This is a genomic window from Caballeronia sp. LZ028 (genome assembly GCF_031451415.1).
Taxonomy (GTDB): domain Bacteria; phylum Pseudomonadota; class Gammaproteobacteria; order Burkholderiales; family Burkholderiaceae; genus Caballeronia; species Caballeronia zhejiangensis.
Genome location: NZ_JARUXN010000003.1, coordinates 665,004 through 722,674 on the forward strand (window position 1 = coordinate 665,004; position 57,671 = coordinate 722,674).

A 57,671-nucleotide genomic window follows, 5' to 3' on the forward strand; every position below is an offset into this window, starting at 1 on the left:
CTACGTGGATTCAAACCGTTGAAAACAGAGCCAATCACACATCAAAAACACGACATCTGTATTTAGCCGGTGGTACGACATTTCAATTTTGCTTTGACAATTGATGCCGAGGCTCAATTGAAATGTCGTACTTGGAATTGCGACAGCTAGCGAATCGTCTATCCGTACGTGCCGCGGGGCGCCCGGTCGAACCTGACCGTGCGCGCTTCGGACGGCATTGGCAACGGCCGCGTTCAATGTTCGCTCTTGGCCGACTCCTTGCTGCGTTCCGCCGACTTTGCCCCGTTCTTCTTGCTCGCTGGACCGGACTTGTTTTGTTTCGGCTTCGCTTCGCCCTCGACCTTGGCGAACGTGATCGCGTCCTTGTCCTTGTCGTAGCTCACGTCTACCGTGTCGCCCGGAGCGAGTTTGCCGCCGAGAATCTCCTTCGCGAGCCGGGTCTCCAGTTGCTGGCGGATCTGGCGTTTCAGTTCGCGTGCGCCGAATTCGGGCCGATAACCCACATCGGCAAGATGATCGATGACCGAGTCCTGCACCCTGAGCGTGATGTCCTGAGCCGCCGCCGTGCGCGCGACGCGGTCCAGCTGTATCTGCACGATCGAGCGGATGTTCTCGCGCGAAAGCCCGTGGAACATGATGATTTCGTCGATGCGATTCAGGAACTCGGGGCGAAAGTGGCCTTTCAGCACGGCCATGAGCTTCTCGCGCATGGCTGCCTCGGTGTCGCGGTCCTTCTCGGTTCTCTCGAGGTTGTCCATGATGATGGACGCGCCAAGATTGCTGGTCGAGATGATGACGGTGTTGCTGAAGTCGACGACGCGGCCCTTGCCATCGGTGAGGCGGCCATCGTCGAATACTTGCAGCAGCACATTGTTCACATCGGGATGCGCCTTCTCGATTTCGTCGAGCAAGATCACGCAGTAGGGACGGCGGCGCACGCGTTCGGTCAGCTGTCCCCCTTCGTCATAGCCGACGTATCCCGGCGGCGCGCCGATCAGCCGCGCGACTGCGTGGCGCTCCATGTACTCGGACATGTCGATGCGGATCACCGCCTGCTCGTCACCGAACACGGTCTCCGCTAGCGCCTTCGCAAGCTCGGTCTTGCCGACGCCCGTCGGTCCGAGGAACAGGAACGTCGCGATGGGCCGGTGCGCTTGCCCCATGCCCGCGCGTGACAGCCGCACCGCATCGCTCACCGCGACCACGGCTTCGTCCTGACCGATCACGCGTTCGCGCAGCTTGCTCTCCATCTCGAGCAGTCTTTCGCGTTCTTCCTGCGTGAGTTCGGTGACGGGAATGCCGGTGAGACGCGAGACCACTTCCGCGACCGCTGCAACCGTCACTTCGAGCGTCTCCGATCCGGTCTTGCGCTGCCATGCCTCGGTCAGGTCGTCGAGCTTCGTCTGCTTCTCGTTGATGCGTTCCTCGAAGTTCTTCGCTTCATCGAAACGCTTGCGCGACGAGGCATAGGCCTGCTCGCGCTTCGACTGGGCGATTTCCGCTTCCAGCTCCTGCATTTCGGGCGGGCGCGACTTCGAGCCGATTCGCACGCGCGCCGCAGCCTGATCGATGAGATCGATAGCCTTGTCGGGCAAATAACGCGATGTGATGTAGCGGTCCGACAACTCCGCTGCCGCGACGAACGCTTCATCGGCGAAAGTGACCTGATGGTGCGCTTCGAGTTTGTCGCGCAAGCCGCGCAAAATGACGATGGTTTGCTCGACCGTCGGCTCCGGCACGAGTACCGGCTGAAAGCGCCGCTCGAGCGCCGCATCCTTCTCGATGTGCTTCTGGTATTCGTTGAGTGTCGTCGCGCCGATCAAACTCAGCTCGCCGCGCGCGAGCGCCGGCTTCAGCACGTTCGCGATGTCGAGTCCGCCCTCGCCGCCGCCCTGACCCGCGCCGACTATCGTGTGCAACTCGTCGATGAACACGATGAGTTCATCCTGCTTCGAAGTGATCTCGTCGATCACCTGCTTTGCGCGCTCTTCGAATTCGCCGCGATACTTCGCGCCCGCGACCATCGAATTGATGTTGATCTCGATGAGCCGCTTGTTGCGCAAGTCTTCGGGCACGTCGTCGTTCACGATGCGCTGTGCCAGCCCTTCGACGATCGCAGTCTTGCCCACACCCGGCTCGCCGATCAACACAGGATTATTCTTCTTGCGCCTCGCGAGCACCTCGATGGTACTTTCGATTTCCTGTGCGCGTCCGAGCACCGGGTCGAGTTTGCCTGCGCGCGCCATCGCGGTGAGATCGCGGCCGAACTTGTCGAGCGTCGGCGTGCCGGTCGGCGTATCGACGCGGCCGTCTTCCGCACCCTTGCCCACGACCTTCACCACTTTCTGGCGAAGCGCCTCGGGCGTGACGCCGTACTTTCTGAGGAGCCCCCCGGCGATGCTGTCGGTCACGGACGCAAGCCCTATCAGCACATGCTCGGGACCGACATAGGAATGCCCGAGTTCTCGCGAGGCCTGGAACGCGTACTGAAAAGCCTTCTTCAAGCGCGGCGAAATCGTCATCTTTTCGACCGGCGTATCGGGCGCGGCTTTGCCCTTTTGCGCGTGCTCGTCGATATAGCGGCGGATGTCGTCGGCAGAAAGCTTCAACTCCTTGAAGAGCGCCTGCACGACGTCCATGTCGGCCAGCACGTAAAGCACCTGCTCGGTGTCGAGTTCCGTCTTCTGCAATTCGTGCGCCTTTTCGGCGGCGCGTTGCAGAAGTTCCATCGTCTGCTCGCTGAAGGCATCGGTCACGTCGACGGACTCGCGCGGCACCGAAGCGACGATATCGTCCTCGTCTTCCTCGCCAGTGCCGTCCGTGTCACCCATCAGACGCGACAGACCTCCGCCGCCCAGTAAGGAATCGAAAGGATTCAGCATGGTTTGATGCCGCATCAACTGGCGATAGTCGTACTCGCAAATCGACATCGATTTGCGGCGGCCGTTCTGCACGACGGTTACCTGCGCAACCGCCGGACGGGCATGACAAATCTCGCAAAGGGCTGGCATATCAATCGTCTCCGGTTGGGGCGATTCGATACCTATGGCGCACAGCGCTGAGTTCTTTCGAACCGCCGGGTGTCGAGGGTCATCTCCTGACAAGTCTCTTTCGAACGTGTTCCTCCGTGCGGCGTGTCGGCTAATTCGCCGGCCGCGATGAAACGGATGCCTGACTCATCGCTAACCTTCATCGTGAGTGAGCGGTGGTATCGGACAGCATTCGACGTTCCGTTAAATGCCTGCTCTCTTGCACCGATCTTCTTTTCGCGTTGAATCATCGCGACCACGGGCAACGGGTGGCCGGTGGCTCTGCATCGGTGTCCACGCCAAGGGAAGCATCTCCGTGTGCTACGCGATGTGAGCGGTTCGCGAAACGGCTCGTCTCTGTGTCTGATCCGCGGCCCGTCACCAGATCGGTGCGCTTCGTCGTCCTGGACACGTGCTCATGACAAGGCATCACCGATGCAGACTATGCGTGCGCGTCAACTGACCGAATGGCGACCCTTCCGGTTCGCGAGCCGAGCCGCTGTTGCAACATCTGCAGCCAAGTGCAAGTTCTCCGCGATTACGCGATTACACGTCGCGCGCCACGCATCGATTAGATAGCCGTACCAATCGCACCGAATCTCGATGCTCATCCGCGAGCCGACTCTGTCGACATGAATCGGGCACGCCGATAGCTGCCGGTTTCATCGCGCACCGTCACGAATAATGCGCGGCGTTGTCACTAACTGTTTAGGATGGCGATAGATTGTCCGGATTCAACCAGCAATAGCAGAAGCTGTCTGCAAGGTGCCGGTCGGCATGAGAGGGGACGTCCCGCAGGGATGGGCGCGAGCGTCGCGAGCATGTCTGAGCACTCGCGTTGCACGAATCCGCAGGCGGGCCGCACTGGAGAACCAACCTATGCGAATCGCACAAATCGCACCGTTGCACGAAGCGGTTCCCCCGAAGTTATACGGCGGCACGGAGCGCGTGGTGTCGTATCTGACAGATGCACTCGTCGACCTCGGCCACGATGTGACCTTGTTCGCAAGCGGCGATTCGCAGACCCGCGCGAGGCTCGAACCAGCCTGGCCGCGCGCCCTGCGGCTCGATCCGGGCATCCGCGATTCGCTTGCCCCGCACATGCTGCTGCTCGAAACCGTTCGCCGCCGCGCGCATGAGTTCGACGTCTTGCACTTCCATCTCGAGTACCTGCCGTTCCCGCTGTTCTCTCAAAGCGATACGCCGTTCGTCACGACGCTGCACGGCCGTCTCGATCTGCCCGAGCTGGGCGCGATCTTCGCGACGTTCACGCACGCGAACATCATCTCGATCTCGGACGACCAGCGTAGCCCCTTGCCGCGCGCAAACTGGCTGAAGACGGTGTATCACGGCTTGCCGGACGGCCTGCTCACGCCGCAGCCGCACAAGAAGCCGGAATATCTGGCGTTCCTCGGCCGCATCAGCCCGCAAAAGCGTGCCGATCTCGCCATCGAAATCGCGGCGCGAAGCGGCTTGCCGCTGAAGATTGCGGCGAAGGTCGACAAGGCTGATGAGAAGTATTTCGCGTCGACTGTCGAGCCGCTGCTTTCGCAGGCGCACGTCGAATTCATCGGTGAAATCAGCGAAACGCGGAAGCCGGATTTTCTGTCGGGTGCGAAGGCGCTACTGTTTCCGATCGACTGGAACGAGCCGTTTGGCCTGGTGATGATCGAATCGATGGCGTGCGGGACGCCGGTGATTGCGTTCAAGCGCGGAGCGGTGCCCGAGGTGATCGATCATGGCGTGACCGGTTTCATCTGCGAAGACGTGCAAGACGCGGTCGGCGCACTGCATCGGATCGACGAGCTGTCGCGCCCCCGCGTCCGCGCGCAATTCGAGCGCCGCTTCAGCGCCAGCAGGATGGCGCAGAATTATGTCGATGCCTATACGTCGATGCTGCACGCCGCCAAGCGCCCCGTGCCGCGTTGGGAATCGCCGAGGTGCGCGATGGACGGAAGACGGAACCATTGGAATGCCGACCGTAAGCGAAGCGACGCACTGACTTGCGAAACCATCGACGACAACGAGCCTGTGCCGCAACGAAAGTTTCAACGCGCTCGCTTCGGCGGTCCGAACATCGGCAGCGACAATCCCTGGACCTTCGCCCTTGCCATTCTGCGAGGCCTAGGCAGCTTGGCCACCCTAGGCTGGGCTTTGGGCACGGTTGTAGCCGTGGCCGTCACGAAGCTGCGCACGCGCGGTGATCACGCGCTTCGTCTGGAGTCGTCAGCACTCCGATGACTGATTGCCGGCGTGTTCCCTGCAGTTCAGCCAACGTGGACTGCCGCGTTGAAGATCAGCGCCATCACCAGGCCAACCACAGCCACGATGGATTGAACCACCGAGATCGTTTTGGTGGCTTCGCCCATCGTCATGCCGAACGATTCCTTCACCATCCAGAAGCCGGCGTGGTTCGCATAGTTGAAGAACAGCGAACCGCAGCCGATGGACAAGGCCAGCAAAGGCAGGTTAAGGCTCGGATCGGCGCCGGCCAGCGGAGCCAGCAGACCCGCCGCGCCGACGATTCCCACCGTCGCCGATCCGGTAGACACGGACAGCAACATCGCGATCAGCCATCCGAGGATCAGCGGGGGAAAAGCGAAGTGCTGCGTCAGATGCACGATCGCCTCACCCACCTTCGCACTGGTCAGCATTTCCTGAAACGCGCCGCCGCCGGCGATGATCATGATGATGGAAGCAATCGGCTTGAGGCTGTTGCCGAGCGCGTGACGCAGCTTTTCGGCATCGCCGCCCCGGGCGAGGACCAGCGCCGCAACTGCGAAAAGTACGCCCAGCAGCATGGCTATCAGCGGATTGCCGAGGAAGCTGGCAACGTGCAGCATCGGTGCGTTCTTCGGCAACACCATCTCCGCCACCGCATGAACCAGCATCAGGATGGCGGGCAACAGGGCCGCCAGCACGCCGAGACCGACCCCGGCGCGGTGGCCATTGTCGGACTGTTCGACGACGGTGAACTGGTCCAGCAAGGCCTGATCGGGCCTGGTGCTCATGCGCGGCGAGATGAACGCGCCATAGAGCGGGCCGCCCAGAATCATCGCGGGAATGGCCGCCAGAAAGCCGTACAGCATGGTCGGCCCCACCGAAGTCTTGAGCGTGGCGATAGCCGTCAAAGGACCCGGATGGGGCGGCACCATGCCGTGCATCGCGGCAAGAGCCGAAATCACGGGCACGCCGACGTACACATAGGCCGAGCCCTTGAACCGGGCATGGCTTTCCAGCTTGCGCGCCACGCTGAAAATCAAGGGAAGCATGACGACCAGCCCCACTTCGAAGAACATCGGAATGCCGACCACGAAAGCCACGAGGGTCATCGCCCAGGGAATCATACGGTCGGAGGCGCGCCTCAGAATGGCCTCGGCAATCTGCTCGGTAATGCCCGCATCCGCGAGGATTTTGCCGAGCATCGCACCCAGCGCGATGACGACGCCCACCGCGCCCAACGTCTTGCCCGCGCCGTTGGTCAGATGCTTGACGATGCTTCCCGGCTCCATGCCGGTTGCGAACCCTACGCCGATTGAAACGACGAGCAAAGCGAGAAGCGGATGCATCTTGATGCGCGACACGATGAGCGCGACAAGCAGCACCACGCTGATCAGCGCGGTCAGCAACAAATCGATATCTAGACTGGTCATGGAATGAATCTTAGGTTTGGAATGGTTTGCCGAGCGTGCTCGTCAATCGATCGTGCTCGGAAAGGGAAGCATGGTCGCGTCGGCTTCAGGCGAACGGCCCTGAACCGGTTGCGCATGCCGTCTCCCAATCGCGGTTCTTTGGCTAGCGGATCTCCGCCTGATAGATGAATTCGCTGGCGGGTCCGCGCGAACGGCGCCACTCGAGCGGCTGCCGATCGTAGCCGAAGGCGAGACGCTCGATGACCACGGCAGGCGTCCCCGGCTCGATGTTCAAAAGCTTCGCGTGTCGCGAGCCGATGGCTTCGACGGTAAGGGTTTCCGTGGCGGATGCCACGATCTGATTGCACTGCGTCTCGTAGACCGGGTAAAGGAGGTCGCCGATCTCGCCCACGTCCATCTTCGCAAACGCCGCAAAACGTGCGTAGGGCAACCAGATCTCTTCGGCGAGCATCGGAACGCCGTCGATCAGCCGCACGCGCGACATCTGGATCACGCGCGCCGTGCTCGATATCTGCAGTCTCGCGGCTACCGCCGATGGCGCATCGACCACGTCCCGGCGCAGTATGCGACTCTCCGGAATGCGCCGTTCGCCTTGCCGTGTTTGAAAGCGGAAGAAGCGAAACAGGGAGCCGTCGAAGTTCGCGCGCCGTACGAAGGTCCCTCTTCCCTGAAAGCGCTCGAGCATGCCTTCCGCGACGAGCAGATCGACGGCCTTTCGCACTGTGCCGACAGCAAGGCCGTAGCTTTGAGAAAGCGCCTGCTCGGTCGGGATCGCTTCGCCCGGGCGCCATTCACGAGCCGCGATCAGGGCAACCATTTCATCCCGCAGGCGCTGATAACGGGGTAAGCGGCCATCGGCCTGCATGATCGTCTCCATCGAATTCATATATATGATTACATGTTTTCTCTCCGAATGGATCGGGGATAACCCTGCCGGATCATGACGCGACCGTCGCCCGTCGGCTTGAAAGACGCGAGGTTTGGCGTAGTGATGCTCGCGGTCAAGGTGTGGGCGGCGTGCCCTCGCCCGCCTGATTCGCCAGTCCCGCGCGCTTCACATCGAACGCGAGCCGCTTGTTCTCCGCGTCGTAGTGGCACTTCACTTGTGCGCCCTCGGTAACGTCGCCCTTGAGCATTTCCTTCGCCAACTGGTTTTCGATCGACTGCCTGATCTGCCGACGCAGTTCGCGCGCACCGAACTCGGGACGGTAGCCGACGTCCGCGAGATGATCGACGACGGATTCGTCGAACTCCAGCACGACGTCCTGGCTGTGCGCGAGGCGCTGCACCTGATCGAGCATCAGCCGAACGATCTGGCGCACCTCATCGCGGCCGAGCGAGGAAAACAGAATGATGTCGTCGATCCGGTTCAGGAACTCGGGCCTGAAATGCTGGCGCAGCACGCTCATCACGCCATTCTGAACCGATGCGTCCGCATCGCTCGCGTTGGTCGTGAATCCGAGCGTCGCGCGCTTCTGACCGGCGATCACGTCAGAGCCGAGATTGCTCGTCGCGATGATCAGCGTGTTGCTGAAATCGACCACGCGGCCTTTGCCGTCGGTCAGGCGCCCGTCGTCGAAGACTTGCAGAAGCACGTTGTACACATCGGGATGCGCCTTTTCGATCTCGTCGAGCAGGATCACGCTATAAGGCCGACGCCGCACGCGCTCCGTCAATTGCCCGCCTTCGTCATAGCCGACATAACCCGGCGGCGAGCCGATGAGCCGCGACACCGCGTGACGCTCCATGTATTCGCTCATGTCGACGCGCAGCATGGCGTCTTCATCGCCGAAGACGACTTCCGCCAGCGCTTTCGCAAGCTCCGTCTTGCCCACACCCGTCGGCCCGAGGAACAGGAACACGGCGATCGGCCGGTTGCGGCCCTGCAAGCCGGTACGTGCGCGCCGCACCGCGTCCGACACCGCAACGACCGCTTCTTGCTGCCCGATCACCCGCTTGTGCAGGCGCTCTTCCATCTGCAGCAGACGGGCACGCTCCTCCTCGGTCAGTTGAGTCACGGGAATGCCGGTGATCGTCGCGACGATCTCGGCGACGTGCGCGACCGTCACCGTCGACGTGTTCGTGCCGACGCGCTGCTTCCAGCTATCCGTGGCATCGCCGAGTTGCTTTTCCTTCTGCGCGATCTCGCTGTCCAAAGCATGCGCGCGGTCGAACTGCTTGCGCGATGCCGCATAGTCCTGTTCGCGTCGCAATTGCGCGAGCTCGGACTCCAGTTCGAGGATATCGGCGGGGCGCGATGTGGCCGACAGATTCACGCGCGCCGCGGCCTGATCGACGAGATCGATCGCCTTGTCAGGCAGAAAGCGCCCCGTGATATAGCGATCCGACAGTTCCGCCGCGCCGACGATCGCATCGTCCTGGATCGTGACCTTGTGGTGCGCTTCGAGCCGGTCGCGCAGTCCACGCAGGATATTGATGGTCTGCGCGACGGTCGGCTCCGCGACCAGCACCGGCTGAAAGCGCCGCTCGAGCGCCGCGTCCTTTTCGATGTGCTTCTGATACTCGGCAAGCGTGGTCGCCCCGATCATGTTCAGCTCGCCGCGCGCCATCGCCGGCTTGAACACGTTGGCGATATCCAGTCCGCCTTCGCCGCCGCCCTGCCCCGCGCCGACGATGGTATGCACTTCATCCACGAACAGCAGCAGCTTCTCGCGATTCGCGGTGATTTCATCGACGACCTGCTTCACGCGCTCCTCGAACTCGCCGCGATACTTCGCGCCCGCAACCAGCGAGTTGATGTTCAGCTCGACGAGGCGCTTGTCGCGGAGCGACTCGGGCACATCGCCGTTGACCATGCGCTGCGCGAGCCCTTCGACGACCGCGGTCTTGCCCACACCCGGCTCGCCGATCAGCACCGGATTGTTCTTGCGCCGGCGCGCGAGCACTTCGACCATGGTTTCGATTTCGCGCGCGCGTCCGATCACGGGGTCGAGATGCCCTTCACGTGCGAGCGCGGTGAGATCGCGGCTGAACTTGTCGAGATGCGGCGTGCGTGACGGCGGCCCGTCGCCGCGCGGCGGTCCGCCCGCGCCGACCGTCTGCGCGGTCTGCTGCCTGAGCGCCTGCTGATCGACACCGAGCTTGCCGAGCAATTGGCCCGCGAAGCTGTCGGGTACATCGGCAAGGCCGATCAGCAAATGCTCCGGCGCGACGTAGCTATGCCGCAGCTGACGCGATGCGAGAAAAGCGCGGTCGAGCGCGCTCTTCAGACGAGGCGACACGGCGATCATGCCGTCCGGCGGCGGGCTCGCGCGCTCGCGGCGTTGCGCGTTGGCGTCGATGAAGCCGCGGACTTCGGCCGCATCGATGCCGATGCTCTTGAGAATCGACTCGATGACGGCGTTGTTTGCAAGCTCGTAGAGCAGATGTTCCGTGTCGACCTGCGAGCAGCCGGATTGCACTGCGCGCTCGGCGGCGCGCATCAGCATCTCTTTCGCGCCGTCGCTGAAGTATCGGTCGATGTTCGCGCCTTCGTTTTCGTTGCGCCGCACACCGGCATCGCGCGGTTCTTGCTGTGCGGCACTTTCGGGCGCGGACGCCTCGCCGGGCGCGCCGCCCATGAACAGCGATTCGAGCGGCGAGAGCGCGCGCTGGTGCCGCGTGAGCTGCGCATAGTGAAAATCGCACACGTCGATGACGTGACGGCGGCCGTTGCGCAGCACCGCGAGGCGCACGGTCGCGGGCCGTGCGCCGCATACGTCGCACAAGTGAGCCATATTCGTCTCCTAGGTCGTGGCAGGGCACGCCGCCCCGGAGAGGAATTTGCTGCAACCGTTGTTCCTGCGCCCGGCGGAACGACGATTGCTATTCGCCCGTCTAGTTTTTCGCGAGGAACAGCTCAGCGACGACAGAGCGAAGCCAGCGGTTTCCCGCTTCGTCGTGATACTTCGCATGCCAATGCTGCCGCACCGCGAACTTCTCTACCGGGAACGGGCAAGAGTGAACCGCAAGGCCATTCACTTTTGCCAAGGTTTCTCCAATGTTTCGCGGCAGCGTCGCGATCAGGTCGGTTGATTTGACAATCGATCCAAGCCCAAGCATTCCCGGAAGCTCCAGCACGACATCACGTTCGATTCCATCGCGCAATAATGCCTGCTCGAGTAACTGCGCACCCGTGCCTGCGGCGATGATGACGTGCCCTTCGCTGCGGTATTGCTTCAGTGTCAGCTTCGCGCGGACGCGCGGATGGTCCGGGTTGGCGAGACACACCCAATCCTGCATATAGAGCTGTTGCTGATACATTCCGCCGCCGAGCCACGGAACATGACCGATCGCCAGATCGGCCTCGCCAGATTCGAGCGCGCGCTCGGTGTTGCCGTCGATCCGCGCCGCCTCCAGACGGATGCCCGGTGCCTTGGCGCGCACATAGGCCAGCATCCGCGGAAGCAAGGTGATATGACTCGCGTCGGTCATGCAGATGCGAAACCGTCGCTTCGCCGTGACCGGATCGAAAGAAATCTCCCACGACGAGAATCTGCGAAGCGACTCGAGGATTTCCCTGCACGGACCGATCAGCGCATCCGCCTGAGGCGTGGGCGTCATGCCGCCTGGCGTGCGAATGAAAAGGGGATCCTGCAGATGTTCGCGCAAGCGCGCGAGCCAGATGCTAACGGTCGGTTGGGCCTGTCCAAGCTGCTCCGCTGCACGCGTGACGCTGCGAACGTCATAGAGCAGATCGAAGAGCTGAAGCAGCTTGAGGTCGGGCAGATCGGGCGTGGTCATGCATCCATTGTAGAACGCAATGTCGCTCTTGCGACCATTGCATCAGAGATGACGCACACCGGACCTGGCTTGGTTTGTCACGCTGCCGCGGACACCGCCGCGCGCAGACCAAGGGAATAGCTTTCGATACCGAACCCGCATATCTGCCCCTTGACGATTTCCGCGAACACCGAATGATGACGGAAAGCCTCGCGTGCATGGATGTTCGACATATGAATCTCCACGACGGGCACGGTCAGAATGGCGAGTGCATCGCGGATGCCGTAACTGTAATGCGTCCATGCGCCAGCATTGACGAGCACGCCATCGACCTTGTCGGCAAACGCCTGATGGATGCGTTCGCACATGTCGCTCTCGCTGTTGCTCTGATAGCTTTCGACCGTTACGCCGAGTTCATTCGCGAGCGCCTGCAATTTCTCATCGATGTCGGCGAGCGTGGCCGTGCCGTACTGAACGGGATCTCGCTTGCCGAACATGTTGTGGTTGACACCATGCAGCATAAGAAACGTTTTCATTCTTTCGTCCGAGTCTAATTGCAGACCGTTAATGTTCATTCCACCGATGTCTTCTCGACCGCTGCGCCTCTTTTCGCCGGATCAATCGAGCGGAACGGTCAGCCGCTCGATGAGCGCGCGCGTTTCTGGACGCACGCCCCGCCACCACGCGAACGCCTCCGCAGCCTGCTCGACCAGCATGCCCACGCCGTCAGCGATACTTTTCACCCCTGCATCGCGCGCCAGCCGCAAGAAAGGCGTGAGCCCCTTCCCGTAAGCGAGTTCATAGGCGCTTCCGCCGGCGCTGAAGACACTCGCTGGCACCGGCGGCAGTTGCCCGGTCAGGCTCGCGGATGTCGCGTTGATGACGAGGTCGAAGCGCCCCAGTGCCGCCAGGTCCGCATACCCGCACGCGGTGAGCGATCCGCCAGCAGTGTTCGATCGGGCGACCTGTTCGACAAGCGCACGCGCCTTGTCCACATGCCGGTTGGCGACGACGAGCTCGGCAGGCCGTGCCGCGACGAACGGCAGCAGCGCGCCGCGCGCAGCGCCGCCCGCGCCGAGGATCAGCACGCGCTTGCCGACCATCGGCTGATGCAGGTTGACTTCGATGTCGCGCACGAGTCCGACGCCATCGAAGTTTTCGGCGATGATTCGGCCGCCCTCGAACTTCATCGCGTTGACCGCGCCCGAGAGCTCCGCTCGTTCGCTGCGCTCATCGGACATGGCGAATGCAGCGAGTTTGAACGGCGCGGTCACGTTCATGCCGCGGCCGCCCGCTGCAATGAAGCGCTTGACGCTATCGGAGAAGCCGCTGGCAGGTTCCACAGGTCCTTCGATGGCCTCATAGCTCATGTCCTGGCCGGTCTCTTGCGCGAAGAAGCCGTGGATGAACGGCGACTTCGTGTGCCCGATCGGATTGCCGATGACCGCGTATCGATCGCTCATCATGCCCCCGGCTTCGAGAACAGCACGCCGTCGGTCTGCATCGCATCGATCTCGGCCGCGCTGAAGCCCAGCGACCGCGCGACTTCCTCGTTGTGTTGCCCGAGATCGGGGCCGACCTCGCGAATCGACGTATCGCAGTCCGAGAAGCGAAACGGCAGGTTCGGCAGACGCAGCGTGCCCAGACGCGGATGCTCCTGTTCGATCACCATGCCGCGCGCGACGATCTGCGGATCGGCCACGACCTCGTCGATGCGTTGCACCTTCGCGCAGGGCACATCGACGCTGTCCAGCAGCGCGAGCACATCGGCGACGTTGCGTGCAGCGACCCACGGCTTCACGACCGCGAGAATGGCCTCGCGGTTCGCATTGCGCCCGTTCAGGCTGTGCAGGCGCGCATCGGTCGCGAAGCCCGCGGGGCCGCCATTTTGCTCGACGGCCGCGGCGAAGCGCTTCCACGATTCGTCGACCTGCGCGGCGATGACCAGGTCGCCATCGCTTGCTCTGAACACGCCGTATAAGGTCGATGTCGGCATGTCATGGCCGGTCTGCTCGGGGACCACGCCCTGCATCGTGTAGCACTGGACGGCATATTCGTGCATCGAGAACAGCGTGTCGTACAGCGCCATGTCGATATGCTGGCCGCGTCCGCTCTTCACGCGGCCGAGCAAGGCAGCGTTGATCGCGGCCACCGCATGAATGCCGGTGTACATGTCGCCGAGCGAAATCCGCATGAGCGGCGGCGGCTCGCCCGGGTTGCCGATCATCTGCATGATGCCGCTCTTCGCTTCCGCGATCAGCCCAAAGCCTGCGCGATGCGCGTCCGGACCCGTGTGACCATACGCCGAGATCGAGCAATAGACGAGACCCGGATTGCGCTCGGAGAGCGCGGCATAGCCGAGGCCGAGCTTATCCAGCGCACCGGGGCGATAGTTCTCGATGAACACATCCGCCGAATCGCACAGGCGCTGCATGAACGCCTTGCCCCGCGGATCTTTCATGTCGACGCTCACGCCGCGCTTGCCCATGTTCAACTGGAGGAAGTAGGCGCTTTGCTGGTCGTCGAGGATCGTCGCGTGCTGGCGGCCTGCATCGCCGCTGCCGGGACGCTCGACTTTGATGACTTCGGCGCCGAGCGCGGCGAGACAGCGTCCGACATAGGGACCGGCGAGAAAGTGGCTGTAGTCGACGACGCGAAAGCCTTCGAGGGGACGGGCTTGCATCAGTAGGCTCCCGGACGGCGCGGGACCATCAGACGATGCTCGCCGCGTTGAACGACTTCGCCGTTCTGGTTGATCAGTTCGGACGGCAACACGACGATGCCCCAGCCCGGACGGCTCTTGCTCGCGCGCATGGACGTCACGCGAAACTTCACATGCAGCACGTCGTTGACCTTGATCGGCAGCACGAAGTCCCACGTCCAGCCGAGCGACATGCCCGGCAGGAAGCGATAGTCGCTCTGTGTCTTGAGGCCATCGGCGATCGACAGCCCGAACAGGCCATGCGCGACGATCGACCCGAAGTGGCTCGCGTTGGCATAGTCCTCGTCGACATGCACCGGCGTATGGTCGCCCGTGAGATCGGCGTAAGCGAGAATGCATTCCTTCGTGACGGTGTAGGTCGGGCTGACGCACTCGTCGCCTTCCTGCGCATCGTCCCAGTATTTCTCGGTGATGTTGATGGTGCTCATGCTCACGCCTCCGCGCGTGGATTGATCGACAGCGCCTCCGCGACGCATGTGGCGGGTCTTGCCTGAATGAGTTCGACGGCGAGCCCGTCGGGCAGACGCAGCCAGTTGCGGCCCCGCGTCATCTCCGTGACGCCGAACGGCTGCGCGGCGGCGAGCGCGGCTTCGAGGTCCTCGCACATCACGCCCAGATGCGCGAGCCGGCCTTCGGGACCGTCGTAAGTCGGATCGCTGATGAACTGGAGTCCGCCGAGTGTCCAGTACTGACGCGGCTCGTCGCGCGGACCGTCCACTTCGCGCATGGTCATGCCGAGCACTTCTTCGAAGAAGCGAATGTGCCAGTGGATATCCTTCACCCAGATCGCGACGTGTTCGAGATAGGCTTTGGTTGCGCTCATGCCGCGCGCTCCTCATTCTGGCGGTCGGTCATGCCACGCTCGATGCCTTTTATGCACGCCACGAGCGTCGAATTCACCGGCGTCGGCACGCCGAGCCGTTCGCCCCATCGCACGACCGCGCCGTTGATGAAGTCGATTTCGGTGACGGACGACTTCTCCAGGCTTTGCAGCATGGAGGTCTTGAACGCGGCCGGCAGTCCTTCGGCGGCCATGTTCCAGGCGTCTTCCGCACGCGTGATGGAAAGTTCGATGCCGGCCGCCTTCGCCGCGGCCATCGCTTCCTCGATGGCGGCAAGCGAGGTCGCCTTCAGCACCGGTTCGCTGTAAAGCTGCCCATACGTCAAACGCGTGATGCCTGTGATGGCACCGGTCGCGACGTTGATCAGCAGCTTGTCCCACATCGTGCCGAGGATGTTGTCGCTGACCGTGGTCGTGAGCCCCGCGCTGTTGAACGCTTCCGCCACGGCTTGGGCGCGAGGCGTCACGCGGCCGTCGAGTTCGCCGATGATGGTGATCTTTCCGGTCACGCCGGACTGGATGTGTCCCGGTGCGCGCAACACGCCACCGACGTAGGTCTTGCCCGCAAGCACGCGCTCGCGTCCGACGATATCGCTCAGCACGTCTTCGTGACCGAGGCCGTTCTGAAGGGACAGCACGAGCGTCTCGGGGCCGATGAGGTCGAGCGCGCCGCGCATCGCCGAATCGGTGTGGAAGGATTTGACCAGTACGATCACGACGTCCACCGGCCCGACGTCGGCGGGGTTCATCGTCGCGCGCACCTTGACGCGGCGCGTGCCGCGTTCGTCGTCGACTTGCAGGCCGTCGCGGGACATGGCCTCTACGTGCGCCGCGAACTTGTCGACGAGCCACGTCTCGTGACCCCCTTCGGTCAACGCGGCGCCGATGGCGCAGCCCAGCGCGCCCGCGCCCAGAAATGCGATCTTCATACATGTCTCCTCGAATGGAGACGAAGATACGATTCCGCGCACACTCTGGCAATGCAATGAATGCAATAGCGATATTGCCTATGGCAATTCAGATGTGGACTGAGCTATTCGGTAAGGGAAAGTACCAGGACGCTCGGTGCGGTTTTGTACCGGACGACGAGACGTCCGGCATATCGGACGCTTCAGCTGGGAATGATGCGAAGCGTCTTCAAACGATCGAATAGCGCAATGAAAGAGTCGGGCGTGCTTTGATAGTCGAGAAAGCCTGCCTTGCGGCTCTTGCTCATATCGGTGAGCACCTCCATGGGCCGCCCCAGATCGGCGTCCGTGTGCCACCAGGACGCGAGCTTGCCGATATCGGCTTCGGCAAGATGGTGGCGCGCGGCGATTTCACGCCACGCCTCGCCCGCATCCTGCATGCGATCTTCGAGCGGACGCATCGTGCCGTCGAATTCCACCGGCTCGATTCCGAAGTAATTCGCGACGAGCGACCACATCCACTTCCAGCGGAACACGTCGCCGTTGACCACGTTAAATGCTTCGTCGCGGGCGTTCGGTGAGGTCGCCGCCCATTCCAGATGACGCGCCAGCAGGCGGGCATCCGTCATGTCGGTAAGGCCGTTCCATTGGGCTGCGGACCCGGGAAATATGAACGGCGCGCCGCTCGCCTTGCAGAGCGTCGCGTACACCGCGAGTGTCACGCCCATGTTCATCGCATTACCGACCGCGAAGCCGATGACCGTATGCGGACGATGAACGCTCCAGCCGAAACCGAACTGCCTGGCGGCGTCGAACAGCCGATCCTCCTGCTCGTAGTAGAAATTATCGACATCCTGCCGCCCCTGCTCCTCGCGAAACGGCGTCAGCGGCACGCTGCCCTTCGCATAGGCTTCGAACGGCCCCAGATAGTGCTTGAGCCCTGTGACGAGCGCAGCGTGCTTCAGCGTGCCGGAAGGTCCGAGCGCCTCGAGTACATGACGAACCATCGCGCCGTTGACGCGGATATTTTCCTGCTCCGTCGCCTGTCGCGACCATGCCGTGAAAAACACATGCGTGAATTGCTTCCCGCTCAACGCGCGCTGCACCGATTCGGCCGATGTGAGATCCGCCGTAATCGATTCGACACCGTCACGCAAGGCGGAACGTCCGCGCGAGAGTCCGGTGATGTGCCAGTCGCCGGATGCGAGCAGATGGTCGGCCAGATTGCCGCCGACGATGCCGGTGGCTCCGATGATGAGTGCTCTTTTGTCCATGATGTGAATGGTTCGCCTTTCCAGGTACGTGCGCAGTGACGCGCGTTATCGATCGACATAGGGTCGACCGAAAAGCCCTGGATTGGTTTCATGCCGATGCGAACGAGCGGCAAGGCTCGTCGGCCGTTTCGGGCGACGCGCATCATTCATCGATGACCCAGGCGGCGCGATACGTCGATGTCGGCGGCGCTTCGCGATTCGGGTGGTGTTCAGCGCAACTGCGCGGCACTGCCCGTTGCGGCTTCGAACATGTGATGCCTCAGAAGCGCCATGGTATCCGCCTGTTGGCTGCTGAACTCGGCGCCTATCAGGACGCCGCCGTCGACGCGCCTGACATTGCGCGCGATGCAGTTGAACACGACCGCGTGAGACTTACCTCCGGCGCGCAGGCGCAGTCCTAACCGGAAGTGCTCGGCGACGTTGACGAGGGCGTCGGAGGCACGGAAGGCGACTCCGCCCAGACTCACGTTCGTGACCGAAATGTCGAACCCGGCGGCGATACAGTCGTTTCTAATGAGCCGTCCCGGCATCTCCGTCGAAACGCGCACATGGTTGCGCACGACCTGAGTCTTCACGGACTCGGGCCATGCGAGATAGATGACGCGTACCGGCGTCTCGCTTCGTCCGATCACGGTGCTGCGAAACTGATGGATGTGACGCCCTCTGAGCGCACTGCAAGCGACCTCGGCGCCGGTTTCGAACAACTCGTGTCCGTCCGTAGCGGTCACGAGCAGCGCGCGGCCGGTAATGGAACCAACGAAGTCGGTCTGACAACGCAGCGTTCCGCTTCCGTCGACCGTCACCTGGATGCTGTCCAGCGTCTTCGGCAGCATTCCAGTGTTCGCTATGGGCTCGTCGAGGATGGCCTCTCCCGATTCCTCTTCATGTCTGGCAGTCGAGATGAGTATTCCGGCTGGCCGGGGTGCGCTTTCGCTCGACGCACTCGTCACCGCATCCTCGCTGCGCAAGCCCCCGGCCGCCAGAATCCGGTCGCGCTGGCTCTCCGACTGAACCCGATATCCGCGCGCCAGAAGGAGCTTGCCGGCTGCGGAATACACGGCGAACGGAAGCGGCGTACCAATTTGCAGTTCGCGGGCGGTGATCTTGACGAGGGCCATGTCCGTTGCCCCGAAGACATCGCGGACCACCGCGGCGCTGGGACGCATCAGTTTTGGAAGCGCTAACTTAACGCTCGGCGCACCGGCCTGACGTGCGCCGTCGCACAATTGTCTGCAGAAAGCGGCTTCGCGGCGGTTTCTGCCATGCGAGGATCGCCGGCCTGCCAATCATGCGAAGACTGTCTCCAGCGTGATCGGCAAATCCCGTACGCGTTTGCCCGTCGCATGCCAGATCGCGTTGGCGACCGCCGCCGCGACGCCGACCACGCCGATCTCCCCCACGCCCTTCGCGCCGAGCGGATTCACGATGTCGTCATGCTCGTCGACGAAGAGCACATCTATGTCGTGAATGTCCGCGTTCACCGGTACGTGGTATTCGGACAGGTTGTGGTTCATCTGCCGGCCGAGCTCGTGGTCGAACTGCCCGTGCTCGTGCAACGCCATGCTGATGCCCCAAACCACGCCGCCCGATATCTGACTCGCCGCCGTCTTCGGATTGACGATGCGTCCTGCCGCCACCGCGCTGACCACGCGCGTCACGCGCACCGTGCCGAGCGCGGCATCGACGCGCGCTTCGACGAATACCGCCGAGTGCGTGGCAATGGAATACGACTGCTGCCTGTCGTGCGGCGTGACCGTTACCTGCGCGTCGATCGTGTCGAGGCCGGCGCGCGTCATCAGCTCCCGCAGCGACACGCGTTGCGCCTTGCCCTCGCCGCAAACGACGTATTCGCCGTCGAGTTGCATCGTGTCGGGCTGCGCGCGAGCGAACGCATCGCCGCCGTGTTCGGCCGCGAGCGCCGTCAGCTTCCCGCGCAGACGCGTACAGGCCGCGTGCACCGCGCTGCCGACCGATGACACTGTCCACGATCCGCCTTCGAGCGGCGCCTTCGGCAGACGGCTGTCGCCCAAACGAAAATCGACGTGCTCGAGCGGCACGCCGAGCGCATCGGCGGCGAGCTGCGTCATCACCGTGTAGGTGCCGGTGCCGATGTCCGCCGTGGCGCTCGCCACGACGACACGTCCGTCCGCCCCGATTTGCGCGAGCGCGGAAGCCTCGTTCTGCATCGCGTCCCAGATGCCCGTCGCCATGCCCCAGCCGACGAGCTCGTTACCCTCGCGCATCGAACGCGGCGCGAGCGGGCGCCTGTCCCAGCCGAAGCGCGCGGCGCCTTCTTCGAAGCACTGACGCAGCGCCTTGCTGGAGAACGGCAGGTTCTTGTTTCCGTCGCGCTCCGCGTAGTTGATGAGGCGCAACTTCAGCGGGTCCATGTCGAGCGCCTCGGCGAGCTCGTCCATCGCCATTTCGAGCGGAAAGAGGCCCTGCGCTGCGCCCGGCGCGCGCATGTCGGCGGGCGTCGGCACGTCGAGCTTGCTCACCTTGTAGTCCATCCGCACGTTGTCGCAGGCGTAGAGCTGTCCGGCCCAGTTCACCATGACATCGCAATAGTCCTCGTATTGCGAGGTTTCCGACACCGCCTCGTGGATGACCGCCTGCAGTTTGCCGTCGCGATTCGCGGCGAGCGCGACCCGTTGCAGGCTCATCGGCCGATGCGCGAAGGTGAACATCTGCTGCCGCGTCAGCACGAGGCGCACGGGCCGCTTCAGATCGCGCGCGGCCATGACGGCAAGCGGCAGATGATATTGCGGACGCAGCGCCGAGCCGAACGCGCCGCCGACGAACGGCGAGACGACTTCGAGCGCGTCGTCGTCGAAGCCGAAGAGCTTCGTCAGATACTGCTTCGTGTTGAGCACGCCCTGCGTCTTCTCGTACACGACGAACTTGCCGGAGGCTTCGGGAATCACCGTGCAGCCGTGCAATTCGATCGGGTTGTGATACTCGGCCGGCGTCGAATAGCGGCTGTCGATTTTCACGGCGGCTGCGGCAAGCGCGCCGTCGGCATCGCCGCGAGGCGGCGGCGGAGGCTCGAAGCCGCCCTTTTCGGTCGATGGCGGATAGCTCTCGGCTTCCACCTCGCGCAGATCCGTGCAGTGGCTGCTTCGCTCGTAGGTGACTTCGATCAGCGAAGCGGCATGACGCGCCAGTTCATGGCTTTCCGCGACGACGAGCGCGACCGGCCGGCCGCTGTACCAGATGCGGTCGTCCCAGAGCGGCCGAAACGGCATGCCGCCCGGCGCGGACTGGTCCTGCCACGCCGCGTCGCGCAGCGGCAGTTCGGGTCGGTTCTCGTGCGTGAGCACCATCAGCACGCCCGGCAATTCCAGCGCGCGCCGCGACTCGATCGACACGATGCGCCCGCTCGCGATGCGGCTCGGGAGCACGAAGCCGTAGGTCATTGCATCGGAAAAAAATTCGGCTGCGTAGCGGGCCTCGCCCGTCACCTTCTTCCTGCCGTCGACCCGGCTGACGGGCTTGCCGCTGACATGCGCGCCCCGTTCGGCGATGCGTTCCAGTTCGTTCGGAAAGTTCATGATGCGTCGTCCTCTCTGGCGGCGAGGCTGATCCCCGATGCCTGCTCGAAAGCGCGCTCGATGGCGCGCGCGGTCAGTTCGATCTTGAATGCGTTGCCGGGCAGGCCGCGCGCGTCGCGCATCATCGCGCTCGCGAAATCGCGCACCGTCGTAGCGTCGAGCGTCTTGCCCCGCAACGCGGCTTCGGCATCGCGATTGCGCCACGGCTTGTGCGCCACGCCGCCGAGCGCGCAGCGGACCGCTTCGATGCGCGTGCCGTCGAGCTTGAGCGCGAGCGCGACCGACACCAGCGCGAACGCGAACGACGCGCGGTCGCGTACCTTGACGTAGGCGTAGCGATCGGCGAAGCCCTCGGCGGGCAACGTGACAGCGACGATGATCTCGTCGTCGCGCAGGTTCGTATCGATATGCGGCGTATCGCCGGGAAGCCGGTGAAACGCGTCGAACGGCACGACGCGCTCGCCCTCGCCGCCTGTCACGCGCACGGAGGCGTCGAGCGCGGCGAGCGCCACGCACATATCGGACGGGTGAACGGCGATGCAATGCTCGCTCGCGCCGAGAATGGCATGAATGCGGTTGACGCCATTCATCGCGCCGCAGCCGCTGCCGGGCCGGCGCTTGTTGCATGGCGTGGCGGTGTCGTAGAAATAGTGACAACGCGTGCGCTGCAGGAGATTGCCGCCGACCGTCGCGACATTGCGAATCTGCGCCGAAGCGCCGGACAGAATCGCCTTCGACAGCAGCGGGTAGCGCGACTGGATGCGTTCGTCGTAGGCCACGGCGCTGTTCGTGGCGAGCGCGCCGATTTCGATGCCACCGTCCGCGCTCGGCTGGATCGCCGCTATCGGCAGGCGGCGGATATCGACGAGCCGCTCGGGACGCGCGACGCCTTCCTTGATGAGATCGACGAGATTGGTGCCGCCCGCGAGAAACGGCGCCGACGGTGCGCGGTGCGCTTCGAGCGCTGCGGACACATCGTTCGCGCGCGTGTAGGAGAACCGGTTCATGAGTGCGTCTCCCCGTTCTCGACGGCGGTCTCATCGACGCCGTTCGCGCTCGATACTTGCAGAATCGCCTGCACGATGTTCGGATACGCGCCGCATCGACAGATGTTTCCGCTCATCGCCTCGCGCACTTCCGCGGCGTCGTGTGCATGTCCTTCCGCGAGCATGCCAACCGCCGAGCAGATCTGGCCCGGCGTACAGTAGCCGCACTGGAACGCGTCACAGTCGATGAACGCCTGCTGCATCGGATGCAGCGTGTCGCCGCTCGCGAGCCCTTCGATTGTCGTGATTTCCGCGCCGTCGTATGAAACGGCGATCGCGAGACACGTATTGATGCGCTGGCCATCGACGAGCGCGGTGCAAGCGCCACACTGCCCGTGGTCGCAGCCCTTTTTCGTGCCGGTGAGCTGGCACCGCTCGCGCAGAAGATCGAGCAGCGTCGTCCACGGCTCGATGTCGAAGGTCTGCGTCCCGCCGTTGATCGAGAGCGTACAGGCGACGCGCTGCGCATGCGGCGCGCCCACGTCCAGGGCCGTCGCAGTCGGTGTGGTGTTCATGGAATCTCCTTTCTGGAATGCTGATTGCCAGCATGCCGCGTGCCGCGGAGCCAAACGCCGTCACGGCGTGGCCGACAGTGCAAGACCCCGTATCGAGATTCTTGCGAAAGGCGACCGCGTACTTCGTGAAAGGATTGCGGTGAATACGCCGAGCCGATGAGCACCGTTCGACGGCTAGACGATCCCATCGAGCAGTTCGTCGTGCAGCTCGCGCAGGACCTCCACGAACGCGGATGCAAGCCGCTCACGCGGCCGATGCGGCGGAAACAGCAGATACGTCGGAAAGCGCGTGACCGGCTGAAACGGCCGGATCACGATGTCGGGTCCGACGAAGTCTCGCGCCACGATCGGATGCGCGAGCGTCACGCCCATGCCGTGCCGAACCATCTCGCAGCACATGGCCGTGTATTGCGCCTCGATGGCCAGCACGCGCTGCACTCCCGCGCGCTGAAAGACTTCATCCATCACGGCGCGCGTGCCATCGCCGTGACAGAGCGAGATGAACGATTCGCCTTCGAGATCCTTCGGCCGAATGTTGCGCTTCGCCGCGAGCCGATGATTCGCCGGCATCACACACACGGCGGCCACGTTCGATAACTGCTCGACCTGGCAATCGGACGCTTCGCTCACATACACCGCGACCCCGAGATCGCAAAAGCGCGATGCCGTCCAGTGATTCACCGTCCCCGACGTATTGACATGCAGCGAGACCGTCACGTCGGGAAACAGCGCATGAAATCGCTTGATCGCATGGGGCACGAGCGTCATGCCGGCCGATGGCATCGCCGCGATGCGCAACCGCCCGCTGCCGAGATTGCGGATCTGCGCCGCCGCATTCGCGAGACCCTGCAAGCCGACGAACGCGCGCTCCACTTCACGAAAGAACGCGGTGCCTTCGCTGGTCGGAATCAGACGCACGCCGCTGCGCTGGAAAAGCTGCAAACCGGTGTCGCGTTCGAGTTGCGAAATGAGCCGGCTGACGTTCGGCTGCGATGTGAAGAGTGCCTTGGCCGCGGCCGTCATCGACCCGGAAACCATGACCGCGCGAAACGCCTCGATGTGCTTCAGGTTCATGCGCGCTTTCCCTTAAGTAGTCACCATGACACGATGAAATGTATATCAACCATGTATAGGTAGGTATTTTATTTGTATTGGACGATATGAATTGACAGCGCGACACTCGATCCGTCGATGGGCCAGATGTCTTCCAAATCCCACCCGCCCACGCCCCCGCAATGGAGATCCTCGTCATGAAAAAAGCGTTGCATCGCCGTCCGTCCGCCCTTCCCGCACGTCGCGTCATCGCCGCTCTCGCGTTCTCGGCGGCCGTTGCCGCGCCGATGCTCGCGCAGGCCGACACGACGCTGTACGTCGCCAATGTCGGCGGTTCGAACGAACAGTTGTATCGGCAGAAAATCATTCCGGCGTTCGAGAAGGCGCACAACGTGAAGGTCGTCTATGTGGCGGGCAATTCGAGCGACACGCTCGCGAAGTTGCAGGCGCAAAAGGGCCATCAGCAGATCAATGTCGCGGTGATGGACGACGGCCCGATGTATCAGGCCATGCAGATGAACCTGTGCGCGAAGCTCGACGACGCGCCCATCATGAACGACGTGTATCCGCTCGCGAAACTCGGCCCGACGGCGATCGGCGTCGGCATGGTGGCGACGGGCATCGGCTATAACGAGGAAGCGTTCAAGAAGGCCGGCCTGCCGCCGCCGGACTCGTGGAAAGTGCTCACCGATGCGCGCATCAAGGGCAAGCTCGGCGTTCCGCCGATCACCAACACTTACGGCCTGCATACCCTCGTGATGCTCGCGCGTCTCTCGGGCGGCGGCGAGAAGAACATCGACCCCGGCTTCACGGCGATGACCAAGCAAGTCGCGCCCAACGTGCTCTCGTGGGCCCCGACGCCCGGCGAAATGGATGGCCAGATGCAATCCGGCGACGTGATTCTCGCGCCCTACGGCAGCGGTCGCGCGGTCGCGTTGCAGAACACCGGGTTTCCGCTCAAGTTCGTCTATCCGAAGGAAGGCGCGGTCGCGCTGCAAGTGGCGGCGTGCGTGCTCGCGGAAAACGCGCAGCCCAAGCTGTCGCAGGAATTCGTTCAATACTTGCTGACGCCCGAAGTGCAACTGCTGCAAGCGCAGAACATCGGTCTCGGGCCGGTCAACAAGACCGTGAAGCTCGCGCCGGAAGTCGCCGCGCGCGTGCCTTACGGTCCCGAGCAGGTGTCGAAGCTCACCGCCGTCGACTGGGCGACGATCAACCAGCATCGCACGGAATGGACGGAACGCTGGAACCGTTCGGTCGAGCGCTAAAGCCGCGCATCCGCATCTGTCGAAGGAGTCACGCGCATGGCATTCCTGACGCTTCAGGGCATCTCCAAACGCTACGGCGATTTCACGGCGATCGAACATGTCGATCTGTCCGTCGAACGCGGCGAATTTCTCTCGCTGCTCGGTCCGTCCGGCTGCGGCAAGACCACGACACTGCAGATGGTCGCGGGCTTCGTCACGCCGACGAGCGGCCGCATCCTGCTCGATGGCCGCGACATCACCAACGAGCGCCCGGAGAAGCGCGGCATCGGCGTGGTGTTTCAAAGCTACGCGCTGTTTCCTCACATGACGGTGGCGGGCAACGTCGGCTTCGGGCTGGAGATGCGCAAGGTGAAGCGCCGCGAGCGCGAAGAGCGCATCGAGGAGGCGCTCGCTCTGGTGCGGCTCAAGGGCCTCGGGCATCGCTATCCGAAGGAACTGTCGGGCGGGCAGCGGCAGCGCGTGGCGATTGCGCGCGCCATCGCCATGCAGCCGGAACTGTTGCTGCTCGACGAACCGATGTCCAATCTGGACGCGAAGCTGCGCGAGGAAATGCACATCGAATTGCGCGCGATCCAGAAGCGTCTCGGCATCACGACGATCCTCGTCACGCACGATCAGGTCGAAGCGATGACCATGAGCGACCGCATCGCGGTGATGCATGGCGGCAAGATCGCGCAACTCTCCACGCCCTACGATGCGTACGAGCGTCCGGCGACGCCCTTCGCTTCGACCTTTCTCGGCCGCACGAATGCGTTCGCGGGCGAAGTGCTGCAGCGCAATCCGTTGCGCGGTCGTGAACGTCGCCGGGACGGAACTGCATGTGCCGCACGAAGGCCGTCACGTCGATGGCGCGGTGAATGTCTATATTCGCCCGGAGAAAGTGCATCTCGCCAACGGCGATGCGCGCATCAGAGGACGTATCGCGACGCGTGTGTTCATCGGCAATCAATGGCTGCTCGAAGTGGAGACGGCGCTCGGCAAGTTGCGCATCGCGCAGCCGAACCACGGCGCGCCGCCGCCGCAAGAAGGCGACGAAGTGGGTCTCGACTGGACCGACGACGACCTGCGCGTGCTCACGCAAGACGGCAAGGAGACGCTGCATGGCCACGCTTGACGACGCTCGCCCCGGCGCTGCGCCGTGGCTCTTGTCCGGCCCCGCGCTGCTGCTGTTCACCGGCCTGCTGCTGGTGCCCTTGATCCTCACGCTCGTCCTCTCCTTCCGCGTTTTCAGCGATACTGCCGGCATCACCAGCGCGTTCACGCTGTCGAACTATTGGGAAGTCGTGAGCGACCCGTACTACGGCACGATCTTTCTGCGCACGGCGGGCCTCGCAACGGGCGTGACGCTCCTGTCGATCGTACTCGGCGTGCCGGAGACGATCATCCTCGCGCGCATGAAGAAGCCGTGGCAATCGCTGTGTCTGCTGATCGTGCTCGGGCCGCTGCTGATTTCGGTCGTCGTGCGCACGCTCGGCTGGCAGATTCTGCTCGGCAACAACGGCGTGCTCAATAACGTGCTGCAAGCCCTGCATATCACCGAGGAACCCATCCGCCTCGTCTTCACGATGACCGGCATGATCATCGCGCTGACGCACGTGCTGGTGCCGTTCATGGTGATGTCCGTCTGGGCCAACATGCAGAAGCTCGACCCGCAAGTGGAATGGGCGGGCCGCTCGCTCGGCGGATCGCCGCTCAAGGTGTTTCGCCGCGTGGTGCTGCCGCAGATCATGCCGGGCGTGCTGTCGGGATCGATCATCGTCTTCGCGCTGTCGGCGTCGGCGTTCGCCACGCCCGCGCTCATTGGCGGACGGCGGCTCAAGGTGGTCGCGACCGCCGCCTACGACGAGTTTCTCGGCACGCTGAACTGGCCGCTCGGCGCGAGCATCGCCGTGTTGCTGCTGATCGCGAACGTGGCCATCGTGATGGGATGCAGCCGTCTCGCCGAGCGCCGCTTCAAGCACATTTTCGACTGACCGCGAGGACACGCACATGAAGCAGAACGGCCCGATCGCGCTCGTATTCAATGCGCTTTTCCTGACTTTCATTCTCGCGCCGCTCGTCGTGGTGATGCTCGTCTCGTTCACCGACAAGGGCTTCATTTCGATGCCCTTCGACGGCGCATCGTTGCGCTGGTTCCACGCGATCATCGAGAACGGCGACATCGTGTCGGCGTTCTGGCTGTCGATCAAGCTCGCGTTCGCGGCGGCGACCATCGGCGTACTGCTCGCCGTGCCGGCCGCGCTGGCGATCGCGCGTTACCGCTTTCCCGGCCGCGCCGCGCTCACGAGCTTCTTCCTCTCGCCGATGATGATTCCCGCCGTCGTGCTCGGCATCGCGTTCCTGCGCTTCCTGTCGATGCTGAACCTGTCGGGATCGTTCTGGTCGCTCGTGTGCGCGCATGTGGTGATCGTACTGCCGTATGCGCTGCGGCTCGCGCTCTCGTCGGCGGTCGGCCTGGACCGCGATGCCGAACGCGCGGCGCTGTCCTGTGGCGCGAGCCGCTTCACCGCGTTTCGCCGCGTCGTGTTGCCGATGATCCGCACCGGCGTCGCGGGCGGCTGGGTGCTGTCCTTCATCCAGAGCTTCGACGAACTGACGATGACGATTTTCGTCGCCACGCCCGGCACCACGACGCTGCCGGTCGCCATGTACAACCAGATCGCGCAGACGATCGATCCGCTGGTCGCGAGCGTCTCGGCGGTGCTGATCGTCGGCACGGTGCTCCTGATGATTCTGCTCGACCGCATGGTCGGACTCGACCGTATTCTGATCGGAGAAGCCCGATGACTTCTGCTAGTCCCGACGTACTCGTTCTCGGCGGCGGCCTCGTCGGATCCGCCGTCGCCTATGGTCTCGCCCGCGAAGGCGCGCGCGTGACCGTGCTCGATGAAGACGACGGCGGCTTGCGTGCCTCGCGCGGCAACTTCGGCCTCGTGTGGATTCAGGGCAAGGGCTACGGCCTGTCGCCGTATGCGCGCTGGTCGCGTTCGTCCGCGGTGCGCTGGCCTGCGCTCGCGGAGTCGCTTCACGCCGAATCGGGCGTCGATGTGGCGCTGCGCCAGCCCGGCGGCTTCCACTTCTGCTTCAACGACGCCGAACTCGCCGACCGCGAAAAGCGCCTTTCGACGCTGCAAGCCGAACTCGGCGATTACCCGTATCAGATCCTCACCGGCGCCGAAGTGCGCGAGCGCATTCCGCAAGTCGGGCCGAAGGTGATCGGCGCGAGCTATACGCCGATGGACGGCCATGTGAATCCGCTGAAACTGCTGCGCGGCCTTCATACGTCGATGCAGACGCGCGGCGTGCGCCTCGTTTCCGGCGAGCGCGCCGAGCGCATCGTGCCCGAAGCGAACGGCTTCGTCGTGCAGGGCAAGCGCGGCACGTATCGCGCGGGACGCGTGGTGCTGGCGGCGGGTCTCGGCAATCGCACGCTCGCGCCGTTCGTCGGGCTGAATGCGCCGGTCGCGCCCAATCGCGGACAAGTGCTGGTAAGCGAGCGCGTCGCGCCGTTCCTGCACTATCCGACGCTCAACGTGCGTCAGACCGACGAAGGCAGCCTGCAATTCGGCGATTCGATGGAAGAAGTGGGCTTCGACGATTTCACGACCACGCCCGTCCTCGCCGATATCGCCCGGCGTGCGGTGCGCGCCTTCCCGCTGCTGGAGCATGTGCGCCTCGTCCGCATGTGGGCCGCGTTGCGCGTCTACAGCCCCGACGGCTTTCCCGTCTATGACCAGTCGGAGCGGCATCCCGGCGCGTTCGTCGTGACCTGCCACAGCGGCGTGACGCTCGCCGCCGCGCACGCCATGCGCATCGCCCCGTGGATTCTCGGCGCACCGGTTCCCGACGAACTGCCCACCTTCTCCGCGCGCCGCTTCGAGCACGCCAAAGAACTCATCTCCGCACATTGAGCACGCACGACATGACTTCATCGACACCTACGCTTTTCAAGCCGCTGCCGGGCGCGGACGGCGCGAGCATCGACATCTTCTTCAACGACCGGGCGCTGACCGTGCAAGGCGGACGCTCCGTCGCGGCGGCTTTGCTCGCGGCGGGCGTGTCGCGGTTTCGCGCGACGCCGGTTTCGGGCGCACCTCGCGCGCCTTACTGCATGATGGGCGCGTGCTTCGAATGCCTCGTCGAGATCGACGGCGTGCCGAGCCGCCAGAGCTGCATGGTCGAAGTGAAAGCCGGCATGCGCATCCGGTCGCAGGAAAGCGCGCGCGATCTGCCCCCTTCGATCGGCACCGATACCGCCGACGCATCGCTGGAGAACGCACATGGCCGCTGAACTCGTTTCGTCGCATGCCGAAGCCGTCGATGTCGTCGTGATCGGCGCCGGTCCCGCGGGCATGAGCGCCGCGACGCGTGCCGCGCGCGCGGGCCTCAAGACCGTGTTGATCGACGAACAGGACGCCGCCGGCGGACAGATCTATCGCGGCATCGGCCGGGCGGACGCGCGCCGCAAGGAGATTCTCGGTCCCGATTACGCGGCGGGCGGCGCGATCGCCCAGGCGTTCGCGGCATCGGGCGCGCGGCATCTGACGGGCGCGACCGTGTGGCAGGTCACGCGCGAGCGCGGCATCAACTATCTGAAGGACGGCAGGATCGGCAGCTTCGACGCCCAGCGCGTGATTCTCGCGAGCGGCGCGATGGAGCGGCCTTTCCCGATTCCCGGCTGGACGCTGCCCGGCGTGCTGACGGCGGGCGCCGCGCAAATCCTGCTCAAGAGCGCGGGCGAAGTGCCTGCCGCGCCGCCGATTCTCGCGGGATGCGGACCGCTTCTCTATCTGCTCGGCTGGCAGTACATCCGCGCGGGCGTGCCGATTCGCGCGCTCGTCGACACGACGCGCCACGAAGACCGCTGGCGCGCGAAGCGTCACATGCTGTCGGCCTTGCGCGCGTGGCCGTATCTCAGCAAAGGACTGCAGTTGATGCGCACGCTGCGCGAAGCGGGCGTGCCGATGTTCGAGGCCGCCGACGACCTGCGCGTCGAATCGCGCACCGGCGCCGACGGCGTGGAGCATGCGAGCGCGCTCGGCTTCACGACGCAGGGCGCGGCGCACCGCATCGAAGCGGACGTGATTCTGCTGCATCAGGGCGTCGTGCCGAATACGCAGTTCACGCAGGCGTTGCGCGCGACGCATCGCTGGGATAACGCGCAACTCTGCTTCACGCCGAAGACCGACGCATGGGGCGAGCTCGACGTGCCCGGCATCTTCGTCGCGGGTGACGGCGCGGGGATCGGCGGCGCGCAGGCGGCGGCCTTGCAGGGCGCGCTCGCGGGCGTCGCGGTGGCGGCGCAGCTCGGCGCGATCGATACCCGCAAGCGCGACCTCGAAGCGATGGCGCTCAGGCGCGATCTCGCGGGCGCCCTGCGCATCCGTCCGTTCCTCGATTCGCTGTATCGTCCGCGCGATGTGAACCGCATTCCGAAGAACGAAACCATCGTCTGCCGATGCGAGGAAGTCACCGCGGGCGAGTTGCGCAAGTTCGTCGAGCTGGGCTGCGTCGGGCCGAACCAGGCGAAGTCGTTCGGGCGCTGCGGCATGGGACCGTGCCAGGGCCGCATGTGCGGGCTGACGGTGACGGAAGTCATCGCGGATGCGCGGCGCGTGTCGCCTGCCGAGGTCGGCTATTACCGCATTCGGCCGCCGATCAAACCGCTCACGCTCGGAGAACTCGCCGGTGAATGAAATCAGCGAAGCCGATGTGATCGTCGTCGGCGGCGGTCTGCACGGCACCAGCAGCGCGTTGCATCTGGCGAAGCGCGGCGTGAAAGTCATCGTGCTCGAAGCGGATTACGTGGCGCGTCATTCGTCGGGCGTCAACGCGGGCGGCGTGCGCACGCTCGGGCGTCCGCTGCCCGAAATTCCGCTCGCGCTGATGTCGCGCGAAATATGGCACGGCATGACCGATCTGCTGGGCGAGGATGGCGGCTTCGTGCCGTCGGGGCAACTGAAGATCGCGGAAACGGAAGCCGAGCTCGAAACCTGCCGCGAACGCGTCGCGCTTTTGGCGTCGCATGGCTTCACGCACGAGAAGATCATCGATCGCGAAACCGTGCTCGAACTGGAACCGGCGCTCGCGAGGCACGTGACCGGCGGCATCTGGGTCGAGCGCGATGGCTACGCGTTGCCGTACCGCACGACGACTGCCTTCAGGCTCGCGGCGCAACGTCTGGGCGTGCGCTTTCTGGAAGGCACGCCGGTGAGACGCATCGAACAGCGCGGCGAGCGATGGTTCGCGCAGACGCCGCGCGGCACGTTCGGCGCGCAGAAGATGCTCATCGCGTCGGGCGCGTGGTCCGGCGAGTTGTCGAAGCAGGCGGGCGAGCCGGTGCCCGTGCATCCCGAAGGCCTGATGCTGATGGTCACGCACCGGGTCGCGCCCTTCTGCCGCGCGACGCTCGGCGCGACGGGCCGTCCGCTGTCCTTCAAGCAATTCGACAACGGCACGGTCGTGATCGGCGGCAAGCTGATCGGCATCGCGGAACTGGCGAACCGTCACGGCGAAGTCGATTTCATGCGCCTCGTGAAAAGCGCGCAGACGGTCACGGATCTTTTTCCGCATCTGCGTCATCTCGGCGTGAATCGCGCGTGGGCGGGCGTCGAAGCATTTACCGAAGATGAACTGCCGGTGATTTCGGCAAGCCGCACGGCGTCGAATTTGTACTACTCGTTCGGCTATTGCGGCAGCGGCTTTCAGCTCGGGCCGGGCTGCGGCAAGCTCGTCTCCGAACTCATGCTCGACGGCGAGCCGTCGCTGTCGCTCGATGCATTCGCCATCGACCGTTTCCATGCGCGCGCCACGTCGGCAGCCGCCGATGCGTTGCCGCTCGTCACGCACTGATCCGTATTCCCAAACCCTTTCGTAAGGAGAACAAGTAATGAGCGATATCGTTCGCATCGACACCAATCAGCGCATGAGCCGCGTCGTGAAGGCGGCGGGACTCGTGTTCATCGGCGGGCAGACGTCCGCGGATCAGACGCCCGATATCAAGCTGCAGACGGCAAAGGTGCTCGAAAAGATCGATGGCTTCCTGGACAAGGCGGGCATCGACAAGACCCGTCTCGTGTCGGCGCAGGTGTGGCTGTCGGATATCGCGCGTGATTTCGCGGGCATGAACGAAGTGTGGGATGCGTGGGTTCCCGAAGGCTGCGCGCCGACGCGTGCGACCGTGGAAGCGAAGCTCGCGTCGCCTGCGTTGCTGGTGGAGATCGCCGTCATCGCGATGAGCTGACGGCGGCCGGGGCGGTCTCGTTGCAGGCAACCGGCGACTCGATTCTCCGGTTGGCGACGCGACGCCGCCCCCTGAAAGACGGCGCGCGGTACTATGTTCACGGACCGTCCCGCACACCCCGTCTCATGGAACTGAAGCAGATTCAGTACTTCATCGCGCTTTTCGAGGAAGGCACCGTCACGCGTGCCGCAAAGCGGCTGAACATTGCGCAGCCGGCGCTCAGCATGCAGGTCGCCAAACTCGAATCCGAGATCCGGCAGAAGCTCTTCGAGCGCGGGCCGCACGGCATGGCGCCCACCGAAGCCGCACGATTGATGTACCGCCTCTACACGCCGATCCTGCGCGACATCGACCACGCAAGGGAGCACCTGAGCCGTCGCGATGTCATCGTGACGGGCCGCGTGTCGCTTGGGATGGTCTCGTCGGAAGCGCAGAGCGTATTGCCCGAATCGCTCGCCCGCTTCGATGCGCTTTTCCCGCAAGTCGAAGTATCCGTCGCCGATGGCTTCAGCGCGCAACTGATCGACGCCGTCGAATCGGGCCGGCTCGATGCGGCCATCATCAACAAGCCGCGCGGACGCCTGATGCTGGACGTCAAGCCGTTGCTCGTCGAAGAAATGGTGCTGGTGACGAGCGCGCTGCACGGCCCCGAGCTTCCCGGCACGATCGATCTGACCGGGCAGCCGGACATCGAGCTCGTGTTGCCTACGCGGCGCAACGGTCTGCGCGGCGCGCTCGATGCCGCCCTGATGGCGGCCGATGTCGTCATCCAGCCGAAGTTCGAGATCGATCTGCTGAGTACCATCGTGCAGTTCGTCGAGCAGAGCAGCGTCGCGACGATCCTGCCGCGCGTCGTGGTGCAGGCGCAAGCGGACGAAGGCCGCTTGCGCATACGCACGATCTCGGCGCCGCCCATCGTGCGCCACATCATTCAGGTGACGCATCCGAAGCGGCCGATCGGGCCGGCCGCCGAGGCATTGATCGCGATCATCGCCGAGGAGATCGGACGCGTGACGACGCGCGCGCCGGAATGACGCGCGCCGTGAAGGTCACGAAGGACTGCCCGCGTTGCCGTTCTCGAGCTTGCCGAGCGTCTCCGGCACCACGAACGCGCCGACGAGAAAGATCACGCTGATCGCGCCGACGAAAATCGCGAGCGTCGACGGCAACTGGCTCGCATCCTTCGCGACGAGCGAGACGAAGGTCGGCATCATCCCGCCGATCGCGAAGCCGATGTTCCACGAGAGGCCCGTTCCGGTCGCGCGAATCGCGGTCGGAAAGCGCTCGTTCAGGAAGATCAGTATGGGCGCGTAACCGGCGCTGCCGAGCGCGGACAACAACACCGCATAGACGCCGATCATCGTGATGCTTTCTGCCGTCGGCAACAGCAGAAAGAGGCCGGGCAAGGCGACGAGCCGGATGATGCCGATCCAGATGAACGCGCCCTTGCGCCCGATGAACGTGCTGAGATGCCCCGCCAAAACCGATGCGATCACCACCGCCACGCTGCAGATCATCAGGATCGCGGCGGCCGCCCCGTTCGGCGCGTGGCTCACGACCTTGAGGAACGTCGGCAGATAGCCCGACGTGAGGTAGTAGCCGCTGCCGCCGCCGATGGTCAGCAGGAGATTCACGAACAACACGCCGCGGTACTCGCGCGAGAACAGCGTGCGGATCGGCGAGCGCACGACTTCGGCCTTTGCGCGCTCGGTATTCGCCGCGGCCTTCGCAGCTTTTTCGGCGGCGAGCTTCTTCCACAGCGGCGACTCTTCGAGACTGTTGAAGACGAAGAGACCGAGCACCGAACTCACGATCCCGGTGAAGAACATGCAGCGCCAGCCCCACACGTCGAAGGCATCGCCGGGAAAGAGCGCGGACATCGCGAGAAAGGTGAGCGATGCCAGAAGCGCGCCGAGTCCCGCGCCGCCGCCGCCGATCAGCCCCGACACCGCGCCGCGATATTTCGGCGCGACCGATTCGGTGCCGATCGTATGCGTCGACGCCACCACGCCGCCGACGAACACGCCCTGCACGAGACGCAGCAGCAGGAAGAGGATCGGCGCGACGATGCCGGCCTGCGCGACCGTCGGCAGCGCGCCGAAAGCCGCAGTGGACAACCCGACGCCGACGACCGCGAAGATCATGGCGCCCTTGCGGCCGCGACGATCCGCATACGAGCCGAAGAGCGCGGAGCCGAGCGGACGCATCAGCAGCGTCACCGCGAATGAAGCGTAGACCGCCGCGAGCGAGAGCATCGCGTGTTCGGACGGGAAGAACAGACGCCCGACAACCGGCGCCACATACAACAACACGAACAAGTCGAACAGATCGAGGGCCCAGCCGATGCACGACGCCATCACTGCACCCATGATCTGCCGCTGATTTGCCGGAAGCACGGCGGCTCCGTCTTGCGCTGCTACGGACATGTGTATCTCCTTTGGATTACCGCAGGCACGCTTTTATGGATGCGTGCTCTTGTTACGATTGAAAAACGAAATTGCTCGAGCAGTGTCAGTACGCGGCGGCGAGCGGCGGGGCCATGCTCGCGCTTCGCTGCGCGACCATCGCGTCGGCGATCTTCTCGGCGATCATGATGGTCGGTATGTTCGTATTGGCCGATGGCAGCCTCGGCATCAGCGATGCATCCACGACGCGCAAGCCGCGCGCGCCGTGCACGCGCCCTTCGGTATCCGTGACGGCATCGCGATCCTCCGCGCCGCCCATGCGGCATGTGCCGCTCGCGTGCCACACGCCGAACACGTTCGCGCGGATGAACGCGGCGAGCGCGCGGTCGTCGGCGAGCAGCGCGTCCATCTTCAGTCCGCGCGTGAAGAAGCGTTCGATGAGGAAACGGCGCACCGGCGCGGGCGCATCGAGCAGCACGCCGAGAACGGACGTGAGGCGCGCATTGCCCTCGCCGACCCGGCTCAGCGCCTTCACGCGCGCAGAAAACGCCGCCGGAAAGAAGTCGCGCGAACTGCGCCCGAGTCCCGATGCGTGGACCACGCTCGCCAAAATCCGCACGCCCGCGGCGAGGCGCTGCACATCGCGTTCGTCGTCGAGCAGATTGAGATCGACGCGCGGCGCGGCGGCCGCATCGGGCGATGCAAGCTGCACGCGGCCACGCGAATACGGCCGGTTGCACCACAGAAAGAAGAGTCCGAGCCGGTTGCCGAGCGCATGCCACGCCGCACGCGTCGCGCTCGACAGATACAGGTCCGAGGCATCGCAGCCCGCGACGCCGGAACTCAGACGCGCGGCCATCATGCTGGCGCGGCGTCGTGCGAGCGGCATGCGAAAGCGCGGCTCGAGAAAATGACAGAACGTCAGCGACGGATGATCCTGCAGATTGCGTCCGACGCCCGGCAAGTCCACTTCGCACGCGATGCCGAGCGCCGCGAGCTCGCGCGCATCGCCGATGCCCGCGCGCATCAGCATCGCCGGCGACTGCAGCGCGCCCGCGCTCAGCACGACTTCGTCCGCATCGAACTGAACGCGCTCGCCGTTCTCCGCAATCGCGACGACACCGCGCGCCGTCGCGCCGTCCATCACGATGCGTTCCACGCGCAGCTTCGCGTAGACCGCGAGATTCGGACGCCTGCGCGTGGCCTCGTCGAGATAGGCGATGGCCGTGGACACGCGCCGATCGTCGATATTGGAGAACGCGCCGGGAAAGAACCCGTCGCCGAACTCGCCATTCTGGTCCTGCAACTGCGCGACCCCGTTCTCGCGCAGACCCTTTGCGAACGCGTGGCAGAACGCCGGCCAGTCGTCGGGCATGATGCGGCGGATCGGCACCGGGCCGTCGCTGCCGTGCATCTCGCCGCCGGGAAAGTCGACGTCGCGTTCGAGCTTGCGAAAGTACGGCAGCACGTCGCGCCACGCCCAGCCATCGGCGCCGTTCGCGGCCCATTCGTCGTAATCGCGCGGCAGGCCGCGATTGGCCGACTGCACGTTGATGCTCGAGCCGCCGCCCATCACGCGGCCCTGCTCGTACACGCGCGGCGCGGCATCCTTCGTGGCCTTCGCTTTCAGGTCGGGCCAGATGTAGGTATCGCCGCAGAAGACCGGCATCGGATAGCTGTCGAGAATGGCCTCGGGCACGGCGCCGGGCGGCGTATCCGCGCCCGCCTCGATCAGCGCGACGCGCAGCGACGGCACCGCCGACAGCCGATGCGCCAGCACGCATCCCGCCGAGCCGCCGCCCACGATCACGACATCGAAGCGCTCCATCGCCTGTCTCCTTTTATTGTGCAAAGCGCGGGATCAGGACCCGCGAAACACCGGCTTGCGCTTGCCGTGGAACGCTTCGACGCCTTCGCGGAAATCGTCCGACGAGCGCAGGCGGCTATAGCAATGGCCTTCGAGTTCGATCGCGATCGAAAGCGGCGCGTCTTCCGAGTCGTTCAGCAGCTTCTTCGCCGTGCGCTGTGCCAGCGGCGAGAACGCGCGCAGTTCGTCGACGAGCGCATCCGTCGCCGATTCGAGTTCCGCGTCGGCCACGCAGTCCACCGCGATGCCCCATTCGTACGCCTGCTTGCCGGGAATGCGGCGCGAGCGCATCACGATGTCCTTCGTGCGGCCGATGCCGACCATCGACTGCAAGCGCGCCGAGCCGCCCGAGCCGGGAATCTGCCCGAGCTTCTGCTCCGGCAGCGCATAGAACGTCGTATCGGTGACGATGCGGAAATCGCACGCGAGCGACAACTCGAAGCCCACGCCGAAGCAGAATCCGCGATTGGCCGCGATGACCGGCTTCGAGCAGCGCGCGGGCGCCGCGATATTCCACGCGAGCTTCGACACATGTTCCGGCGATGCCTCGAGAAAGCCCTTGATGTCGCCGCCGCTCGAGAAGTGCTCGCCCCTGGCGCGCACGACGATCACGCGCACGCGGTCGTCCTCGTCGAGCGCCTCGAATGCAGCGCGCAACTGGTCGCGGGCGTGCATCGAAATGACGTTGAACGGCGGGCGATGCAGGATGATGTCGGCGCGCTCGCGGGCGGCGTCGATCTCGACTGAAAAGCCGTCCAGGTCTTGCAGCAGCGTCTGGCCGCGATGGTTCAAATCGCTCATGTTCGGTTACTCCTTGGTGGTCTCTGTAGAGGTTGCGTGGGTCTCGCTCGCGTATTCGCCGGCCTGCAGCTTGCGGCGCAGGATCTTGCCGACCGGAGACTTCGGTATGTCGTCGACGAACACGTATTCGCGCGGCCGCTTGAAGTTGACGAGATCGGACTGACGGCACCAGCCGTCGAGCGCTTCTGCATCGACGAACTCGCGGCGCTTGATGAACGCGACGACGCGCTGGCCCCATCGCTCGTCCTTGACGCCCGCGACCGCGACTTCGTCGACGGCCGGATGCAGCGACAGCACCGATTCGATATCCACGGGCGAGATGTTTTCTCCGCCGCTGATGATCATGTCGTCGACGCGGCCGGTGACGTACAGGTCGCCGTCGGCATCGAAGTAGCCGGTGTCGCCGGTGAAGTACCAGCCTTCGCGCAGCGACTTCGCATTCGCGTCCGGGCGATTCCAGTAGCCTTCGAAAGCCTCGTCGCCGAGCAGGTCCGCGATGATCTGGCCTTCCTCGCCGGCAGCGGCGATCTGATCGGGCGATACGGCATCCAGCTTCACGACGCGCAGCCGCGTGTTGATGCCCGCGCGCCCCGCGCTGCCGGGCTTCTTCGTCGCGTCCTGATCGATGCTGAACGTATAGACCTCGGACGAGCCATAGTGATTGACGAAGAGTTCCGGCTCGAAGGCGGCGGACAGGCGCTTGAGCAGGCCGTCGTTCATCGGCGCGCCCGCGAAACCGAGCTTCCTGACCGACGACGTGTCCGTGGCCGCGAACGTCTTGTCGGCGAGCAGGTCGTGATAGAGCGTCGGCACGAGGTAGAGGCACGTGAGCCCGTGCGCGGCGATGGATTCGAGCGCGAGCTTCGCGTTCCAGCGGCGCACGCAGACGAACAGGCCGTCGACGAGCGCCATCGCGAGCAGCGAGCGCACGCCCATCGTGTGATAGAGCGGCATCACGCCGAGCGTTCTCTCGCCCCGCCGATACAGGTTCTGCGCGACATGCGCGAGCGCGCCCGCGCGTTCGTGACGATGACGCCGCGGCACGCCCTTGGCCTTGCCGGTGGTGCCGGACGTGTAGAGGATCAGCGAGATGTCGTCGGCGGTGGCGCGCGTCGTCGCGTCGTGGCGCGCTTCGCTGCGGTCGGCAACGAGCGCATCGAAGCCCAGGTTGCGGCCGGGCGCATCGTCGAGGCCGATGCGCGGCACGTTCTGCGCAGCCGGACTCTGGATGACGGCATCGGCGCAAACGGGCTCGTAGACGATCGCCTTCACGCCGGCATCGGTCACGCAATAGTCGAGTTCCTCCGGCTTCGCGCGCCAGTTGAGCGGCACGATCACGATGCCGGCGAATTGTCCCGCCCAATGCAGCGTCGCCATTTCCCAGCGGTTCTGCAGCACGACGAGCAGCCGGTCGCCGCGTTCGAGACCGAGCGCGCGCAGGCCATCGGCGACATTCAGGATCACGCGATGCCACTGTGCATAGGTCAGTTGCAGTTCGCCATCGACGAGCGCGAGCGCGTTCGGACTGCGCTCGACGCTTTGCAGAAAGGTGCGGCCGAGATCAAGCATGTTCGACCTCGCTCGTGTCCGCTTGCGTCCGGCGGCGCGCCGCCACGTCGAGCACCGCCGCCACGATCGGCGTGTAGCCCGTACAGCGGCAGATATGCCCCGACAGCATTTCGCGCACTTGCTCCTCGGTCGGATTCGGCACGCGTTGCAGATAATCCGCGCACGACATGAGGATGCCCGCCGTGCAGAAGCCGCACTGCAAGGCGTGATGCCGCTGGAACGCCTGCTGCAGGTCGCCGAGCGTCTGCTCGGGCGCGAGACCTTCGACGGTATCGATACGCCGTCCGTCCGCCTGCACCGCGAGCATCAGGCACGCGCGCGCCGCGACGCCATCGACGTGCACGGTGCATGCGCCGCAGACGCCGTGTTCGCAGCCGACGTGCGTGCCGGTCGCGCCCAGTTCGTGCCGGATGAAATCCGACAGCAGTTCGCGCGGCTCGCAATGGCCGCTGCGCTCGCGGCCGTTGAGCGTCAGCGCGATGCGCTGCCGTTCGTCCCGCCGCATGATGTTTGCCGACATGTCGCTCACTTCGCCTCCTCGATCACACGCCATCCGAGTTGCCGGACCAGATTCCGGCGATATTTCGCGCTGATATGCGCGTCGTCCTGCGCGTTCAGTTTCCAGCTCAAATCGTTCAGTGCGCCGCGCAGGTCGTCGCCTGCGAGACGCGGCCAGCTTTCGACCACGGGCCTGTCGGCGACGCCGCCCACCGCGATGCGAATCGCATCGTCCGATACGACCGCCGCGCACGCGACGATCGCGAAATCGCCGTGACGCGCGGAGAATTCGCTGAACGCGTAGCGCTCGCCAGCTTTTCGCAGCGGAAAGCGCACCGCTTCGACGAGTTCGTCCGGCTCGCGCGCGGTCATCAACATGCCCTGAAAGAAATCCTGCGCGGCGAGCGTGCGCCGCTTCTTCTTCGAGCGCAGCATCACGTCGCCGCCGAGCGCCGAGAGCACGAGCGGCAGTTCCGCGCTCGGGTCCGCATGTGCGATCGATCCGCACACCGTTCCGCGATTGCGGATCTGAAAATGCGAGATATGCGGAAAGGCCATCGCGAGCAGCGGCACTTCTTCTGCGAGCGTCGCGCGCCATTCGACGCTGCCTTGCGTCGCGGCCGCACTCACGACGAGCCGCCCCGCTTTCTCGTCGATGCGCACGGCACTGAGTTCGGCGGTGCGGGATATATCGACGAGCATCTTCGGCTGCGCGAGCCGCATGTTGAGCACGGCCATCAGCGACTGTCCGCCCGCCAGCACGCGCGCGTCCTCGCCGTATTGCGCAAGGGCGTCGAGCGCGTCCTGCGTGGTCGGCGCGCGCAGATAATCGAACGCTACCGGCTTCATGCGCGCCTCCTGAAACGTGCGAGGAATCTCGCGAGCCACGATCCGCGCGTCTGCACCGGCTTGCCCGCCGCCTGCCGCCCGAGCGATTCGAACAATTGATTCAGCACGACCTTCGTCGCGCCTTCTAGCATGCGGCCGCCGACCGCGGCGACCTTGCCCGACACCTGCGCTTCGTAGTCGTACGTGAGCCGCGTGCCGCTGCCTTGCGGCTTCAGTTCGACGAGACCGCTGCCGCGCGCGCTGCCGAGCGGCGACGTGCCCGCGCCCGCCAGCCGCAGACGATGCGGCGCGTCGATCTCCGACAAGCCGATGCGCGCCTCGAAACGTGCCTTGATGAGGCCGACGCCCACGGTCACGTCCGCGCGATACTGGTTCGGCGCGGTTTCTTCGAGCGCATGACAGCCCGGAATCACGTTAGCGAGCGCCTTCGGATCGAGCAGCACGGCGAACACGGCTTCCGGCGTCGCGGGCAGATCGACGCTTCCCTGCGCCGTCAGTGCGCGTCCGCCGCCCGGCGTCGCGGGCTTCGCCGCCGGCGCTTCGCGATATTCGGGGCGCGACGGCTCCGGATCGTCGATGCCGATCATCGCCATGACCTTGGACGGCGTGAGCGGCAAGCGAATGTCTTCGACGCCGAGCGCATCGGCCACCGCGTTCGCGATGCACGGCGGCGTGCTCATGTTGTTGCCTTCGCCGAGCCCTTTCGCGCCGAGCGGCGTGAACGGCGACGGCGTCTCCAGATGCACGATCACCGGATCGGGCACTTCGCAGGTCGTCGGCATCAGATAGTCGGCGAGCGTGCCGGACTGGAAGCTGCCGTCCGCGCCGTAGCGGAACTCCTCCATCAGCGCCGCGCCGACGCCCTGCGCGAAGGCGCCGCGAATCTGGCCATCGGCGAGCGCGGGATTGAGGATCGTGCCGGCATCGTGCACGGTGACATAACGGTCGATCCGCACGCGCCCGGTCGCCCGGTCCACTTCGACGCCGCACATGTCGAACGCGAAGCCATACGCCGCCGACGTGTTGATGCGGTCGGCCTCGTCGGGCGCGTCCATGTGCGGCGGCGACCAGAACACCGTCTCGCGCAGGCCCGGCTCCTCGCCTTCGGGCAGGAGCGCGGGCGCCCAGTGCGGCGCATTGCTCGCGGCGCGCGCGAACGGCAGCGCGCGATCCTCGGCGTGCACAGGAAAGATGCGCGCGCCTTCGAAGCGGATCTCGTCGGGCGAGCAGCCGAACTGCTTCGCGAGCACGCGCGACAGCTTCTCGCGCACGCGCGTGGCGGCCAGATGCACCGTGCCCGCTACCGCGCCCGCGAAGCGGCTCGAATAGTTGCCCGCCGCGACGGACCACGCGTCCTTGTGCGTATCGAATTCGACGTTGACGACGATGTCCTTCGGGTCCAGCCCGAGCACATCGGCGACGACTTGCGCGCACACCGTCATGTGCCCCTGCCCCGCGGGCGTCGATGCGATCGTCACGACGACGCCGCCCAGCAGATCGACGCTGACTGTGGCGCTCGCGATCGCGCCGTTCTTCGGCCCGGCCTTGCGGCGCGCGTCGGCGGGCATGACGGTCGTGATGTAGCCCATGTTCGATACCGACGGCTCCACGATCGCCGCGAAGCCGATGCCGAAGAGCCGCCCTTCCCTGCGCGCGGCATCGCGGCGTGCGACGAGTTCGGCGTAGCCGCCTTCGTCGATCGAGCGGCGCAGCGCTTCCTGATAGTTGCCTGAATCGAGCAGCGCGCCGGCCGCCGCGCGATACGGAAACGCATCGGCGGGAACGAAGTTGCGGCGATACACGTCGAGCACGTCGAGCTTCAGTTCGATGGCAATGCGCTGAATCAGCCGCTCGAGCGCGAAGTACACCTGCGGTCCGCCGAAGCCGCGCACGAGGCCGGTCGGCGTCTTGTTCGTGAGCACGACCCGATTGCGCACGAGCAGATTCGGGATCGCATACGCGCCCGTCAGACAGCCGTGCATCCGGTAGAACGTCGCGGGCTCCGGCGCGCGCACGTAACCGCCGACGTCTTCGAGCTGGTCGTAGGACAGCGCGACGATGCGGCCATCGCTTTGCACCGCCGCCTCGATGGTCGAGAGGCGCGCCGTCGCGGAGGTCGCCGCGCTCAGGTGCTCCAGCCGGTCCTCGACCCATTTCACCGGCGCGCCCGCCTTGCGCGACGCGAGGCACATCAGCACGACATACGGAAACACGGCCTGCTTCACGCCGAAGCTGCCGCCCGAGTCGCGCGGAGCCTTGTGACGCAGACGGTTCGCGGGCACGTTGAGCGCCATCGCCATGACGGCGTGCAGCGAGAACGGCCCCATGAAGTTCGACGTGACGTCGTAGCCTTCGTCGCCGGACAGATATTCGGCGATCACGACGCCGCACTCGATCGGCGCGCAGGTGTTGCGCGGATACTGCGCGACGAGCTTCACGCGATGCGGCGCGTTCTCGAACGCCGCTTCCGGCTCGCCGTAGCGGAAATGCCGGTCGCTGACGACGTTGCTGCCGACGCGCTCGTGCAGCAACGGCGCGTCGTCCCGCACCGACTGCTCGATCGACGTGACCGGATCGAGCGTCGCGTATTCGACCTTGATGAGATCGAGCGCGTCTTCCGCGAGGGCACGCGAATCCGCGATGGCGACCGCGACCGGCTCGCCCACATAGCGCACGCGGTCCATGGCGAGCGCCCACTGTTCCATCGGCGATTTCACGCCGACGACGAACGGACGCGACCACGCACGCAGATCGTCGCGCGTGAGCACCGCATGCACGCCGTGCAGCTTCAACGAGGCGTCCGTGTCGATAGAAACGATGTCGGCATGAGCGTGCGGCGAGCGCAGGATCGCGGCGTGCAGCGTGCCTGGTTTCACGGCAATGTCATCGCCGTAACGGCCGCGGCCCGTGAGAATCGCCGGATCTTCGAGGCGCTGCATGGCGCGGCCGACGTGGCGCTGCGGCGTGGCAACGGCGTCGTCGGCGACGCGTGCATTGATATCTGCGAAGGCGGTATCGCGCTGATTCATCGCATCATTCCTCATCTTGCGCGCGGCGGCCGAATGCATCGGCGAGGCCGCTCCAGCGTCGCGCGATCTCCTGATGCTCGATGCCGAAGAGATCGAGAATGCGCCCGACCGTGTGATCGACCACATCGTCGATGCTCTTCGGATGCGCGTAGAACGCGGGCACCGGCGGCATCACGATCGCGCCCATTTCGGTGGCGAGCGTCATGTTGCGCAGATGCGCGAGATTGAGCGGCGTTTCGCGCGCGACGAGCACGAGGCGGCGGCGTTCCTTGAGCATCACGTCGGCGGCGCGCGTGAGCAGGTTGTCGGCGAAGCCGTTGGCGACGGCCGCGAGCGTCTTCATCGAACACGGTGCAATCACCATGCCGTCGCTGACATACGATCCGCTCGCGACCGACGCGCCGATATCGCGCACGTTGTGGACGACGTCGGCGAGCTGGTCGATGTCGCCGCGCGTCAGCCCGAGTTCCTGCGCCGCCGTCACCGCGCCCGATGCCGACACGATCAGATGCGTCTCGTGCGTGCCGAGCCGCCGCAACGCAGCGAGCAGGCGCACGCCGATCACCGCGCCGCTCGCGCCGGAAATGCCGACGACGATGCGCTTCTTCTGCTCAGCCATGATTGCGCGCCAGGTAGGCGTCCAGTGCGCTGTTGTCGGCGGCGACGAGCGCGTCCAGATCGACTGCGTCCTGTCCGGGAATGCGCACGCGCGTAAAGACGTGCTCGGCATAGACGACGGGGCGCGTCGCATCGAGGCCCATCTTCGTGCTCATGCCTTGCAGATGCGCGGGCGCATCGGCGGGCTGGCCGACAGTCGTCGACGGATCGAGCGGCGAACCCTGCGCGCCCGCGATCACGACGAGATCGCGGTCCGCCTGAAAACGCGTCGCGATGGCCCATTCGATTTCGGCGGGATCGTGCACGTTCACATCGGGATCGACTACGACCACTTGCTTGATGTCGTAATGCGCGCCGAACGCGCAGAGGATCACGTTCTTCGCTTCGCCCTCGCGCTTCTTGTCGAACTGCACCCACAGGTGATAACGGCACACGCCGCCCACCGAAAGATGCACGTCCTTCACGTTGGGATGGCTGCGTTGAAGGTGCGCGAGCAACGTCGCTTCGCGCGGAATCGCACCGAGCAGCAGATGCTCCATCTCGGCGGGCACGATCGTATGAAAGACCGGATCGAGCCGATGCGTCACCGCCGTCACTTCGATGACTTCGCGCGCTTCCTTTGCACTGTAGTACTTCGGGAATTCGCCGAACGGTCCTTCCGGCTCGCGCACGTCCGGCAGAATGCGCCCTTCGATCACGATCTCCGCGAACGCCGGCACATGCACGCCGTTCGTCACGCACGCGACGACGGGCAGCGGCGCGCCATGCAGCGCACCCGCGATCTCCAGCTCGTCGTGATCGATCGGCGTGATCGCTTGCGAAGCGAGCATCGTGAGCGGATCGACGCCGATGGCTACGGCGACATCCAGCGCATCGCCGGCTTCTTCCGCCGCGCGCTGAAAGGCATAGAGGTGGCGCGGCAGCAGCAGGATCGCCATGCGGTCGCGGCCATGCACCTGAATGCGGTTGATCGAAACGTTCTGCACGCCGGTCCGCGGATTGCGTGCAATCACGAGACCCGCGGTGATGTACGGGCCGTTGTCGTGTTCGCTATGCGTCGGAATCGGCAACAGCGCGTGCAGGTCGATGCCGTTCGTATGCACGACTTGCTGGCACGGCGCGTTTTCACGTTCGACGCGTTTCGATGGAAGCGGCGCAGCAGCAGCAGCCGAGAAGCGGGCGAGCAGTTCGGTTTCGTCGACGCCCATCGCTTCCGCGATCCATGCACGCTTCGCCATGAAGCCGCTGACGACAGGCACCGCGTGACCGCCCGGCTGCGTGAAGAACGCCGCCTGCGTGCCGTCGAGGCGCTTGGCGATGGCAGCGAGTTCATGTTCAAGCGCAACGGGCTTGTCGATCGTCGCGACGCGGCCGGTCCGCGCAAGATGCGCGAGCCAGTCGCGCAGCGAAAGGGAGCCGGTATCGGTGCGATCCGGGGCCCACGAGAATGCGGGATTGCCGTTCGTTGCGGCATCGCGTGTGTTCATCAGCGTCTCCATCTGGGCGCGCCTGCCAAAGCCAGCGCATTGGATGAAGCGTAGCGAGATCGCCCCATAACGGCTAATACTGTTTATTGATGCGCCGAATCATTCGTGCTTATATCGGTGCTAGCCCGGATGACACGGTTGTTACGGTCACGTATCAATGGAGCACGCGCGAATGGGCGCTTGAGCAGCAAGCCTGAACAAACGCCCGGCGCGGTCCATCGAAGCAGTCTGATAACGGTGCGGTCGCCTATTAGCATCGCTGATACCCCACGGAACATGGACCTCAAGCAAATCCAGTACTTCATCGCGCTGTTCGAGGACGGCTCGGTCACGCGCGCGGCCAAGCGTCTCAACATCGTGCAGCCCGCGCTCAGCATGCAGATCGCGAAGCTCGAGGACGAATTGCATCAGCAGCTTTTCGAGCGCGGCGCGCACGGCATGGCGCCGACCGCCGCGGGACGGCTGATGTACCGCCTGTTCTTGCCGATCATGCGGGACCTGGCCCACGCGCGGCAGCAACTCGTGCAACGCGACGAAGTGGTCACGGGACATGTCGGCATAGGGTTGATCGCATCGGTGACGGAGAGCGTGCTCGCGGATTCGCTGTCGCGCTTTCACGCGCGTTACCCGGATGTCGAAGTCACCGTCGCCGATGGCTACAGCGCCACCTTCATCGACTGGGTCGCGGGCGGCCAGCTCGATGCCGCCATCATCAACAAGCCGCGCGCGCGTCTTTCGCTCGACTCGCGCCCGCTGCTCGACGAAGAGATGGTGCTCGCCACCAGTGCGACGCATGGACCGGATCTGCCGCACGCGATCGAACTCGCGCAACTGCCGGAACTGGAACTCGTGCTGCCGACCAAGCGCCACGGTCTGCGCGGCGTGCTCGACAGCGCCGCGCAGCACGAAGACATCCTGCTTGCGCCGCGCTTCGAGATCGACGTGCTGTCGACCATTCTCAAGCTCGTCGAAAATACGCGCTTCGCGACGATCCTGCCGCGCATCGTCGTCGAGCGGGCCGCGCGGCACGGCACGTTGCGCGCATGTCCGATTCTCGCGCCGCGAATCGTGCGACACATTCTCTGCGTGAGCCATCCGCGCCGCCCGTTGAGCGCGGCGGCCGAAGCGCTCATCGCGATCATCGGCGACGAGTTGCATCGGGCGTCGAACTTTTCGGGTGACGAACCCTCCCCCTTAATCAAGGAAAGCTCCGCATGAACGCACGACACTGGATCGCCGGCGAATGGACCGGCACGCCGACGCTCGACAGCATCGACCCCGCGACGGGGGAAGCCATCGGCCAATATGCCGACGGCGGCGCGCACGAAGCCGACGCAGCCATCGCCGCCGCGCGACATGCGTTCGATCGCACGACGTGGGCGCAGGACGCGCGTTTGCGTCAGGACGTGCTGCTGGCGTGGGCCGCGGCGCTGGACCACGAGCGCGAGTCGCTCGCGACGCTGCTCACGCGCGAGAACGGCAAGACGATCGCGCAGTCGCGTGGCGAGATCGCGGGCGCCATCTCGGAGGTGCGCTATTACGCGGGTCTTGCGCGCCATATCGCCGGGCATGTGCTGGAGCCTGAACCCGGCACGATATCGACGATGCTGCGCGAAGCGGCCGGCGTCGTCGCGATCATCGTGCCGTGGAACGCGCCCGCCGTGTTGCTCGTGCGCTCGCTCGCGCCCGCGCTGGCGGCCGGTTGCACGGCGATCGTCAAGCCCGCCGCCCAGACTTCGCTCGTGACGGCCGCGATGATGCGCTGCTTCGAGCTCACCGCGTTGCCCAAGGGCGCCGTGAATCTCGTCAACGAGCGCGGATATGCGGCGAGCGAGCGGCTCGCGGATTCACACGGCGTCGATGTCCTCAGCTTTACGGGATCGACCGCAACGGGCAAGAAGATCATGGTCGCGGCGGCGGACAGCATCAAGAAGCTGTCGCTCGAACTCGGCGGCAAGTCGTGCTGCGTCGTGTTCGGCGATGCGGATATCGACGCCATCGCGCCGCGTCTCGCGCGGGCCGCGACGATCATCTCGGGTCAGCAATGCACCGCGGCGCGCCGCGTGCTGGTTCATGCGTCGCGGGCGGCGGACATGCGCGAGAAGCTCGCGTCGGCGCTCGCGTCGCTGAAGGTGGGGCCGGGCATCGATCCGGCGACGGATATCGGCGCGCTCATCGACGCCGCCACGCGCGATTCCGTCGAGCACACGATCGAACGTGCGTGCGCGACTGCCGATCGCGTGCTGCTGCGCGGTGCTCCATCGGGACATGCGTTTCTGTCGCCGACGCTCGTCGAGCATGCCGACCCCAAGGCGTTCTTCTGTCAGGACGAGATATTCGGTCCGTTCGTCACGCTGGAGGTGTTCGAGAACGAGCAGGAAGCGATTCTGAAAGCCAACGATACGGTTTTCGGCCTCTCCGCGAGCGTGTGGACGAACGATGGTCCGCGCGCGTTTCGCATGGCGCGGGCGCTGCGCAACGGGACGGTGTGGATCAACGATCACAACAAGCTATTCGCCGAGGCGGAAACCGGCGGCTATCGTCAAAGCGGGCTGGGACGGCTTCATGGCTATGATGCCCTTGCGGATTTCACCGAGCTCAAGCATATCTGCATGCCAGCCGGCGTCGCGGACGGGATCGCGCCGCTGCGGTGATGGCGGGTGGCGGGCCGGCTTCGTCGTGCCGAGCCAAGGCACCAAAAAGAAAGGCAAGAGTCATCCTGTGTAATCCCGATATAAGAAAGTTTTATCCGAGCCATCACGCGATGCTATTAGAACCGGTGGACCTTTCTGCCTAGAATTCAGGTCTCTCAGGTTCGTCGGAATCTCGCTTCTTTGACGGACTTTCAAGCGCCGCCCCCGTAATGGAGTCGGCGCTTTTTTGTTGGCGACTCGGACGCGACTCGCTGACCGAGCGAGGGGCACCGAGTTCCGCCGGCAGCGGATTCCAACGCTCTGCAAGTCGCGAGAAGATAGGAACAAAGACTGCACAGTGGACAGGATAACAACCAGCCCAATCGAGTCACGACCATGATCGTACGCATCGCCCAATATCCACCGAAACAGCGCCTGGTCTTCGGTATTGCAGCTACCGCCGTTATCGTGACAGCTCAGCAGGCGCTGACGATGGTTGCCCACGGACGGCTGACATTCCTCTTCTTCAGCGCGACGCTTCCGTTGATCACGGTTCTGTTCGGGGCGTGGTCGGGATCGCTGCTTCTCGTGAGCGGCATGGCCTTCGGCGCGCTCTGGATGCCGCCCGTCGGCAGTCTGGCCGTTCTGCAACACGACGACCGCATCGTGCTGGTGGCATACGCGTTGGTCGGGGCATTTCTGGTGGCGGCCGGGCAGCAACTCGCCAAGGTGGCGCGGCGTGCAGGAAGCGCCGAAGCCGCTACGCAGGAGGCCACGGATCGCCTTCTGCAGGTCGAGCGCCAGGCGCGACACCGGTTCGACGTGGCCCTGGACAGCGCAGGCGTGCCGTTCGTCATCCTGACCCCGGTCGTTCGCGAGGGCCGCATCGCCGAGTTTCGATGGGACTATCTGAACAAGGCGGCCGCCCAGCTTTTCAATCAGAACGCCGCAGTCGTGATCGGCAGTTCCACGGCATATGTGCGTCCGGCCGGGTGGGAGGCGAACATGCTGCTCGAGCGGCTCACACCGCTCGCCCAGCGCCCGGGAAGAGAGGCATTCGACATACGCGTCTCGGGTGAAAACGGCGAGCAGTGGTTTCACGTCGTCGCGGCGTCTCTGGACGGTTCGGTCGTGGCGTGGTTCGGAGACGTGACGCCACGCGTGCGGGCCGAACAGGCCCTTTCGGAGGCTGACCGCCGCAAGGACGAGTTTCTCGCGACGCTCGCACATGAATTGCGTAATCCGTTGGCGCCGATCCGACACGTCGCGGAGATACTCGAACAGCCGAACTTGACGGAAGAGCGCAGGATCTGGTGCATCAGCGTGCTGCGCCGGCAGTCGGCCGCGATGGCGCTTCTGCTCGACGACTTGCTGGACGTGTCGCGCATCACGCGCGGCGCGCTCAAGCTGCGCAAAGAGGCCGTGGCGATGCGCGAAGTCGTCGACGAAGCGGTCGAAATCGCGAGACCGATCCTCGCAGGCAAGGGGCACGAGCTCGTCATCAAGCCGCCCGTCAGACCATTGCATATCGAGGCGGACCGGCTCCGGCTCGCGCAAGTGCTGGCCAACCTGCTGATGAACGCGGCGAAGTACACGCCACCGGGCGGGCGCATCGAACTCGCGGCGACGGCTGACGACGCCGAGATCGTCCTGTCGGTCACGGACAACGGTATCGGCATCGAGCCGGACAAACTGTCGGCGATCTTCGCGATGTTTTCGCAGGTCAATCGAGATCAGCATCGGCAGGGCGGTCTTGGCATCGGACTCGCGCTGTCCAGATCGCTCATCGAGCTGCATGGAGGCCGACTCACCGCGTCGAGTGGCGGAAAGGATCGGGGGAGCTGCTTTGCCATTCATCTGCCCGCGACGTCGCGCGTGTTGCCCATGCCGGCGCCAACACGCGCTGCGCTTGCCGTTCACGCGTCGGCCCCGAAGCGCCGGATCCTGGTCGTCGACGACAACGTCGATGCAGCGGACGCAATGACGGCGTTTCTGGAGATGCAGGGACACGATGTACGAACAGTCTATTCCGGCGAAGAGGCGATCGAACTCCTCGGCGAATACAACCCGAACGTGATCTTGCTCGACCTCGGCTTGCCGGGCATGAGCGGGCTCGACGTCGCGCGCCGCATACGGGCAACGCCCTCGACGCACGACGTGACGCTCATTGCCGTCACCGGCTGGGGTCAGCAACAGGACCGGGCGCGCACAACAGACGCCGGATTCGATTTTCACTTCACGAAGCCGGTCGATATCGCGCAACTGACTCAAGCTGTCGACAGTGCGGTCGCCGCGCCATAGAAGAAGGCGGCTTGCGGCAGTGACATTCGGGGTGCTTCCGTCCATGATCGTGCGACCGTTTCAACGGTCGCGGCGGAACCTCCGCACCAGCGGATTCAGGCAAGCCGCCGTCTTCCCGACTAAGGCTTCAGCACGACCTTGATGCAGCCATCTTCCTTGTCGCGGAATGTCTTGTACATCTCGGGTCCTTGATCGAGCGGCACCGTGTGCGTGATGACGAACGACGGATCAATCTGCCCTTCCTGAATGCGCCGCAACAGGTCGTCCGTCCAGCGGTTCACATGTGTTTGGCCCATGCGCCATGTCAGCCCCTTGTTCATGGAAGCGCCGAACGGAATCTTGTCGATGAGACCGCCGTACACGCCTGGAACCGACAGCGTGCCCGCCGGACGGCAGACGTAGATCATCTCCCGCAATACGTGCGGCCGGTCCGTTTCCAACATCACGGCCTGCTTCGCCCGGTCGTACAGGGAATCGAATGAGCGCGTCGCATGCGACTCCATGCCGACCGCGTCGATGCACTTCTCGGGGCCCTTGCCTTGTGTGAGATCGGCCAAGCGCTCGAGGACGCTCTCTTCTTCGAAGTTGATGACCGTGGCCCCGCCCGCACGCGCCATGGCGAGACGCTCGGGCACCCGGTCGATTGCAATCACCTGCTTCGCGCCGAGCAGAACGGCGCTGCGAATCGTCATCTGGCCGACGGGCCCTGCGCCCCAGATCGCAACGGTGTCTGTCGGCTCGATGTCGCACTGAGCCGCCGCCTGCCAGCCGGTCGGAAAGATGTCGCCGAGGAAGAGCACCTGCTCGTCGGTGAGGCCGTCGGGAATCTTCACGTGCGTTCTGTCCGCATACGGTACGCGCACGTATTCGGCCTGACCGCCCGGATAGCCGCCTGTGAGATGCGTATAGCCGAACAAGCCCGCAGTCGTGTGGCCGAACACCTTGTTCGCGACGTCCTGGTTCCGATTGCTCCGCTCACAGACGGAAAAGTTGCCGCGCTTGCACTGTTCGCATTCGCCGCAGATGATCGTGAAGGGAACGACGACCCGATCGCCGATCTTCAGCGTGCTATTCGCGTTGCCGACTTCCACCACCTCGCCCATGAATTCGTGGCCCATGATGTCGCCGGATTCCATGCCGGGCATGAACCCATCGAACAGATGCAAGTCCGAGCCGCAGATGGCACATGTCGTTACCTTAATGATCGCATCGCGGGGATGTTCTATGACCGGGTCCGGAACCGACTCGCACCGGATGTCCTTCTTGCCTTCCCAGATGAGCGCTCTCATCGCTAGCCTCCATTGTGAGTGAGCGGTTGTATCGCGCGGCATCCTCTTCGCTTCACAGCAACGCGGCAACCGCCACGCAAACAGCATTCGACGTTCCGTTCAACGCATGCTGTCTTGCCCGCATCGTTGGTTGTCCATCGGGCCATCGACGCCGGCCGGGAATCGGGAGTCGCTGGTCCTGCATCGGTGTCCATGTCAATGAGTGTCCTTATGCGCTGCCGTGTCCGATCTGCGGGCGCGCCGAGCTTTTTTGTCATGGACAATCGCTTCGACAAACGACCGGCGATGCAGGTTAAGCCCGCGAGTCAACTGACCGAATAGCGACCCTTCCGGTTCTCGAACCAGGCCGCTCTTGCAAGATCTGCAGCCCGGTGCAAGTTCTCGGCGACTACGCGATTACACGTCACCCCCACGCATCGATTAGATAGCCGTATCAATCGCACTGGATCTCGATGCTCATCCGCGAGTCGCCTCTGTCGACCCGAATCGGGCACGCGGATAGCTGCCCTTACATCGCGCACCGTCACCAAAAATCCGGAAGCGCATGGCACTCACTATTTAGGATGGCGATAGATTGTCCGGCTTCAACCAGCAATAGCAGACGCTGTCTGCAAAGTGCCGGTCTGCATGAGAGAGGGACGTACCGCAGGAGGGTCTGCGGGTTTGTCGACGCCGACAGCCGCCGAAGGTTTCGCGGCTAAGGCTCTTCGCAGTTGAACTCTCGGGAGAAACATATGAAAGCCGTTGTGTATCGCGGTCCTCGTGAAGTTACGGTCGAGAATGTTCCGGATCCCAAGATCGAGCGTCCGACCGACGCCATCGTCAGAATCACCAGTACCAACATCTGCGGTTCCGATCTGCATATGTACGAGGGCCGAACCGACTTCGAGCAAGGCCGCATCTTCGGTCATGAAAATCTGGGCGTCGTTCAGGAGGTCGGGCCTGCCGTGGAGCGGATCAAGCCCGGCGACTGGGTGTGCCTGCCATTCAATGTAAGTTGTGGCCACTGCATGAACTGCGAGCGCGGCCTCACGGCGTTTTGCCTGAGCGCGAACCAGCCGGGAATCGCCGGCGGCGCATTCGGCTTTGCGGACATGGGTCCGTGGCCGGGCGGACAGGCCGAATATCTCCGGGTGCCTTGGGCCGACTTCATGTCCTTGAAGCTGCCGCCTGACGCCCAGCAGAAGCAGACCGACTACGTGATGTGCGCCGACATCTTCCCGACCGGCTGGCACGCGACCGAACTCGCCGGCATGAGGCCCGGCGACGCCGTGGTGATCTACGGCTCCGGCCCCGTCGGTCTGATGGCCGCGCACTCGGCGATGATCAAGGGCGCCCGCAGCGTCATGGTGGTCGATTGCCATCCCGACCGGCTCAAGCTCGCGGAGTCCATCGGCGCGATCGCGATCGATTATTCGAAGGAAGATCCGGTGCAGCGGGTCATGGATCTCACCCAAGGCATGGGCGCGGACGTGGGATGCGAATGCGTTGGCTACCAGTGCCACGATCCGGCTCCGCAACGCCACGAGAACCCCAATCTGACGATGAACAACCTGGTGTCGTCGGTCAAGTTCACCGGCGGGATCGGCGTGGTGGGCGTGTTCATTCCCGAGGATCCGGGCGCGCAGGACGAACTGGCGAAGAAAGGTCAGATCGCGTTCGACTGGGGCAAGTGCTGGTTCAAGGGGCAGCACATCGCCACGGGCCAGTGCAACGTCAAGGCATACAACCGGCAGTTGCGCGATCTGATACACGCGGGCCGCGCGAAGCCATCGTTCATCGTGTCGCATGAGTTGAAACTCGACCAGGCGCCTGACGCCTATCAGCACTTCGACGTGCGCGACCACGGCTGGACCAAGGTGGTCTTGCATCCGGGAGGTTAGCGAAGCGACGCAGCGATCGTGGTTGCATGAGCGCTCGGGCTCATCGCTCAATCATTGCCACGCGTGCAATGGGCTCGAGCGTCGCCAACATGTCTCGTCGATCCCGCTGCACGGTACGAACCGCGTAGCGGGCACCACGGCGATCAGTAACCTTTGGAGCATTTGTTATGGCAAGCAACATTCTTGCTATCCGGCCGCGCGAATCACTGAGGCGCGGCGGCCATTCTTCGGGCGTGTCGACCGGAGAAGCCATGCAAGGCATTGGCTGGATCCCCGTCGCGCTCAGCGCGGCCTTGATCGTGTCCGGACTCGCCGGACGAAAGAAAGGCACCGTGGCTCTCGCGCTCACTGCCTGCGCGGGCATGGCAGCGGCGAGTGCCGGGTACGGTGTCCCGCTCCATCGCGGACGGGCAGACAACAAGGGGCGAAGTGGGACCGCCGGCGCGACGCCGGAGGTGGAGCGCGCAATCACCATCGGCAAGACTGCGGACGAGCTTCGTCGGCTCTGGCTTGCGCCCGGGACGCTCCCGCAACTCGTGGCAGGCTTCGCGACGTTGCACCCGGCGGGCGACGGCCGCATGCGCTGGGAAATAAGGACGCCGCTCGGGCGCGCCTACCAATGGGAATCGGAGATCGTCGACGGCCCCGGCGGAGGCGTCGGCTGGCGCTCGCTGCCTGGCGCCGCCATTCCGAACGAGGGATCCGTCCGCTTCGACCCCGCCCCGAACGACCGCGGCACCGTGGCGACGCTGCACGTCCGGTTCGACCCGCCCGGCGGCGCGCTCGGTGAAGGCCTGCTGCAACTTCTCGGGACCACGCCGCTGAATCTGGTCGCGGACAACGCGCTGCGGCGCTTCAAGAGCCTCGTCGAGACCGGCGAGATTCCCACCACTGAGCGGCAGCCCGCTGCTCGCGCAACCACGCGTTAAGGAGAGTGAGCATGCGAGCACTGTACTGGAACGGGGTAAACGACCTGCGCGTCGGGACTGTGAAAGACCCGGAGATCATCAATCCCCGCGACGCGATCCTGCGCGTCAGTCTGTCGACGACTTGCGGCTCGGATCTTCACTTCATCGACGGCTACATCCCGACGATGAAGTCGGGCGATGTCATCGGCCACGAGTTCATGGGCGTGATCGAGGAGATCGGCCCCGAGGTGAAGCGCCTCGCAAAGGGCGACCGCGTCGTGGTTCCTTCATTCATCGTTTGCGGGCAATGCTGGTATTGCCAGCACTCGCTCTACTCGTTGTGCGACAACACGCATCCCAAGCCCGAGCTACAGGCACCGCTTCTGGGCGGACATACGACCGCAGGCATCTACGGCTACACGCACGCGTTCGGCGGCTATGCGGGCGCGCATGCGCAATACGTGCGCGTACCGTTTGCCGACAACGACTGCTTCAAAGTCCCTGACGGCGTCCCGGACGATACGGCGCTGTTCCTCTCCGATGCGGCGCCGACCGGCTACATGGGCGCCGACTTCTGCAACATCCAGCCGGGCGACACGGTCGCGGTCTGGGGCTGCGGCGGCGTGGGGCTGATGGCGCAGCAAAGCGCGCGTCTGATGGGCGCGGAGCGCGTCATCGCGATCGACCGCTTTCCCGAGCGCTTGCAGATGGCGCGCGAGCACGCCGGCTCCGAGACGATCGACTATACGGCGGTCGACAGCGTCCTCGAAACGCTCATGGAGATGACCGGCGGGCGCGGCCCCGACGCGTGCATCGACGCGGTAGGAATGGAAGCGCACGGCACCGGGCCGCAATACGCGTATGACCGCGTCAAACAGGCGCTGCGTCTGGAGACGGACCGCGGCCAGGCGCTGCGCGAGGCCGTGATGGCCTGCCGCAAAGGCGGCACGCTGTCGGTGCTCGGCGTCTACGGGCTGATCGACAAGTTCCCGATGGGCGCCATCATGAACAAGGGCATGACGGTGCGCAGCGCGCAGCAGCACGGGCAAGCCTATATGGATCGGCTGCTCTCGCACGCGCAGAAAGGCGAGCTGAACCCTGCTTACCTCGCCACTCACCGCTTCTCGCTGGAGGACGGGCCACGCGGCTACGACATGTTCAAGCACAAGACCGACGGCTGCGTCCGCGCCGTGTTCGCGCCGTAAATTCGCCGCGCATCCCGAGTGCCGCCATGCAAAGGAAACGACCATGATCCGAATCGCAGCCGCGTCCGCCATCGTGGCGATGACGCTTCTCGCCAATGCATCCATCGCACAGCAGCACGCGGGGCCTACATCCGATACGCCACAACTGCAACAGGTCGCAAAATTCGAGCACCAGGTTACGGGCGTGACCGTTTCGAAGGATGGGCGCATCTTCGTCAATTTTCCGCGCTGGACAGAAGATGCGCCGGTCTCGGTTGCAGAAGTGACGCGCGACGGCCAGATCAAACCCTACCCGGACGACGAGTGGAATGCATGGCGCAACGAGAAGAAGAACCAGATGTCCGCCGGAGATCATTTCGTGTGCGTCCAGAGCGTCGTGACCGATGCACACGGCAATCTTTGGGTCGTCGATCCGGCCGCGCCAGCCACGGCATCGCTCGTGCCGGGCGGACCCAAGCTCGTCAAGATCGACCTCAAGGCGAACCAGGTCGCGCAGGTGATCCGCTTCGACGAGAGCGTCGCGCCTCAGGGAAGCTATCTGAACGATGTGCGGTTTTCGCCGGATGGTCACTATGCCTACCTGACCGATGCCGGGGCCAAGGGAGCGCTCGTGGTCGTGGATCTGCAGACCGGCAAGGCCAGGCGCGTGCTCGGCGGCCATCCGAGCACGCAGCCGGAAAAGGACGTGGTCGTCAGGATCGACGGGCAGCCGCTACGCCGACCCGACGGACGCGGAGTCGAATTTGCCGCCGACAGCCTCGCGCTTTCGCGCGATGGGCGCACGCTCTACTGGAAAGCACTGACCGGTCGCACGCTCTATCGCATCGCGACAAACGCATTGCAGAACCCGCGTCTGTCGGAGAAGGACCTCGAAGCGCGCGTGGAGCGTGTCGCCGAGACGGAGCCGACCGACGGTCTTTGGATCGATGAGCGCGGGCGACTTTATCTGAGCGCGATCGAGCAGGACGCAGTCAGAGTCCGTGACGGGGATCGCATCACGACCCTCGTGCAGGACAAGCGGCTGCGCTGGCCCGATACGTTCTCCGAGGGCCCCGACGGGACCCTCTACGTTACGAGTTCCCACATCCAGGACATGAGCTGGTTCAAGCCCGAGACAGGCCCCCGCCTCGAGACGCAGTTGTGGCGCATCGAGGGAATCGGAGCGAAGCAGTGACGCGCAGGACGGGCCGCCCTTCTGGAAATACAAATCGCGATCGCGATAGCCGAGGATATTGACCGGGTTACGCTAGTGTTTTGATCACATCACGGTGAGCCGAACATGAACGTATCCGAACGCCTTGCACAAGCGGGGATCGAACTGCCGGCGCCCATCGCGCCGCTCGGCTCCTATCGAACGGTTTCGATTGCGGGCAGTCAGGTCTATGTTTCCGGTCTCGGGCCTTTCGAAAACGGCAAGCCAATCGTCGGAATGGTCGGCGGCGACATGTCTGTCGAAACGGCGCGCCACGCGGCGCATCTGACGATGCTGATGATCCTGGCTTGCGTCGATCAAGCCTGCGGTCTGGACAACATCGAGCGATGCAGCCGGCTGACGGTCTACGTGCGCGCCGAACAGTCGTTCACGCAACATCCGCAAGTGGCCAACGGCGCCAGCGACCTCTTGCTGACATTGTTCGGACAAGACAGGCTTCCCGCTCGAAGCGCGCTCGGCGTGCATACTTTGCCGATGGGCATCCCGGTCGAGATCGACAGCATCTTCGAATTGAAGCGATAAATCGCGTGGCAGCTTCGCTGGCGAACGCGCCATTTATCCACAAAGCGATTTTTGCCGTCCGGCAATTCTGGCGACGCGCAGCCCTTTGATAAGCTTCCCGTCCATGCACGCTACCCCGCTCACCGTTATGGCCGACGCAAGCCTTGTCAACGCGCAAGACGCCGCGCTGTCCCGCGCGGATCATGTTTATTACACGCTGCGCGAGGAAATCTTCGACATGCGGATCCTGCCCGGCGACCGGCTGACGGAAGGCGCCATTGCGGAACGCTTCGGCGTATCGCGTACGCCTGCACGCGAAGCGCTGCAACGCCTGCAAAGCGATGGCCTGATGCAAGGCTATGTGCGCGGCGGCTGGGAAGTGGTGCCCATCGACAACAAGCGTTTCGACGACCTCTACGAGATGCGTCAGATGATCGAGGTCTTCGCCGTGCGCAAGCTCTGCAATGGCGAAACGCCGCAAGCCGATCTTCACTTGCTGCTCGATGCGCTCGATCGCATCTGGCGCGTTGGCCGTGCGCGCCGGGTCGTCGATGGACGAAAGCTCGTCGAACTGGACGAATCGCTGCATCATGCGCTGGTAGCGGCTGCGGGCAACGATGAACTCACCGCGACGATGCAGCGCGTCACCGACCGTATCCGCGTGGTGCGCCGGCTCGATCTCGTGAAGGGCGATGGCATCGCGGAGACGTATGAAGAGCATGCCGCCATTCTCGATGCCATTCGTCGCGGCGACAGCGCATCGAGCGTCGAACTGGTGTCGCGTCATATC

Annotated in this window: 45 protein-coding genes and 2 pseudogenes (1 of these 47 only partly in view); 20 read left to right on the plus strand and 27 right to left on the minus strand. The window is 64.5% G+C overall.

Annotated features, from left to right (window positions below; all coding sequences use genetic code 11):
- Positions 1–233: 233 nt before the first annotated feature.
- Positions 234–3,011: an ATP-dependent Clp protease ATP-binding subunit gene (locus QCE58_RS20235; RefSeq protein ID WP_250521916.1), complete on the minus strand. Its 2,778-nt coding sequence runs from the start codon at positions 3,009–3,011 to the stop codon at positions 234–236.
- A gap of 897 nt (positions 3,012–3,908) precedes the next feature.
- Between QCE58_RS20235 and QCE58_RS20240 the strand changes: the two are divergent.
- Positions 3,909–4,955, plus strand: a pseudogene (locus tag QCE58_RS20240) (glycosyltransferase family 4 protein); the annotation flags it as partial.
- Between the two features lie 341 nt (positions 4,956–5,296).
- On the opposite strand, the gene QCE58_RS20245 reads toward QCE58_RS20240, so the two are convergent.
- From QCE58_RS20245 to QCE58_RS20320, 16 genes are all read right to left on the minus strand, one after another.
- Positions 5,297–6,682 carry a GntP family permease gene (locus tag QCE58_RS20245; RefSeq protein ID WP_008348044.1) on the minus strand — a complete coding sequence of 462 codons (1,386 nt, stop codon included), beginning with the start codon at positions 6,680–6,682 and terminating at the stop codon, positions 5,297–5,299.
- Between the two features lie 142 nt (positions 6,683–6,824).
- A complete protein-coding gene (locus QCE58_RS20250) occupies positions 6,825–7,547 on the minus strand; it encodes a GntR family transcriptional regulator (protein ID WP_175980857.1) in 723 nt (240 codons plus the stop codon).
- A gap of 136 nt (positions 7,548–7,683) precedes the next feature.
- A complete protein-coding gene (locus QCE58_RS20255) occupies positions 7,684–10,419 on the minus strand; it encodes an ATP-dependent Clp protease ATP-binding subunit (protein ID WP_034470945.1) in 2,736 nt (911 codons plus the stop codon).
- Positions 10,420–10,519: 100 nt separating this feature from the next.
- Positions 10,520–11,425 carry a LysR family transcriptional regulator gene (locus QCE58_RS20260; protein WP_008348049.1) on the minus strand — a complete coding sequence of 302 codons (906 nt, stop codon included), beginning with the start codon at positions 11,423–11,425 and terminating at the stop codon, positions 10,520–10,522.
- A gap of 77 nt (positions 11,426–11,502) precedes the next feature.
- A complete protein-coding gene (gene aroQ, locus QCE58_RS20265) occupies positions 11,503–11,940 on the minus strand; it encodes a type II 3-dehydroquinate dehydratase (protein WP_250521917.1) in 438 nt (145 codons plus the stop codon).
- Positions 11,941–12,021: 81 nt separating this feature from the next.
- Positions 12,022–12,867: a shikimate dehydrogenase gene (gene aroE, locus QCE58_RS20270; protein ID WP_250522017.1), complete on the minus strand. Its 846-nt coding sequence runs from the start codon at positions 12,865–12,867 to the stop codon at positions 12,022–12,024.
- Positions 12,867–14,087 carry a CaiB/BaiF CoA-transferase family protein gene (locus QCE58_RS20275; protein WP_250497378.1) on the minus strand — a complete coding sequence of 407 codons (1,221 nt, stop codon included), beginning with the start codon at positions 14,085–14,087 and terminating at the stop codon, positions 12,867–12,869. Before QCE58_RS20275 ends, aroE begins: the two co-directional genes overlap by 1 nt.
- Complete coding sequence (locus QCE58_RS20280) at positions 14,087–14,554, minus strand: MaoC family dehydratase (protein ID WP_250521918.1); 468 nt, start codon at positions 14,552–14,554, stop codon at positions 14,087–14,089. Before QCE58_RS20280 ends, QCE58_RS20275 begins: the two co-directional genes overlap by 1 nt.
- A 2-nt stretch (positions 14,555–14,556) precedes the next feature.
- A complete protein-coding gene (locus QCE58_RS20285; protein ID WP_250521919.1) occupies positions 14,557–14,949 on the minus strand; it encodes a VOC family protein in 393 nt (130 codons plus the stop codon).
- Positions 14,946–15,896 (minus strand): ketopantoate reductase family protein, encoded by a 951-nt coding sequence (locus QCE58_RS20290; RefSeq protein WP_175980862.1) that lies wholly within the window; start codon positions 15,894–15,896, stop codon positions 14,946–14,948. The genes QCE58_RS20285 and QCE58_RS20290 overlap by 4 nt, the downstream gene beginning before the upstream one ends.
- A 182-nt stretch (positions 15,897–16,078) precedes the next feature.
- Positions 16,079–17,149, minus strand: a complete 1,071-nt coding sequence (locus QCE58_RS20295) for an SDR family oxidoreductase (protein ID WP_250521920.1) — start codon at positions 17,147–17,149, stop codon at positions 16,079–16,081.
- A gap of 209 nt (positions 17,150–17,358) precedes the next feature.
- Positions 17,359–18,267, minus strand: a complete 909-nt coding sequence (locus QCE58_RS20300; RefSeq protein WP_250457424.1) for a PilZ domain-containing protein — start codon at positions 18,265–18,267, stop codon at positions 17,359–17,361.
- Between the two features lie 168 nt (positions 18,268–18,435).
- The gene (locus QCE58_RS20305) at positions 18,436–20,700 is read right to left on the minus strand and encodes a xanthine dehydrogenase family protein molybdopterin-binding subunit (RefSeq protein WP_250521921.1); all 2,265 of its coding nucleotides are present in this window, start codon (positions 20,698–20,700) and stop codon (positions 18,436–18,438) included.
- The gene (locus QCE58_RS20310; protein ID WP_250521922.1) at positions 20,697–21,707 is read right to left on the minus strand and encodes a xanthine dehydrogenase family protein subunit M; all 1,011 of its coding nucleotides are present in this window, start codon (positions 21,705–21,707) and stop codon (positions 20,697–20,699) included. The genes QCE58_RS20305 and QCE58_RS20310 overlap by 4 nt, the downstream gene beginning before the upstream one ends.
- Positions 21,704–22,261 (minus strand): (2Fe-2S)-binding protein, encoded by a 558-nt coding sequence (locus QCE58_RS20315; protein ID WP_250503221.1) that lies wholly within the window; start codon positions 22,259–22,261, stop codon positions 21,704–21,706. The genes QCE58_RS20310 and QCE58_RS20315 overlap by 4 nt, the downstream gene beginning before the upstream one ends.
- A 174-nt stretch (positions 22,262–22,435) precedes the next feature.
- Positions 22,436–23,335, minus strand: coding sequence for a LysR substrate-binding domain-containing protein (locus QCE58_RS20320; RefSeq protein WP_250503222.1), 900 nt, complete (start codon positions 23,333–23,335; stop codon positions 22,436–22,438).
- Between the two features lie 176 nt (positions 23,336–23,511).
- On the opposite strand from QCE58_RS20320, the gene QCE58_RS20325 reads away from it, so the two are divergent.
- From QCE58_RS20325 to QCE58_RS20370, 10 genes and pseudogenes are all read left to right on the plus strand, one after another.
- Positions 23,512–24,582 (plus strand): ABC transporter substrate-binding protein, encoded by a 1,071-nt coding sequence (locus QCE58_RS20325; RefSeq protein ID WP_008348073.1) that lies wholly within the window; start codon positions 23,512–23,514, stop codon positions 24,580–24,582.
- 36 nt (positions 24,583–24,618) lie between these two features.
- A pseudogene (locus QCE58_RS20330) lies at positions 24,619–25,696 on the plus strand (ABC transporter ATP-binding protein).
- Positions 25,683–26,555 (plus strand): ABC transporter permease, encoded by an 873-nt coding sequence (locus tag QCE58_RS20335; RefSeq protein WP_008348076.1) that lies wholly within the window; start codon positions 25,683–25,685, stop codon positions 26,553–26,555. The pseudogene QCE58_RS20330 and the gene QCE58_RS20335 overlap by 14 nt, the downstream one beginning before the upstream one ends.
- 16 nt (positions 26,556–26,571) lie before the next feature.
- Positions 26,572–27,369: an ABC transporter permease gene (locus QCE58_RS20340; RefSeq protein ID WP_250521923.1), complete on the plus strand. Its 798-nt coding sequence runs from the start codon at positions 26,572–26,574 to the stop codon at positions 27,367–27,369.
- Positions 27,366–28,493 carry an FAD-binding oxidoreductase gene (locus tag QCE58_RS20345; protein ID WP_175980880.1) on the plus strand — a complete coding sequence of 376 codons (1,128 nt, stop codon included), beginning with the start codon at positions 27,366–27,368 and terminating at the stop codon, positions 28,491–28,493. The genes QCE58_RS20340 and QCE58_RS20345 overlap by 4 nt, the downstream gene beginning before the upstream one ends.
- 11 nt (positions 28,494–28,504) lie before the next feature.
- Positions 28,505–28,873: a (2Fe-2S)-binding protein gene (locus QCE58_RS20350; protein WP_309780164.1), complete on the plus strand. Its 369-nt coding sequence runs from the start codon at positions 28,505–28,507 to the stop codon at positions 28,871–28,873.
- Entirely contained in the window at positions 28,863–30,278 is a 1,416-nt protein-coding gene (locus QCE58_RS20355) for an NAD(P)/FAD-dependent oxidoreductase (protein ID WP_008348083.1), read from the plus strand. The genes QCE58_RS20350 and QCE58_RS20355 overlap by 11 nt, the downstream gene beginning before the upstream one ends.
- Positions 30,271–31,434 carry an FAD-binding oxidoreductase gene (locus QCE58_RS20360; RefSeq protein ID WP_008348086.1) on the plus strand — a complete coding sequence of 388 codons (1,164 nt, stop codon included), beginning with the start codon at positions 30,271–30,273 and terminating at the stop codon, positions 31,432–31,434. The genes QCE58_RS20355 and QCE58_RS20360 overlap by 8 nt, the downstream gene beginning before the upstream one ends.
- A gap of 37 nt (positions 31,435–31,471) precedes the next feature.
- Positions 31,472–31,825: a RidA family protein gene (locus tag QCE58_RS20365; RefSeq protein ID WP_008348087.1), complete on the plus strand. Its 354-nt coding sequence runs from the start codon at positions 31,472–31,474 to the stop codon at positions 31,823–31,825.
- A 125-nt stretch (positions 31,826–31,950) separates the two neighbouring features.
- Positions 31,951–32,859 carry a LysR family transcriptional regulator gene (locus QCE58_RS20370; RefSeq protein ID WP_008348089.1) on the plus strand — a complete coding sequence of 303 codons (909 nt, stop codon included), beginning with the start codon at positions 31,951–31,953 and terminating at the stop codon, positions 32,857–32,859.
- 15 nt (positions 32,860–32,874) lie between these two features.
- On the opposite strand, the gene QCE58_RS20375 is transcribed toward QCE58_RS20370, so the two are convergent.
- The 9 genes from QCE58_RS20375 to QCE58_RS20415 form a co-directional block, all read right to left on the minus strand.
- On the minus strand, positions 32,875–34,251 hold the full coding sequence (locus QCE58_RS20375) for an MFS transporter (protein WP_008348091.1): 1,377 nt from the start codon (positions 34,249–34,251) through the stop codon (positions 32,875–32,877).
- A gap of 85 nt (positions 34,252–34,336) precedes the next feature.
- Positions 34,337–36,058 (minus strand): GMC family oxidoreductase, encoded by a 1,722-nt coding sequence (locus tag QCE58_RS20380; protein WP_250521924.1) that lies wholly within the window; start codon positions 36,056–36,058, stop codon positions 34,337–34,339.
- 33 nt (positions 36,059–36,091) lie between these two features.
- Positions 36,092–36,898, minus strand: coding sequence for an enoyl-CoA hydratase/isomerase family protein (locus QCE58_RS20385; RefSeq protein ID WP_008348095.1), 807 nt, complete (start codon positions 36,896–36,898; stop codon positions 36,092–36,094).
- 6 nt (positions 36,899–36,904) lie between these two features.
- Positions 36,905–38,467, minus strand: a complete 1,563-nt coding sequence (locus QCE58_RS20390; RefSeq protein WP_250436536.1) for an AMP-binding protein — start codon at positions 38,465–38,467, stop codon at positions 36,905–36,907.
- Positions 38,460–38,987 (minus strand): (2Fe-2S)-binding protein, encoded by a 528-nt coding sequence (locus QCE58_RS20395; RefSeq protein WP_085955302.1) that lies wholly within the window; start codon positions 38,985–38,987, stop codon positions 38,460–38,462. Before QCE58_RS20395 ends, QCE58_RS20390 begins: the two co-directional genes overlap by 8 nt.
- A 5-nt stretch (positions 38,988–38,992) precedes the next feature.
- Positions 38,993–39,814, minus strand: a complete 822-nt coding sequence (locus QCE58_RS20400; RefSeq protein ID WP_175980890.1) for a xanthine dehydrogenase family protein subunit M — start codon at positions 39,812–39,814, stop codon at positions 38,993–38,995.
- Positions 39,811–42,843, minus strand: coding sequence for a molybdopterin cofactor-binding domain-containing protein (locus tag QCE58_RS20405; RefSeq protein ID WP_250457417.1), 3,033 nt, complete (start codon positions 42,841–42,843; stop codon positions 39,811–39,813). The genes QCE58_RS20400 and QCE58_RS20405 overlap by 4 nt, the downstream gene beginning before the upstream one ends.
- A 4-nt stretch (positions 42,844–42,847) precedes the next feature.
- Positions 42,848–43,462 carry a UbiX family flavin prenyltransferase gene (locus QCE58_RS20410; RefSeq protein WP_175980894.1) on the minus strand — a complete coding sequence of 205 codons (615 nt, stop codon included), beginning with the start codon at positions 43,460–43,462 and terminating at the stop codon, positions 42,848–42,850.
- Positions 43,455–44,948 carry a UbiD family decarboxylase gene (locus QCE58_RS20415; protein WP_034471030.1) on the minus strand — a complete coding sequence of 498 codons (1,494 nt, stop codon included), beginning with the start codon at positions 44,946–44,948 and terminating at the stop codon, positions 43,455–43,457. Before QCE58_RS20415 ends, QCE58_RS20410 begins: the two co-directional genes overlap by 8 nt.
- Positions 44,949–45,224: 276 nt before the next feature.
- On the opposite strand from QCE58_RS20415, the gene QCE58_RS20420 reads away from it, so the two are divergent.
- The 3 genes from QCE58_RS20420 (at position 45,225) to QCE58_RS20430 (ending at position 49,882) form a co-directional block, all read left to right on the plus strand.
- Entirely contained in the window at positions 45,225–46,166 is a 942-nt protein-coding gene (locus tag QCE58_RS20420) for a LysR family transcriptional regulator (protein WP_008348104.1), read from the plus strand.
- Positions 46,163–47,602: an aldehyde dehydrogenase family protein gene (locus QCE58_RS20425; protein WP_250436539.1), complete on the plus strand. Its 1,440-nt coding sequence runs from the start codon at positions 46,163–46,165 to the stop codon at positions 47,600–47,602. Before QCE58_RS20420 ends, QCE58_RS20425 begins: the two co-directional genes overlap by 4 nt.
- A gap of 375 nt (positions 47,603–47,977) precedes the next feature.
- Positions 47,978–49,882, plus strand: coding sequence for an ATP-binding protein (locus QCE58_RS20430; protein ID WP_250521925.1), 1,905 nt, complete (start codon positions 47,978–47,980; stop codon positions 49,880–49,882).
- Between the two features lie 119 nt (positions 49,883–50,001).
- Here the strand turns inward: QCE58_RS20430 and QCE58_RS20435 are convergent, their stop codons facing one another.
- Positions 50,002–51,171, minus strand: a complete 1,170-nt coding sequence (locus QCE58_RS20435) for a zinc-dependent alcohol dehydrogenase (protein WP_175980901.1) — start codon at positions 51,169–51,171, stop codon at positions 50,002–50,004.
- Between the two features lie 734 nt (positions 51,172–51,905).
- Between QCE58_RS20435 and QCE58_RS20440 the strand changes: the two genes are divergently transcribed.
- From QCE58_RS20440 to QCE58_RS20465, 6 genes are all read left to right on the plus strand, one after another.
- The gene (locus QCE58_RS20440) at positions 51,906–53,054 is read left to right on the plus strand and encodes a glutathione-independent formaldehyde dehydrogenase (RefSeq protein WP_239294579.1); all 1,149 of its coding nucleotides are present in this window, start codon (positions 51,906–51,908) and stop codon (positions 53,052–53,054) included.
- Positions 53,055–53,221: 167 nt separating this feature from the next.
- Positions 53,222–53,983, plus strand: a complete 762-nt coding sequence (locus QCE58_RS20445) for a hypothetical protein (RefSeq protein WP_250521926.1) — start codon at positions 53,222–53,224, stop codon at positions 53,981–53,983.
- 11 nt (positions 53,984–53,994) lie between these two features.
- On the plus strand, positions 53,995–55,167 hold the full coding sequence (locus tag QCE58_RS20450; protein ID WP_250436543.1) for a zinc-dependent alcohol dehydrogenase: 1,173 nt from the start codon (positions 53,995–53,997) through the stop codon (positions 55,165–55,167).
- A 79-nt stretch (positions 55,168–55,246) separates the two neighbouring features.
- Entirely contained in the window at positions 55,247–56,341 is a 1,095-nt protein-coding gene (locus tag QCE58_RS20455; RefSeq protein WP_241484849.1) for an SMP-30/gluconolactonase/LRE family protein, read from the plus strand.
- Between the two features lie 105 nt (positions 56,342–56,446).
- Complete coding sequence (locus tag QCE58_RS20460; protein WP_008348110.1) at positions 56,447–56,902, plus strand: RidA family protein; 456 nt, start codon at positions 56,447–56,449, stop codon at positions 56,900–56,902.
- Positions 56,903–57,029: 127 nt separating this feature from the next.
- A protein-coding gene (locus QCE58_RS20465) for a GntR family transcriptional regulator (RefSeq protein ID WP_250522018.1) crosses the window boundary here: on the plus strand, positions 57,030–57,671 show its 5' portion. It continues 117 nt past the right edge of the window; the window shows 642 of its 759 coding nt (coding positions 1–642); the start codon lies at positions 57,030–57,032; its stop codon lies off the right edge, out of view.

Coding starts and splice junctions, on each gene's coding strand:
- QCE58_RS20395 (WP_085955302.1), bottom strand. CDS start 38,987: ATGTCGGCAAACATCATGCGGCGGGACGAACGGCAGCGCATCGCGCTG.
- QCE58_RS20370 (WP_008348089.1), top strand. CDS start 31,951: ATGGAACTGAAGCAGATTCAGTACTTCATCGCGCTTTTCGAGGAAGGC.
- QCE58_RS20440 (WP_239294579.1), top strand. CDS start 51,906: ATGAAAGCCGTTGTGTATCGCGGTCCTCGTGAAGTTACGGTCGAGAAT.
- QCE58_RS20305 (WP_250521921.1), bottom strand. CDS start 20,700: ATGAACTTTCCGAACGAACTGGAACGCATCGCCGAACGGGGCGCGCAT.
- QCE58_RS20445 (WP_250521926.1), top strand. CDS start 53,222: ATGGCAAGCAACATTCTTGCTATCCGGCCGCGCGAATCACTGAGGCGC.
- QCE58_RS20325 (WP_008348073.1), top strand. CDS start 23,512: ATGAAAAAAGCGTTGCATCGCCGTCCGTCCGCCCTTCCCGCACGTCGC.
- QCE58_RS20450 (WP_250436543.1), top strand. CDS start 53,995: ATGCGAGCACTGTACTGGAACGGGGTAAACGACCTGCGCGTCGGGACT.
- QCE58_RS20255 (WP_034470945.1), bottom strand. CDS start 10,419: ATGGCTCACTTGTGCGACGTATGCGGCGCACGGCCCGCGACCGTGCGC.
- aroE (WP_250522017.1), bottom strand. CDS start 12,867: ATGAGCGATCGATACGCGGTCATCGGCAATCCGATCGGGCACACGAAG.
- QCE58_RS20420 (WP_008348104.1), top strand. CDS start 45,225: ATGGACCTCAAGCAAATCCAGTACTTCATCGCGCTGTTCGAGGACGGC.
- aroQ (WP_250521917.1), bottom strand. CDS start 11,940: ATGAAAACGTTTCTTATGCTGCATGGTGTCAACCACAACATGTTCGGC.
- QCE58_RS20460 (WP_008348110.1), top strand. CDS start 56,447: ATGAACGTATCCGAACGCCTTGCACAAGCGGGGATCGAACTGCCGGCG.
- QCE58_RS20365 (WP_008348087.1), top strand. CDS start 31,472: ATGAGCGATATCGTTCGCATCGACACCAATCAGCGCATGAGCCGCGTC.
- QCE58_RS20405 (WP_250457417.1), bottom strand. CDS start 42,843: ATGAATCAGCGCGATACCGCCTTCGCAGATATCAATGCACGCGTCGCC.
- QCE58_RS20320 (WP_250503222.1), bottom strand. CDS start 23,335: ATGAACCTGAAGCACATCGAGGCGTTTCGCGCGGTCATGGTTTCCGGG.
- QCE58_RS20300 (WP_250457424.1), bottom strand. CDS start 18,267: ATGGCCCTCGTCAAGATCACCGCCCGCGAACTGCAAATTGGTACGCCG.
- QCE58_RS20375 (WP_008348091.1), bottom strand. CDS start 34,251: ATGTCCGTAGCAGCGCAAGACGGAGCCGCCGTGCTTCCGGCAAATCAG.
- QCE58_RS20245 (WP_008348044.1), bottom strand. CDS start 6,682: ATGACCAGTCTAGATATCGATTTGTTGCTGACCGCGCTGATCAGCGTG.
- QCE58_RS20380 (WP_250521924.1), bottom strand. CDS start 36,058: ATGGAGCGCTTCGATGTCGTGATCGTGGGCGGCGGCTCGGCGGGATGC.
- QCE58_RS20390 (WP_250436536.1), bottom strand. CDS start 38,467: ATGCTTGATCTCGGCCGCACCTTTCTGCAAAGCGTCGAGCGCAGTCCG.
- QCE58_RS20355 (WP_008348083.1), top strand. CDS start 28,863: ATGGCCGCTGAACTCGTTTCGTCGCATGCCGAAGCCGTCGATGTCGTC.
- QCE58_RS20435 (WP_175980901.1), bottom strand. CDS start 51,171: ATGAGAGCGCTCATCTGGGAAGGCAAGAAGGACATCCGGTGCGAGTCG.
- QCE58_RS20455 (WP_241484849.1), top strand. CDS start 55,247: ATGACGCTTCTCGCCAATGCATCCATCGCACAGCAGCACGCGGGGCCT.
- QCE58_RS20340 (WP_250521923.1), top strand. CDS start 26,572: ATGAAGCAGAACGGCCCGATCGCGCTCGTATTCAATGCGCTTTTCCTG.
- QCE58_RS20310 (WP_250521922.1), bottom strand. CDS start 21,707: ATGAACCGGTTCTCCTACACGCGCGCGAACGATGTGTCCGCAGCGCTC.
- QCE58_RS20275 (WP_250497378.1), bottom strand. CDS start 14,087: ATGCAAGCCCGTCCCCTCGAAGGCTTTCGCGTCGTCGACTACAGCCAC.
- QCE58_RS20410 (WP_175980894.1), bottom strand. CDS start 43,462: ATGGCTGAGCAGAAGAAGCGCATCGTCGTCGGCATTTCCGGCGCGAGC.
- QCE58_RS20235 (WP_250521916.1), bottom strand. CDS start 3,011: ATGCCAGCCCTTTGCGAGATTTGTCATGCCCGTCCGGCGGTTGCGCAG.
- QCE58_RS20345 (WP_175980880.1), top strand. CDS start 27,366: ATGACTTCTGCTAGTCCCGACGTACTCGTTCTCGGCGGCGGCCTCGTC.
- QCE58_RS20280 (WP_250521918.1), bottom strand. CDS start 14,554: ATGAGCACCATCAACATCACCGAGAAATACTGGGACGATGCGCAGGAA.
- QCE58_RS20400 (WP_175980890.1), bottom strand. CDS start 39,814: ATGAAGCCGGTAGCGTTCGATTATCTGCGCGCGCCGACCACGCAGGAC.
- QCE58_RS20385 (WP_008348095.1), bottom strand. CDS start 36,898: ATGAGCGATTTGAACCATCGCGGCCAGACGCTGCTGCAAGACCTGGAC.
- QCE58_RS20285 (WP_250521919.1), bottom strand. CDS start 14,949: ATGAGCGCAACCAAAGCCTATCTCGAACACGTCGCGATCTGGGTGAAG.
- QCE58_RS20315 (WP_250503221.1), bottom strand. CDS start 22,261: ATGAACACCACACCGACTGCGACGGCCCTGGACGTGGGCGCGCCGCAT.
- QCE58_RS20250 (WP_175980857.1), bottom strand. CDS start 7,547: ATGCAGGCCGATGGCCGCTTACCCCGTTATCAGCGCCTGCGGGATGAA.
- QCE58_RS20295 (WP_250521920.1), bottom strand. CDS start 17,149: ATGGACAAAAGAGCACTCATCATCGGAGCCACCGGCATCGTCGGCGGC.
- QCE58_RS20415 (WP_034471030.1), bottom strand. CDS start 44,948: ATGAACACACGCGATGCCGCAACGAACGGCAATCCCGCATTCTCGTGG.
- QCE58_RS20290 (WP_175980862.1), bottom strand. CDS start 15,896: ATGAAGATCGCATTTCTGGGCGCGGGCGCGCTGGGCTGCGCCATCGGC.
- QCE58_RS20260 (WP_008348049.1), bottom strand. CDS start 11,425: ATGACCACGCCCGATCTGCCCGACCTCAAGCTGCTTCAGCTCTTCGAT.
- QCE58_RS20335 (WP_008348076.1), top strand. CDS start 25,683: ATGGCCACGCTTGACGACGCTCGCCCCGGCGCTGCGCCGTGGCTCTTG.
- QCE58_RS20425 (WP_250436539.1), top strand. CDS start 46,163: ATGAACGCACGACACTGGATCGCCGGCGAATGGACCGGCACGCCGACG.
- QCE58_RS20430 (WP_250521925.1), top strand. CDS start 47,978: ATGATCGTACGCATCGCCCAATATCCACCGAAACAGCGCCTGGTCTTC.
- QCE58_RS20350 (WP_309780164.1), top strand. CDS start 28,505: ATGACTTCATCGACACCTACGCTTTTCAAGCCGCTGCCGGGCGCGGAC.